Raw genomic sequence first — 56,794 nt, forward strand, 5'->3', positions numbered from 1 at the left:
GCACGGCCGCCTCGGCGATTCGAATCAGGCTGCGCGGACGCCAGGACTTCAAGAAGTCAGGACGCGCGGGCCTACATCAGAATGCGCGCTGCAGGACTGCCTGCTTGACCTCGGCGATCGCCTTGGTGATCTCGATGCCGCGGGGGCAGGCCTCGGTGCAGTTGAAGGTGGTGCGGCAACGCCACACGCCTTCCTTGTCGTTGAGGATCTCGAGACGCATGTCTCCGCCCTCGTCACGCGAATCGAAGATGAAACGGTGCGCGTTGACGATGGCAGCCGGTCCGAAGTACTGGCCGTCGGTCCAGAACACGGGGCACGACGAGGTGCACGAAGCGCAGAGGATGCACTTGGTGGTGTCGTCGAAAGCCTCGCGCTGCTCAGCGGACTGCAGGCGCTCACGTGTCGGCTCGTGGCCTGACGTGATGAGGAAGGGCATGATCTCGCGGTACGACTGGAAGAAGGGCTCCATGTCGACGATGAGGTCCTTCTCCAGGGGCAGACCCTTGATGGCCTCGACGGTGATCGTCTTGGACGTGTCAAGATCCTTGAGCAGGGTCTTGCAGGCCAGACGGTTGCGACCGTTGATGCGCATGGCATCGGATCCGCACACGCCGTGAGCGCAGGACCGGCGGAAGGACAGCGAACCGTCGATCTCCCACTTGATCTTGTGCAGGGCGTCCAGGACACGGTCGGTGCCGTACATCGTGACCTTGTACTCTTCCCAGTGCGCTTCCTCGTCGTTCTCAGGATCGAAACGAGCGATCTGGAAGGTGCAGTCGAAAGAGGGGATCGAACCGCTGTCGCCGGCGATGTGGTCGGGCAGGTCGATCTTCGATGCTGGTTCCGCAGTTGTGCTATCGGTGCTCATCAGTACTTACGCTCCATCGGCTGGTAACGGGTGACGATGACGGGCTTCGTCTCCAGGCGCATGCCGGGGATGCCTTCGGTCTCGGAATCGGGATCGAGGTAGGTCATCGTGTGATGCATGAATCCCTCGTCGTCACGCTTCGGGAAGTCTTCCCGGAAGTGGCCACCGCGTGATTCCTTGCGGTGGATGGCGGCAGTGGTGATGACCTCTGCGAGCTGAAGCAGGAAGCCCAGCTCCACTGCCTCGAGCAGGTCGAGGTTGTACCGCTTGCCACGGTCCTGGATGCCGACGTTGTCGTAGCGCTCGCGCAGTTTCGCGATCTCGTCCAGTGCGGCACGAAGAGTCTCGTCGGTGCGGAAGACCTGGACGTTGGCGTCCATGACTTCCTGCAGATCCTTGCGGATAGCACCGATGCGCTCGGTTCCGTCCGACGTCCGCATCTTTTCGAGCAGCGCGACGACGTCTCCTTCGGAACCTTCCGGGACCACGACGTCATCGGCGGTCTTCGCATATTCCGCGGCGGCGATGCCGGCGCGCTTACCGAAGACGTTGATGTCGAGCAGTGAGTTCGTGCCCAGTCGGTTCGAACCGTGCACGGACACGCAGGCGACCTCACCCGCGGCGTAGAGGCCGGGGATGACGGTGTCGTTGTCGGCCAGCACCTCTGCCTTGATGTTCGTCGGCACGCCGCCCATGGCGTAGTGCGCAGTCGGGAAGACCGGGACTGGCTCCGTGTACGGCTCGACACCGAGGTAGGTGCGAGCGAATTCGGTGATGTCGGGCAGCTTCGCATCGATGTGCGCAGGCTCGAGGTGGGTGAGGTCGAGCAGGACGTAGTCCTTGTTCGGACCGCAACCGCGGCCTTCGCGCACCTCGTTGGCCATCGAACGGGCCACGATGTCACGTGGAGCGAGGTCCTTGATCGTCGGAGCGTAGCGCTCCATGAAGCGCTCACCCTCCGAGTTGCGCAGGATCGCGCCCTCACCACGGGCCGCCTCGGAGAGCAGGATGCCCAGACCGGCGAGGCCTGTGGGATGGAACTGGAAGAACTCCATGTCCTCAAGCGGGATGCCCCGGTTGTAGGTCACGGCCATGCCGTCACCGGTCAGGGTGTGCGCGTTCGAGGTGGTCTTGAAGACCTTGCCCACGCCGCCGGTCGCAAAGACGACCGACTTGGCCTGGAAGACGTGGATCTCACCGGTGGCCAGTTCGTAGGACACGACGCCGGCCGGGCGGCGGACTCCGTCGACCTCGGTCATGATCAGGTCGAGGACGTAGAACTCGTTGTAGAACTCGACGCCGTGCTTGACGCAGTTCTGGTACAGAGTCTGGAGGATCATGTGGCCGGTGCGGTCGGCTGCGTAGCAGGAGCGACGAACCGGGGACTTGCCGTGGTCACGGGTGTGACCACCGAAGCGACGCTGGTCGATCTTGCCTTCAGGGGTCCTGTTGAAGGGCAGCCCCATCTTCTCGAGATCGAGGACGGCGTCGATGGCTTCTTTGGCCATCACCTCGGCGGCGTCCTGGTCGACCAGGTAGTCACCACCCTTGACGGTGTCGAAGGTGTGCCATTCCCAGTTGTCCTCTTCCACGTTCGCCAGTGCGGCGCACATGCCGCCCTGGGCGGCACCGGTGTGTGACCGGGTGGGGTAGAGCTTGGTCAGGACCGCTGTGCGTGCACGCTGGCCGGACTCGATCGCCGCGCGCATGCCTGCGCCACCGGCACCGACGATGACCACGTCGTAATGATGTACCTGCATGTTTCTCCTTTTATGCGGCCGAGCAGAACGACGCCAGCAGTGCTGGGTCGGCTCCGGCCGGGCAGGGATCGAAGGTGAAGATGACGAGCGTGCCGAGCACGATGACGATGGCCGAGGCGATGTAGAGGATCACCTGAAGGCTCATGCGGGTACCTGGCTTCTCGGCATAGTCCATGATGATGGTGCGCAGGCCGTTGGTGCCGTGCAGCATGGCCAGCCAGAGCATCAGGAGGTCCCAGATCTGCCAGAACGGGCTGGCCCATTTGCCTGCGACGAATCCGAAGTCGATGGCCTGAACGCCTTCGCCGGCCCACAGGTTGACGAAGAGGTGGCCGAAGATGAGGATCACGAGGACGATGCCGGAGACTCGCATGAACAGCCATGCGAACATCTCGAACTTCGAACGTGTTGACTTGTGCCGCGAGTAGCCGGTGCGCGGTGCCGGGATCGATGTTGTGCTCATGTCAGCCTCCGAACGTGTGCATCAGCTGGCGGGGCACGAAGGCGATCATGATGATGAGCCATACGATGATGACTCCCCAGAACAGCTTCTTCTGATTTTTCGGTCCGCTCTTCGAGAAGTCGACGAGAATGACGCGAAGACCGTTGAACGCATGGAATGCGATTGCGGCAACGAGTGCGATCTCGCCGAAGGCCATGACCGGAGTCTTATAGGTTCCGATCACGGCGTTGTAAGCCTCTGGCGAGACGCGGACGAGTGCAGTATCGAGCACGTGGACCAACAGGAAGAAGAAGATTCCGACGCCTGTGACGCGATGCGCGACCCAGGACCACATTCCTTCATTTCCTCGGTACAGAGTGCCCGTAGACGCTTTGGCCACGGAGCATCCTCCATCTTGGATAATTCGACTGGTTACATCAAGAAACTACGCCCAACGCCGTCCGGTTGCCAGTCGGAGCGCCGTCGAGGGTGGTGGATCACATTAAGTTCCTGGCAGTTCCCTCAGAATGGCGTCGGCGCGAAACGTTGAAATTCAATTACGGCACGTCCATGTGCCCTAATGAATCCGTTTCGTGTGCTGACCTGGGAGGAGAAATCCTCGCCGAGGTGGGGCTCGGGTGGCGTCGGGCCGTGCCGTGGTCTGGCGGTGAGTTCGGGTTTGCCTCACTCCGACACGGCGGACAACATCGCTGAGACGGTGCCCGAACTTTGAGACACTGGAGGCGTGAACACTCACTTCCACGCCATCATCCCCGCCGGCGGATCCGGAACTCGTCTCTGGCCGCTCTCGCGCAAGGCATCACCGAAATTCCTCCACGACGTGTTGGGCACAGGGAGGAGCCTGCTCCAATCCACCTGGGATCGCGTGGCTCCGCTCGTCAAGCCGGAGAACGTCTGGGTCGTGACCGGAGAGAGTCACCTCGACCAGGTTGCTGACCAGCTTCCCGAACTGTCCCGAACCAAGATCGTTGCAGAACCTTCGCCGAAGGACTCGGCCGCTGCCATCGGGCTCGCAACAATGCTCATCGCGAAGGGGGATCCTGACGCGATCGTCGGGTCGTTCTCCGCTGACCACTCGATCACGAACGTCGACGAGTTCCGTCTCGTCATCGATCAGGCCTGCATCGCTGCCGAGACCGGGGACATCGTCACCGTCGGCATCATGCCGCGCAACCCGGCCACCGCCTATGGCTACATCGAGACCGGGGATCTGCTCGGCCTCGAGGGGGCGCCCACGGCGCGACGGGCGAAGGCGTTCGCCGAGAAGCCCGCCGCCAGCACGGCCCGCCGCTACGTGAATTCCGGCCGATACCGCTGGAACGCCGGTATGTTCATCGCCAAGGCCTCAGCGCTGCTCGAGGTCCTCGAGACCGAGGACCCTGCCCTGCACGCGGGGCTGAGCAGGATTGCCGAGGCCTGGGGGACCGATACCCAAGCGGAAGTGCTCGCCGAGGTGTGGCCCGGGTTGGAGAAGAGAGCCATCGACTACGTCGTGGCCGAGCCCGCCGCCGAGGCCGGACGGGTGATCGTCATCCCCGGTGACTTCGGCTGGGACGACGTCGGTGACTTCGACTCGGTCGCCCGACTGCGGCAGCCGGTGCCGGGGGAGCCTGCCGGAGTCATCTCCATCGGCGGCAACTGCGACCTCCTCGAGATCGACGCCTCAGGGGTCGTCTTCTCAGAATCCAAGCAGCCGCGCACGGTCGCCATCGTCGGCCTCGACGACCTCGTCGTCGTCGACACCGAGGACGTTCTGCTCATTACGTCCCGTTCGCACGCCCAAGATGTGAAGAAGGCGGTCTCGGCCGCGGGGGAGCGCGGTCTCGACGACCTTCTGTAATGTGCTTGTCCGCCCCGCGGCGCTGAGCATCGCCACCCCGCCGCGCGGAGTATGTCGAAATTGGTCGCATTGCGGTCAAATAAGACAATCGGTGCCTAACATTGCAGACAATGTTTCAGAAAACCGACCCGCGCCCCGACGGCGTTGCGCTCCCCGAAGGATCAGACGTGATCAGCTCGACCATTGCCGAGATCGGTGCAGAACTCATCGATTTCCGCCGCGACATCCATGCTCATCCGGAACTGTCCTTCCAGGAGTTCGAGACCACGGACAAGATCGTCCGGCGACTCGAGCAGGCCGGTCTCAAGCCGGTCCGCCTCGATGGCACCGGCGTCGTCTGCGAAGTCGGTGAGGGGCCGATCGCGCTGGCTCTGCGCGCCGACATCGACGCCCTGCCCATCGATGACCTCATCGATGAGGAGTTCAAGTCCACGGTCCCCGGAGTCGCCCATGCCTGCGGCCACGATGTGCACCTGACGGGACTCGTCGGCGCTGCAATTGCGCTGCAGAGACTCCACGAGTCCACACCCGGCGGTCTCGGCGGGCGTGTGCGACTCATCTTCCAACCCGGCGAGGAGGTCACCCCTGGCGGTGCCCTGCGGGTAATTTCGCAGGGAGTCCTCGACGACGTGCCCGAGGTCTACGCCGTCCACTGCGACCCCAACGTCGACGTCGGACGGATCGGCTCCCGCATCGGCGCCATCACCGCCGCCGGTGACACCGTCATCATCCGCCTGTCCGGTCATGGCGGGCACACGTCCCGACCGCACCTGACCGAGGACCTCGTCTACGCACTCGGCAAGCTGGCCACCGATCTGCCGTCGACGCTCGGCCGCCTCATCGATCCCCGGCACGCGATCTCCCTCGTCTGGGGCGAAATCAGCGCGGGTCACGCCGCGAACGTTGTTCCCAGCGAAGGGCTTCTGCGCGGCACGCTGCGCTGCCTCGACGTCGACGGTTGGAATCAGGTCGCCGAGGTGATCCCTGAGCTGGTCGAACGAATCGCCGGCCCGTACGGGGTCGAAGTCGACCTCGAACATCGCCGCGGTGTGCCGCCTGTGGTCAACACAGAGGACCAGGTCGCCCTCATCGAGGCTGCCGTTCGCGACGAACTCGGCGAGAACTCAGTGCAGCTCACCCCGCAGTCCATGGGCGGGGAGGACTTCGCCTGGTACCTCACGCACTGCCCCGGCGCCCTGGTGCGCATGGGCACCCGCACCCCCGGCGGCACCACCTACGACATCCATCAGGGTGACCTGCTCATCGACGAGCGAAGCGTTGAGATCGCCGCTCGGATCTTCACCGCCACCGCGCTGAAGGTCCTGGGGCGGAAGTAGTACAGCCCGACCGGACCGGGGACTCAGGCTGAACCGATAATCTTGGAGATATGAGAACGAAGGCCATGACCACGGTGCTCGGCGCCGGCTTCAGTGCGCTGTGCCTCGTGGCCATGAGCGGCTGTTCGGTGACCGCACCTGAACCTCCCGAAGACGCGACCACGGGGTGCTTGGTCTCGGCTCCCGCAGGATTCGAGGACCACTCGGCCGGGGCGCTCACGCTTGACGAGACGGAGCTGGCTCGATCTGCCGGAATCTTCTCCGCAACCTCGAGCCAGCGCGTCTCGGACTCATCTGCCACCTCGGCGGCTCTGAAGAGGATGAGCGCCCAGCACTGCTCCCTGACTACGGTCATCGGACCAGGCGGTGCCACTGAACTCGGGGACCACGCCAGGCAGAATTCGGATGATCTGTTCCTCGGAGTCGCAAGTGGTCATGAGGACTTCCCGAAGAATGTTCTCAGCATTGACTTCGACCTCGTTCCGCCGGCCTTCATCGCAGGCTACATCGCCGCGACGGCCAGCGAGACGGGCAAGGTCTCGGCCGTCGTCTCGCAGGGCTTTCCGCAGGCGAAGAAGATCCTGAGGGCCTTCGACGGCGGAGTCGATCTGTACAACAAAGAATCGGACGCAGACGTCGAGCGGGTGAAGTCCTACCGCGACTCGTCGGTCAGTGCGAGGACTGTGGCCGACACCGAGGCTGCCGGGCGATCCTTCTTCGACACCGCCGACGACGCGGACGTCGACGTCATGGTGCCCTTCGGATCGGCGGCAGCGATGGGTGTGGTCACAGCCGCGACGGACGCTCGGATGGAGCGTCGGAGCGCGGAGCCGAAACCCGACGGCGAGGCGGACGCGATCCTGCCGAAGATCGTCTGGTACGGGGCCGCGGGGGCATTCAGCAAGACGATCATCGCGACGATCGAACCGAACATCCGCAGAGGCCTGCGCACGATGTTCCCCGAATGGCCGCAGAGCAAGAATCCCGACGAGCTGGTTGAACCGTCGAAGGCCAAACCTGTCGACATGGGCGGGTTCCTCGTCTCCAAACGTCACTATGAGGGCACCCTCGACAACGGCGGCGTCGGCATCGCCGCCGAGGACGGGTTCCTCAGCAGGGTCTCGGACGCCGGGCGCAGCATTGCGGATCTGCGCGAGCGGATCAAGAGCGGAGACATCGATCCCGAGAAGTCCTGAACATGGACGCTGCTGGCTTCAGAGTTCGGGGTCGATTGGCTTCTGATCACAGGGTTGACTCCTCATCTTTGCGACATGGTTCATGACGGGCATTTCTGTCACCGTTCTCGCACCAGCATCCGATAAGCTGTGCGGGTGTTGAATAATCCCGCCGGAGTCGCATCAGACGATCCCATCCTGCAGTTGCCCAAAGTCTCCCTCCACGATCACCTCGACGGCGGACTGCGCCCCGAGACGATGATTGAGCTCGCAGCCGAGATCGGCCACGAGCTGCCGGCTTCCGAGCCGGAAGCGCTCGGCAAATGGTTCAGCGATTCCGCGAACTCCGGCGACTTGGTCCGTTACCTCGAAACGTTCTCCCACACGGTGGCGCTCATGCAGACCCGTGAAGGTCTGGCACGAGTGGCCAAGGAATGGGTTCTCGACCAGGTGGCCGACGGAGTGTTCTATGCAGAGGCCCGGTGGGCACCCGAGCAGCACCTCGAGCGCGGACTCGAACTCGACGATGTCGTCGAAGCCGTCCAGGAAGGCCTCGAGGCCGGAGTCGTCGAAGCCTCGGCGGACGGCAAGTTCATCCGGGTCGGTCAGATCATCACAGCTATGCGTCAGGCCGACAATGCGCTGGCCATTGCCGAACTCGCGATTCGCCATCGGGAGAAGGGCTCGGAGTCCGGTGTAGTCGGCTTCGACATCGCCGGACCGGAGAAGGGATTCCCGCCGTCGGCGCACCTCTCAGCGTTCAATGCACTGCACCAGGCCTACGTTCCTGTGACGATCCACGCCGGTGAGGCCGCAGGCAAGGAATCCATCCACGAGGCGGTCACGATCTGCCACGCGCAGCGCATCGGTCACGGTGCTCGCATCGTTGAAGATATGGACATCGTCGATGGTGAGGGCCAGCTGGGCAGCCTCGCCGCGTGGGTCCTCGATCAGCAGATCCCGCTCGAGCTCTGCCCGAGTTCGAACCTGCAGACGGACATCGGCGGAACCATCGCCTCCCACCCGATCACGGGACTCAAAGACTTGGGCTTCGCCGTCACCATCAACCCGGACAACCGACTGATGTCGGGCACTTCGGTCACGCGTGAGATGCGTCTGCTCGTCGATGAGGCCGGATGGACTCAGACCGACCTCGAGTGGGCCACGGTCAATGCGGTCACCGCCGCCTTCCTGCCCCTCGATGTGCGCGAGCGCATGCTTGACGAGATCCTCATCCCAGGGTTCGCCCGGGTGAATATTTGAGTTCGAAGGACAAACGCTCGAACACACCCGACGGTGCTCAGCCGTCGGGTGGTTCGGCTGAGCCTGCCGGGCACGGTGTTCCCACCCCGCGGGCGATGCTCCTTGTCGTCGTAGTGCTCGGTATCCAGGTCCTGGCCCTGCTCGGATCTGCTCTGTCGTTCATCCTCACCGCATTCAGCGCTGGTGATCTGGCCGGATCGCTCCTGGGCCTGGCCGTGATGTTCCTCATCTTCGCGGCCGGCGTGGCAGCTGCGGCGCGCGGTTCCTGGAAACTCCACCGTTGGGCTCGCCCGGCGGCGATCGCGTTCGAACTGCTCGTCATCGTCTTCGCCTTCAGCGTCATCGGTGGTTCGCTGTGGTTGGGTCTCGGCTGTCTCGTGACAGCGTTGGCGGTCATCATCGGCTATTTCCTGCCGCCGGTCGTCGATGCCTACAACCGGGCGCTCACTGACTGACACCCACTGCGTCGCCGTCAGAGCTTCGGCGGCGCCCATTTCTGGACACTGGCCGCTTGGAACGCAATGAGCCTCGATGGCACCGCGCTGAGAATCGCGTTGCGAATTCCCGCCAACGTCGGTGATTCGAGCTGGAACAACGCGCCCAGGGTCCGAGATCGCTTCGCAATCGCTTGGCTGCGTTTCCGGCGCAGCCCGTCATAGCGCTCGAGAGCTCGGTCGATGTGCGCACACTCGAGAGCTCGGTCGACCTGTGAATGGTCGACCTGCGTACGGTCGACCGAGGGCGCCAGCAGCGCCGTCAGAGTGGCGGCATCCTCGAGCGCCTGTCCGCCGCCCTGCCCCAGGTTCGGCGTCATCGCGTGGGCAGCGTCGCCGAGGAGCACGACGCGTCCGCTGACATAGCTCGACAGGGGAGTGGAGAGGTCGGCGATCGGAGTTCGCTGGATCCGATCAGCCCGCGTGGACGCGATGAGTTCAGCGATCGGCGCATGCCATCGGGCGAAGAGATCGCGCACCGCTGACTTCTCATCGGCAAAGGTCGCATTCTGCGCCATATTGGCCACAGCGAACCAGTACACGCGGCCGTCCTTGAGAGGAGCGATCCCGAATCGCAGTCCTCGGCCCACCGTTTCCCCTGCAGCACCGGCCAGGTCCACCGGACGATCTGTGATTCCGCGCCAGCACGAGTATCCGGAATAGCGAGATCCGATGCCCAACTGCACGCTGTCACGCACTCGGCTGTGCAGTCCATCTGCACCGACGATGAGGTCGAAGTATTCAGTGAGTTCAGCGTCAGGGTGCATGCTCGGATCGGAGGCCGATCTGAGTGCCAATGTCCCATCGTCCCCCGCCGAGGTGACCTCGGCCGAAGTGCGAACCGTGCCCTCGTCGAGTGCGTTGAGGAGAATTCTATGGAGGTCTGCCCGGTCGACTATCCGGAGTTCGCCGACCGAATCGCTGGGCACTTCGGCAATCCATCGCCCATCCGGGCGCCTCTGTCCGGCAGTGAATGATTCGACGCGCTTGTCCGTGACGGCGGCGAACTGCTCTCCCAGGCCCAGGAACTCCAAAGCCCGGAGTCCGTTGGCGAAGATCGACAGGCCCGATCCCGCGGCCCGCACCTCGGCGGCTCGCTCGAACACCGCGACTTGGGCGCCCGCGCGCTGGAGACCCGCAGCCGCGGCCAACCCGCCGATCCCGGCGCCGACTACTGCGATCCTCATCGTGGCCTCCCGGTGCCGTCCGTGGTGGAGACTACTGGCCGAGGTACTCGCCGCAGGCTTCGGTGAGGAAGTCGCCGGCGACGCCGCCCTCTTCGTTGAGGCTGGCTGCTGTCATCTGAATGCCCCACCAGACCTGAGGGGATGCGCCCCACTGCTGACGGAACTCTTCACGCTTCTTAGGATCTGCGGCAAGGTCGTCAGCGGCCAGTGAGATCCGGTCCTGGGCATCATCGGCCGTGCATCGAGCTTCGTCGTCGGGGCCCTTGGGGTCGAGTTCGGGGATGTCGTCGGAGTTCTTGGCCTTCAGCGTGTAGGCCGATCCACCGATCTCCTCAACGGTGAAGGTGCCGTGGATGAGCAGGAACGGTGACTTCTCGGTATCCACGTTCTTCGAGTCGACGGTCACGCTCACACTGTCGGGACTGTCCGCGGTCACCGTCGCGTCCCCGGAATCGGGGACGTCGGGGTTGCCGGCGTGGACATAGACCTTCAGATAGGCGTCGGATTTGTTCGCAGCCGCCTCGGCGAGGCCCTGCCATAGGGGATCTCCGTCCTTCGCGCCGCCAGGGGAGGTGTCGACGATCGAGACCTTCGGCGCATCGTCCGGCGTCTCAATCGGGGTGACCTCCTCTTCGCTCACGGAGGGGCGCGGCTGAGGACGGGTCTCCTCAGGTGTCGACACGCAGGCTGTCGTCGTGGCCAGCAGAGCGGCGGCGGAGAGCAGGGCAAGGGAGCGAAGTCGCATGGTTCCTCGTGAGAAAGTCGTCGTGGCACGTGAACTGAATCTTAGATCTGGTCTCCAGCCTAATCCGAGGGGACGATTCGGCCCGGGCGGACGCGCTGGCGCCGGCCCAATCGTCCCGGTACCGGCCCAATCGTCCTGGTGCCAGTCCCCTCGTCCTGGCGCAGAGTCAATAGTCGTCCAGGCGCGGCCAGCGATCGGGGCAGGTAGGCGAACGACCCGCGGCTGTCGGCGAGCGGGTACCGGACGAACGGACTAGCGGGCGGCGATGAGCTCGCGCAGTCCGACCTTCTGCCGGCCGTCGTCGTCGAAATTGTCCTCGTCGAGCCACTGCACATAGGCCGCGCGCAGCGTCGGCCATTCGGAGTCGATGATCGAGAACCACGCGGTGTTGCGGTTGAGGCCTTTGACCACGAGATGCTGACGGAATGTGCCTTCGAACGTGAATCCGAAGCGCGTTGCTGCTCGCTTGGACGGCTCATTGTCGTCATCGCACTTCCACTCGAAGCGTCGGTACCCGGCGGCGAAGGCGAGATCCGCGCAGAGGAAGAGCGCCTCGGTGGCGGCGCGGGTGCGAGACAGCGCAGGGCCCCACATGATGTTGCCGATCTCGATGACGCCGTTGGCCGCATCGATGCGCATGAGCGCCTGCCTGCCCTCGGCACGTCCGGTCGAACGGTCGACAACTGCGAAGAACAATGGGTCTGGTGACTGGGCTGCGGTGCCGATCCACTCGTCGAAGTCCTCCCGCGACGTCTGTGGGCGCTGGGGCAGATAGCGGAATCGATCCTCGATGCCTTCGGCTGAAGTCGCTGCGAAGAGCGCATCGGTGTGACGGGCCGGGTCGAGGGGTTCGAGGTCGATGTATCGACCGTGGATCGTCTCGCGCCGAGGCGGTTCCACCCCGGTCCAGTGCGTCAGGTCCTGCTGGTCCATGTCGTCACTCCTCGTCACTGTCGAAACCTGTGGAGAGTTCACGGAGAAGTGAGGCCAGCTTACGTCGTCCCGCTGGGGTCAGACGGCTGAGGAGGTCGTGCTCCTTGACCAGGAGATCGGCCAGGGCCGAGTCCACGGTCGCGCGGCCGCCTTCGGTGAGGCGGACGAGGACTCCGCGGCGATCGTCCGGATCGGGCAGGCGTTCGACCCAACCGGCGGTGACCAGGCGGTCGATCCGGTTGGTCATGGTGCCGCTGGTCACCAGGGTCTCCTGCAGGAGAGCGGAGGGGGAGAGCTGGTAGGGCTCACCGGATCGACGCAGAGCTGAGAGCACGTCGAAGGCCCAGCCTTCGATGCCGTAGTCGGTGAAGCTCGTCTTCCGGGCCAGATCCAATTGGCGGGCCAGACGCGAGACACGGGAGAGGATCTCCATCGGGGACACGTCGAGGTCCGGGCGCTCATGGCGCCACGCTGCGACAATCCGATCAACCTCGTCCATGGTCCGATTTTACGTCCATATCAAGAATCTTTGTGCCAAAGATACTTTTTGACGAGACATTTCTTACTCATTGGCTGATTTGGCCTGCACGTTTGGATGGAAGTGCGTGTATAGGAATAAAGTGGTTGGTGGTTGTTGCATCCGTCAACGCACCTGCGGAGCCAAAAGACGCCGCAGCAGAAACGAAGGAATACACGTGGATCTTTTCGAGTATCAAGCACGTGACCTGTTCGAGAAGCACGGAGTGCCCGTGCTCAAGGCTCAGGTCGCGACGACACCAGAAGCAGCGAAGAAGGCAGCCGAGGATCTGGGCGGCGGCGTCGTTGTCGTCAAGTCTCAGGTCAAGATCGGCGGCCGCGGCAAGGCCGGCGGCGTCAAGGTCGCTAAGAACCCTGACGAGGCCGAAGCCCGCGCCAAGGAGATCCTGGGTCTCGATATCAAGGGTCACATCACCGAAAAGGTGATGATCGCCGAAGGCGCAGACATCGCTGAGGAATACTACTTCTCGGTCCTGCTCGACCGGTCCAACCGCACCTACTTGGCCATGTGCTCCAAGGAAGGCGGCATGGAGATCGAGCAGCTCGCGGTGGAACGTCCGGAAGCTCTCGCCAAGATCCCCGTGTCGGCCATCGACGGAATCGATGCGGCGAAGGCCGAAGAGATCGCACAGGCTGCCGGTTTCGATGCCGAGACCGCTGCGAAGATCGCCCCTGTGCTCACGAGCCTGTGGACCGTCTTCGAGAAGGAAGACGCCACTCTCGTAGAGGTCAACCCGCTGGTCAAGACCGGTGCCGGTGACATCATCGCCCTCGACGGCAAGGTGTCCCTCGACGAGAACGCTGACTTCCGTCACCCGGAGCACGAAGAACTGGTTGATGTCAGCGCGGAGAACCCTCTCGAGCTCAAGGCCAAGAAGCTGGGCCTCAACTACGTCAAGCTCGACGGCGAAGTCGGAATCATCGGTAACGGTGCCGGCCTGGTCATGTCGACCCTCGACGTCGTCGCCTACGCGGGTGAGAAGCACAGCAACGTGAAGCCTGCGAACTTCCTCGACATCGGAGGCGGCGCCTCCGCAGAGGTGATGGCCAACGGACTCGACGTCATCCTCGGTGATGACCAGGTCAAGTCGGTCTTCGTCAACGTCTTCGGCGGAATCACCGCGTGCGACGCTGTCGCTACCGGTATCGTCAAGGCGCTTGAGATCCTCGGCGACCAGGCGACCAAGCCTCTCGTCGTCCGCCTCGACGGAAACAACGTCGAAGAAGGGCGCGCGATCCTCAAGGAAGCCGCGAACCCACTCGTCACTCTGACCGACACCATGGACGGTGGAGCCGACAAGGCCGCCGAACTTGCTGCCAAGTAAGGAAAGGTCTTTACACCCATGTCTATCTTCCTGAATTCCGATTCGAAGATCATCGTCCAGGGCATCACTGGCGGCGAAGGAACCAAGCACACTGCGCGCATGCTCGCAGCCGGATCGAACGTCGTCGGCGGTGTCAACGCCCGCAAGGCCGGAACCACCGTCAAGCACAACGACAAAGACGGCAACGAGGTTGAGTTGCCCGTCTTCGGTTCGGTCGCTGAAGCGATGGAAGCCACCGGCGCCGACGTGTCAGTGGCCTTTGTGCCGCCGGCATTCTCCAAGGATGCGGCCATCGAGGCCATCGACGCCAAGATCGGCCTGCTCGTCATCATCACAGAGGGCATCCCGGTTCAGGACGCTGCTGAGGTTTGGGCTCGCGCTCAGGCCGCAGACAACGCGACCCGCATCATCGGACCCAACTGCCCGGGCATCATCTCGCCCGAGGCATCGCTGGCCGGCATCATCCCGGCCAACATCACCAAGAAGGGCCGCCTCGGACTGGTCTCCAAGTCCGGCACGCTGACCTACCAGATGATGTACGAACTGCGGGATCTCGGTTTCTCGACGGCTATCGGGATCGGTGGTGACCCGGTCATCGGCACCACTCACATCGATGCGCTTGAGGCGTTCCAGAACGATCCTGAGACCGACGCCATCGTCATGATCGGCGAGATCGGCGGAGACGCCGAAGAGCGCGCCGCGGCCTACATCAAGGACAACGTGACCAAGCCGGTCGTCGGCTACGTCGCGGGCTTCACCGCTCCTGAGGGCAAGACCATGGGCCACGCCGGCGCCATCGTCTCCGGTTCCTCAGGCACCGCGGCAGCCAAGAAGGAAGCACTTGAGGCTGCAGGAGTGAAGGTCGGCAAGACCCCGACCGAAACTGCTGAACTCATGCGCGAAATCCTCGCCTGAGCCGTCTGATGATCAGCTTCGGCTGAATCGCAGAACAGCATCGAAGCCCGTCTCCGGTCTCGGAGGCGGGCTTCGTGCATGCGGTGGTGCCGGTGCTGCAGTCTCAGGTGCTGCAGTCTCAGAGGGCCGCGAATTCGACAGCGATGCCAAGGTCATCGAGTCGATGTCGATCGCTTGACGCCACTCTGTCATCGGTGATGATCAGATCAAGGTCTTCGAGTGCGACGGCACGGAGTCGGGCGTGGGTGCCGAACTTCCCGGAGTCGGCAAGGAGGATCGTTCGCCCTGCAGCTTCTCTGGCGGCACGTTTGAGGATGAGCTTGTCGGTCTCCGACGTGGTCAGGCCGTGGTCGATATCCCAGGCCCCGGCGCTGAGGAACGCGATGTCGATCGACAGGCTGGACAGCGTCGCCGCGGCCAGAGGGCCACTGGATGAACCGCTGTTGATGTCGACGAAACCGCCGGTGTGAACCGCTGTGATGTTCTCATCCATGAGCCGCATGGCTGAGAGGAAGTCATTGGTGACGACTGTCAGGCCGGCGATGTCTGTCAGCTGCCCGACCAGTGCCTCGCACGTGGTGCCCGCGTCGAGGAACACTGTGGAGCCGGGGCGGACATGCGTCGCGGCGGCTCGGGCGATTGACTGTTTGGCGGTTGTCTCGAGCGCTGCCCGGGGAGCGCGTTCGACGGGAGTCTCCTGGCTTCTCTGGTCGAGCAGGCGGACGCCGCCGTGCACCGACTCGACCAGTCCTGCGTCTTCCAGTGCGGCGATGTCTCTCCGCACAGTCATATGGGAAACATTCATCCTGGCTGTGAGTTCACGGACGCTGAGGACCACTGAGGTGCGCAGGAGTTCGACGATCTCATGCTGCCGCTGATCGGGGATCATCGGAGCGGAAGAACTCCGCGGCGAGGGAGGCGTCAGTGGCGTGGAATGCTTGGATTGTGTGGGCACAGATTCGAGAGTATCAACAGTGCACACTCATTCACATAGATTCCCAGAGTCTGTGAATTATTGTGATAATGTGCGTGAATATGTTAACGAAGTTCGAGGCCCTGCGGGCTATTCACGACACCGGCGCCGTACTCATCATTCGACTTGATTCCGAGGAGGAGGCGCTGGCTGTCTCCCACGCGGCGATCGCCGGTGGGATCCGCGCCTTGGAGATCACACTCTCGGTCCCCGGTGCCAAACGGATCATCACGAAGCTCAGTGAGGAATACGCTTCGCAGGGCATCGTCATCGGCGCCGGAACCGTGCTGGATGCTCAGTCGGCTTTCGCCTGCGTCGATGCAGGCGCGCAGATGCTCGTCAGCCCCAACCTTGATCCCGGAATGCTCAACGTCGCGAACCGATATCAGGCTGTGAGCATCAGCGGTGCCTTCACGCCCACCGAGGTCGTTGATACCTTGAGTGCCGGTGCCGACATTGTCAAGCTCTTTCCCACAGAGATTTCAGGTCCCGGTTATCTCAAGACTGTTCGCGCCCCGCTGGCACAGGCTCCGATTCTGCCGGCCGGAAGTGCGAATCCCGACAACGTTGGGGAATGGATCGCCGCGGGTGCCGCAGCCATCGGAATCGGCAGCTATGTCACCAAGGCCGCCAAGGCCAGCGGCGACTACAACGATGTCACCATCGCTGCTCGTGCCATGCTCGAAGCAATCTCCGCGGCGCGCGGACTCGGAGTCCAGGGATGAGCGCGGTCACGGCTCAGAGCAGGAAGAAGCGGACAGAGAATCCGCGGCGGCTGCGCTGGGTCTTCGTCGTACTTCTCGTCGTCGGTGGAATCGTCAACTACCTCGACCGCTCCACGCTCAGCATCGGCAATACGACCATCGCCGCAGAATTCGATCTCAGTGCGACTCAGATGGGTCTGCTTCTCTCGGCATTCTCCTGGCCCTATGCGATTGCGAACCTGCCCGCGGGCTACCTCGTCGACAAGCTGGGTGCCAAGAAGATGTTTGCCTTCGCCTCCGGTGCCTGGTCGCTCGTAGGAATCGTGACCGCCGCCGCGAATTCCTTCGGGGTGCTCTATGCTCTCCGCGTGGCGCTCGGCGTTGCGGAGTCTCCGTTCTTCACCGCTGGCCTCAAAGTCAACGAGCGCTGGTTCTCCTCCAAGGAACGAGCGTTCCCGATTGCGCTGGTCAACACCGGTTCTCAGATCGCGAATGCGCTGGCTCCTCCCTTGCTCACCTTCCTTCTGATGACGATGTCCTGGCGCGGGATGTTCATCGTCGTCGGCGTCCTCGGCCTCCTGGTCATGGTTGTGTGGCTGCGCATCTACCGGGACCCGACTCTGCGTGAGGAGTACATCCTCAAGAGCGAAGACGGTTTCACCGATCCGGATGAACAGGCCGATTCGAACGGTTCCGCGGGGGCCGCATCACCCCACACCCCAGGGCACGAAGCGTCCGCAGGTGCGACGTCCGCAAGTGCGACGTCCGATGCCGACGTCATCGTTGAAGGTGCGAAGAAGGTGGGGTGGGGCACGCTCTTCGCTCAGCCCAACACCTACTTCATGATCATCGGTGCATTCGGCATCTTCTACACAGTCTGGGTCTATCTCACTTGGCTGCCCAGCTACATTGAGACCGATCTCGGCTTCAGCCTGCAGGAGACCGGCTGGTTGGCGGCCCTGCCATTCCTGATGGGAGTCCTCGGGGTTCTGACCGGCGGCTGGTTCTCCGGTTACCTCATCCGACAGGGTCGGCCGGCAATCTTCGCCCGCAAGGTTCCCATCGTCGGTGGTGCCGTCCTGGCGGCCGCCTCGGTCTTCCCGACGGCGTATGTCGACAACGTCTCGACGATCATCGCGTTGCTGAGCCTCGGCTATTTCTTCTCCCAGGTTCCCATCGGGTGTCTGTGGACTCTGGCCTCCGACGTGGCGCCGAGCGAACAGGTGGCGTCCTTGGGCTCCATTCAGAACTTCGGAGGATTCATCGGAGCGGCCCTTGCCCCGATCGTCACCGGTTGGCTGGTTGACACTACCGGTAACTTCAACTCGGTCTTCATGGTGGGCGCAGTCCTGCTTGTCGTCGGTGCGATCTCCTACGGATTCTTCGTCAAGGACCGCTCGCAGGAACAGCGATGAGCATCGATCGACCGACGATCTTCATCGTCATCGGACCTGCTGGCAGCGGCAAATCCAGTGTGAGCACGGCCCTTGCTGAGGAATACGCGGCGGCGTATCTCGACAAGGACGAGGTCTGCGGCAGGCTCACTGAAGCGCTGCTTGAGATCGCCGGAACGGACCCGGCCAGCCGCGACGACAATCCGGTCTATCAGGGGCAGGTGATGGATCTCGAGTACCAGACGCTGATGGCGGTGGCGGGTACCAACCTGCGTCTGGGGCGAAGTGTGGTCCTCGACGGCCCGTTCGGCAGGTATCTGCCGGAACCTGCCTTCCTTGAACAGAATGCCGCAGACCATGCCTGGCCTGAAGCTGACTGGGTCGTCGTTCGCGTGGCCGTTGATGGCGAGGCGATTCGAAGCAGGGTCGCGGCTCGTGGGCTCTCACGCGATCGATGGAAGCTTGCGAACTGGGATGAGTTCTGGTCTCAGGCATCGGCGGTCGACTGCAGATGGACGGGAGCCGAGGTCATTCATGTCGACAATGCACGACACGGTTTCGACCGTGCTGAGGTCATCGCTCAGATCGAGCGACAGTTAAGCGACCCGCGCTGACCACCGCTGATCAACCGCTGACCCGCGCTGACCCGCGCTGACCACCGCTGACCCGCGCTGACCAGCACTGACCAACCGCTGACCCACCGCTGACCCGCGCTGACCACCGCTGTCATCGCGCACCGGTGGCTTCGCCCTCCATGCCGTCGGCACCAGATCATGCCTGGGCAGAGGTCGTTGGTGGAACCGGCTGTGCGGGATGGTCAAGTGGCGATAGCCTGAGTGTGTGAATGAGCAGACTTCGCTGTCCCAGAACCCGCCCGCTGACCGCAGTGCCACCGTGCCGCCGGTCGACACCTCTCCCGAGGTCCTTCCGCGCAATTTCGGATCTGACAACTGGGCTGGGGCTCATCCGGAGGTCATCGCAGCGATCGTCGAGGCCAACGTCGGCCATGCTCCCGGCTATGGCGGCGATCCTTGGACGGATCGATTCAAAGAGATCGCGAAGCAGCATTTCGGCCCGACCGCCTCGGCGTATCCGGTATTCAACGGCACCGGCGCCAACGTGCTCGCACTGCAGTCGGCCCTGCCGCGCTGGGCTGCGGTCATCACCGCGCAGAGCGCTCACATCAACTACGACGAGACCGGCGCCCCGGAGAAGGTCGGCGGGCTCAAGATCATCGGTGCTGCCACGCCTGACGGGAAGCTGACGCCGGAGATCATCGAACGCTCAGACCTCGGCCGCGGCAATGAGCACAACGCCCAGCCCCTGGCCGTGAGCATCTCCCAGTCCACCGAGTGGGGCACGACCTACCGGCCGGAAGAGATCCTCGCGATCGCGGATACCGCGCATCGGCTCGACATGATCCTCCACGTCGATGGCTCCAGGCTGGGCAACGCCGCCGCATTCCTCGACACGGATCTGGGTTCGATCACCACCGCGGCCGGTGTCGACATCATCAGCCTGGGCGGGACGAAGAACGGGCTCCTCGGCGCCGAGGCGATCATCGTCCTGGACGAGAACATCGGGCAGGGAATGCCGTTCCTGCGCAAGATGAATCTGCAGCTGGCCTCGAAGATGCGCTTCCTCTCCGCCCAGCTGGGTGCCCTCTATGAAGGCGATCTGTGGCGAACCTCGGCGAATCACGCGAACACGATGGCTCAGCGCCTGGAGGCCGGCCTCGCCGAGGCGGTCTCCGCCGGCTGTGCACCCGGGCTGTCCCTGGTTCAGAAGGTCGAATCCAATGTGGTCTTCGTCCGCATGCCACCGGAGACCGCGGCACGGGCCAGGCAGAAGTTCGCCTTCGCGAACTGGCCGCTCGAGGACGACATCGTCCGCCTGATGTGCGCCTTCGACACCACAGCCGACGATGTCGATGCCCTGGTCAGTGCCATCATCGACGGCTGACGCGGCAATCAGCGACGGCTGACAGGGCCATCATCGACGGCTGAGGCGGCCATCAGCGACGGCTGACGCGGCCGTGGTCGTGGACTGCCGACCGTTGTGCTGTGCGCGCGGGGTGTGCGCGCAGAAGCACTCCCCGCGGTGCCTACTTCTTCTTGGCCGCCTTGACCGAGACGACGGGCACTTCGGATTCCAAGATGATGCGCTGAGCCGTCGATCCCATGATGAGCTTGCCGACGGGGGAGCGGCGACGCGATCCGATCACGACCATGCGTGTGTCGTCGGTCGCCTCGGCGAGGGCCAGGAGCTCTTCGACGGGATCATTGCCGCGCAGGAACTGCAGGATCTCGTGGGAGACTCCGGAGGAGCGGAGGGCCTCTTTGAGCTCCTCCATGTCCTGATTGGTGGCCACGCCTCGTTCGTCGGGAGTCTCGCCGATTCCGGCATTGAGCACGATCACGGTGTCATCGAAGGCCTTGGCCTGGTCGATGCCGAATGTGACGGCTGCTTTGCCTTCGGGCGAGGGGGAATAGCCGACGAGAATTGTCATGATCTCTCCTGGTACGACAGTGGACGAAGTTTGCTCAATCAATAGCATACTTGCCGACTGCTCAAGTCTGTTCGGCCAGGCTCCTACCAGGAGATTCGCAGGCTCTGATCTGGCTGGAGTATGGTTACTCGCGGCAGTAATAGAACTTGTTGTAGAGAAACAGCTGCAGGGATGCAGTAGGAAAGAGAATCGCCGTGGCAGAAACGAATAGTGCTCAGGCCCCAGAAGTGGGGACGCAGGGCGAGAAGAAGTCCGAGTGGCAGACGATCAAATCGATCTTGGCCGCATCATCGGGAAACCTGGTCGAATGGTTCGACTTCTACATCTATTCGTTCTTCAGCGTCTACTTCGCTGATCAGTTCTTCGTCGAAGGCAGTCAGGCCATCTCGCTCATGCAGGCGGCTGGAGTCTTCTTCATCGGCTTCCTCATGCGACCCATCGGCGGCTACATCTTCGGCCGGGCGGCAGACAGGATCGGGCGGAAGAACTCGATGCTCGTCTCGATTCTGCTCATGTGCGCCGGATCCCTGTGCCTGGCGATCCTGCCCACAGCCGACAGCGTCGGTGCGCTGGCTCCGATCCTGCTGCTCATCGTCCGCATGATCCAGGGCCTGGCCGTCGGCGGCGAGTACGGCGCCACAGCCACCTACATGTCCGAGGTCGCCACCGAGGGCAAGCGCGGCTTCTACTCCTCGTTCCAGTACGTCACCCTCATCGGCGGACAGCTGCTGGCCAGCTTCCTCGCAGTCATCATGACCCACACCCTGGGCACCGAACAGATCGAGGCCGGCTGGTGGAGGCTGCCGTTCGTCATCGGCGCCGTTGCCGCTCTGGTCTCACTGTGGCTGCGTCGCGGACTCACTGAGACGACCAACGAAGAGACTCGCAACAACAAGAATTCGGGCAGCTTCCGCGAGGTCCTGCGCCACCCGCGCGCGTTCTTCGTCGTCCTCGGCATCACCAGCGTCGGATCCTTGGTCTTCTACGTGTTCACGACCTACATGCAGAAGTACCTGCTGCTGACCAACGAAGGCACTCCGGGCGAGACGACCTTCAACAAGGGCACCATCGCCGACCTGATGACCGTGTGCCTGCTCATCTTCGTCGTCATGCAGCCGATCGCCGGCAAGATCTCCGACAAGATCGGTCGCAAGACGAACATGCTCATCTTCGTCATCGGCATGATCATCCTGCCGATTCCGATGCTCAGCCTCATCGGCAGCGCGAAGTCCCTGCTCGTCGCCGGAATCCTCGTCGTCATCACGATGGCGTTCATCTCCATGTACACCTCGATCTCGGGCATCGTGAAGGCCGAGATGTTCCCCGCCCACATCCGCGGCATCGGAGTCGGCTTCACCTACGCCATCGGCAACGCCATCTTCGGCGGGTCCGCCGAGTACGTGGCACTGTGGTTCGGCAACGCAGGCATCGGTGCATGGTTCGGCGTATACGTCGTCATCATCGCCGTCGTCGGACTCGTCGCAGTCCTGTTCATGCACGACAACCGCAAGCACTCGACCATCGACAACGCCGGGTCCTCGGCGTACCAGCGCATCGACAGCTGAACCTGAAGCACCGACGTCACGTCGGTGCGTGACATCGCCCCACAGGCAGATGCCGCACCCAGGAGGCAGGCACTCGCACAGTCCCACTAGACTGTTCGAATGCCTGCCTCCTTGCTGTCCCCAGATTCCCCTGCCTCCGATCGCGGCCGGGAGCTCCTGGACCGCTTCCCCGAACTGACGGATGTCCCGGGGCTGCCGCAGGCTCGGATCGTCAACGAGTACATCCTCGGGCGCCGCAGCGGTGAGCTCGACGTCTCGGGTCGGCCCACGGATGGCACCTTCATCGCCGCCGAGGCGGTCGCAGCACTTCCGTACGACCTCATCGTCGTCGATGACGCCCAGGGTCTGCAGGCCAAGCTGCTTGGCGAGCTCGCCCCCGTGACCACTTACAACGACCGGATCGACGAAGCCCGGATCGTCGCCGAGGCGGCCCCGAGCGCCGTACCCAGCGCCGACTGGGCGAGTCTGCGAAGTTCGGAAGATCCCGACCACGAGACGTGGGCGATCGTCAACGCGCCCAAGGCCACGCAGGCGCTCGCCGAGACCATCGCCGCACTCCACGCCCATGTCACGACGGTCATCGTCATCGGCCGCAGCGACTCGATGAGTCGAGCCGTGAACAAGGAGCTCGCTCGCGGCTTCGCCCGGGTCGACGTCTCTCCCGGAGTCGGCAAGCACCGCATGATCATCGGCAGCCGCCGTCTGAGTTCACCCAGCCTGCCGAGTTTCCCGAAGCACAACACCATCGATCATCCGGTTGCCGGCCAGCTGGAAGTCAGAGCCCACGGTGCGTGCTTCTCCGGGACGAAGAACGACGAGGGCTCCGCTCTGCTGCTGACAGCAGTCAGCACTGAGACCGTTGTCAGCACTGAGACCGCTGCCGGCACCGAGACCGCTGTCAGCACTGAGACCGCTGCCGGCACCGAAACGGTGGCCGGGGCTGCCCGGGACGACGACCAGTCGACCGCGGTTCCCGAGTCGATCCTCGACCTCGGGTGCGGCAACGGGTGGCTGCTTACGGCGGCGATGTCGGTGACGAAGGCGGCGCACGGGGTCGGCGTGGATGTGTCGAAGGCGGCGGTCGCCTCGGCGGCGGAGACCGCAGCGGCGAACGACATCGAAGTTGATGTCGTACTCGCCGATGCCACAGACACCGAGGCGCTGGTCGACACACTGGCGTCGGCAGATATCGATGGGCCGGCAGATATCGACGGGCCGGCAGGCTCGGGAGGTTTCGACCTCATCCTGCTCAACCCGCCCTTCCACCAGGGCACGACGATCGAGACCGACACCGCGGCAGCACTCATGGAAACGGCTGCCGCATTGTTGGCCCCGGGGGGACAGGTGCTCACAGTGTTCAACTCGCATCTGCGCTACCGGGAGTCCTTGCAGACTCACATCGGACTCAGCGAGCAGGTGGCTCGCACCAGCAAATTCACCGTTGTCCGCAGCCGCAAGGCCTAGCCGGCAGTAGAACCGAACCGCTCGGCCAGGATCGCGGCCGTGGCACCGACACCGGCGTCTGCCACGTCTCGGGGAGGCCCTTCGGCGACAATCCGTCCTCCCTCGGGGCCAGGCCCGGGGCCCAGGTCGATGAGCCAGTCGGAGCCTGCCGCCAGCTCCATGTTGTGATCGGCGATGAGGATCGTATCGCCCTCGTCAACGATCTGGCGGAAGAGCTGGCCGAGCACTCTGGCGTCGCTGGGGTGCAGACCGTTGGCGGGTTCGTCGAGGATGAACAATGAGCGTTCGCGTCGTTTTCTGGCTCGCATCACCGATGCCAGACGAAGTCGTTGCGCTTCACCGCCGGACAGCGTCGCCGAGGACTGTCCGAGCAGCAGACCGCCCAAGCCGACTCTCTGCAGAACTTCGAAATGCGCGCTCAGTCCCAGACGTTCGGCGAACACGGTCGCAGCGGCATCGATGGACAGGTCGAGCACGTCGGCGATGGACAGATCCTCGACCGTGACGTCGAGCGTCTCCTCGGTGAACCGGCGTCCTTCGCACTCCGGGCAGGTGCCGCTCGAGGCCGGCAGATGCACGAGATCGATGGTGATGATGCCCAGTCCCTCACAGCGTGGACAGCGCCCACGTGCAGTGTTGAAGGAGAATTGGGAAGCCGTGAACCCGCGGCTGCGCGCCAGCTCGGTCTTGGCGAAGAGGGCACGGATCTTGTCGAAGATGCCCAGGTAGGTGCCGATGACCGAGCGCGGTGAGCGTCCGATGGTCGACTGGTCGAAGCTGACGATGCGGTCGAAGATCTCGAGTCCGGTCGCGCTCGCCCCTGCCAGCTCACGTCGTTCGCCGCCGCGGGCCATGGCCTGCGGCTCCTCATCGCCGTCGAATGACCTCGCCCCTGCACTCCTGGCCAGGGACGCGACAGAGCGCAGCACGGAGCTCTTGCCCGCTCCGGAGACGCCCGTCATGGTCGTGAGTCCGCCGAGCGGGAAAGCGATGGTCAGTCCGTCGAGGTTGTTCGCCGACAGCCCGGTGCACTGAGCCCAGCTTGTGAAGTCCTGCGGGTCTCGCCACGGTTGGGTCGGTGCTTCGTTGCGGAGTCGAACGGCTGTCGAGCTCTCCCCGGCGAGCGCCTCGGCGATGGGACCGGAGAACATCAGCTGTCCGCCGCGGGCACCGCCGCCGGGGCCGAGCTCGACTACCCAGTCGCAGCGGCGCACGATCTCCATGTCGTGCTCGACGAGGATGACCGTGTTGCCTGCGTCGCGCAGCGCTTCGATGTGGGTGAAGAGATGGTCGGTGTCCTGCGGGTGCAGGCCGGTGGAGAGCTCGTCGAAGACGTAGACCATTCCGTGCAGGCCGCTGTGCAGATGGGCGGCCAGACGCAGTCGCTGCAGTTCGCCGGGGGACAGGGTTGCCGCTGAACGGTTGGGTGGAAGGTAGCCGACGCCGAGGCGCTCGATCACGTCCGTGCGCTTGTCGAGTTCGTCGAGGAGGACGTGGGCGGCATCATCGGTGGCTGCGGAGAATCGCTTCGATTCGCTGGGGCCGACTTCGAGATCGGCGGCGATGGCTGCGTTGATCGTCACGGCCAGTTCCGTGAGGCTGCGTTCGGCCACCTCGGCGATGGTGGCACCGCCGATCGTCACCGACAGTGCTGCGGGATTGATGCGGCTGCCGTGGCAATCGGGGCAGAGGTCATTGCTGAGGAACTCCTCGGTGCGCTCGCGGACCGAGGTGCTGCCGGTGGTGACCATCGTGTCGAGGAGGTAGCGGCGGGCGCTGCGGAACTTGCCCGTGTATTCGCGGGCGACGTGGTCGCGGATGTCGGCGGGGTTGACCGTCAGTGAAGGGGTGTCTTCGGTGGTCAGCAGCCAGGTGCGGGTGTCGCTGGGAAGCTGGTTCCACGGAATGTCGACGTCGATGCCCATGGCCTCGACGAGGTGTCTGAAGTTCCGGCCCAGCCATCCGCCAGGCCACGCGGCAATCGCCCCTTCCCGGATGGTCAGCGTCTCGTCGGGGACTGCGGCGTCGAGGTTGATCTCGTGGATGCTGCCTTTCGCCGCGCAGGTGGGACAGGCGCCTTCGACGGTGTTGGGGGAGAAGGCGGAGGCGAGCAGGCGTCCCTGGCCGGTGGGGTAGTCACCGAAGCGGGAGAACAGCACTCGCAGGAGATCAGAGACCTGTGAGAGTGTGCCCACGTTCGAATTCTCCGGCGGGGTCGTCACGAGCTGCTTGACCGCGATGGCAGCTGGGAGACCCGTGATCCGATCGACCTGAGGGGCAGAAACCGCACCGAGCAGATGTCGGGTGAACGGTGAGACGGACTCCAGGTAGCGTCGCTGCGCCTCTGCGTAGATGGTGTCGAAGGCAAGGGAGGACTTGCCCGAGCCGGAGACCCCGCAGATGCCGATGAGCTGCCGGTGCGGCAGAGTCACGGAGAAGCCTGAGAGGTTGTGCTCACGAGCGCCGATGATGCCGATCTCTTCGGTCGAAACGGGAACGCTCGACGTGGAAGCAGGTGTCATCGGGAGTCTCTTCCTCTCATCCGGGTCCGGGGGTGGGCCGTACGGAACCACACTAGACCTGCAGCAGAGGTGAGGGAATCTTTCGCAGCGAAACCTGGAGGAAACGTCCCGTGCAGGATCCGAAACGCAGGCGAAATACGTCTCGGCTAGCCTGAGCGAATCAGTGAGAGCGCAGTGAAGGAGACGGTGATGAGTGAGACTACGATGACTGCGGCGCCGGGCAAACACCGGGTGGACGGAATGAACTTCTACACGCGCAAGTGGGTGCGCCCGGAAGATCTCAATGCGAACGGCTCACTCTTCGGCGGAAGCCTGTTGAAGTGGATCGATGAGGAAGCCGCAATCTACGCGATCATCCAGCTCGGCAGCCACACTGTGGTCACGAAACTCATTTCGGAGATCAACTTCGAGGCCTCGGCTCGCCAGGGTGACCTCATTGAGATGGGGCTCGTTGCGACCCATTTCGGTCGCACCTCCATCACCATGCGGGCGCAGGTGCGCAACATGATCACCAGAAAGTCCATCTTGAGCATCGAGAAGATCGTGTTCGTCAGTGTGGGGGAGTCGGGGCAGCCTGAGCCCCATGGGTACTCGTCAATCACCTATGCGCGGGACCGGATGCCGATCGGGCACCCCTCTGAGCATGAGGTCCGCTGAATTCGCCGGAGAAGTCTGACCTCAGTGCATCGATCTGAAGCTGATCGATGGACAAGCTGCGAAGTTTGCGGTAGAGGGTGCTTCGACCGATGCCGAGAAGTTCGGCTGCTTGGACCTTATTTCCTTGAGCATCGACGAGTGCCTGCAGCAGCGAGTCTCGTTCAGCCTGTTCCCATCGAGACAGAACTCTTCGCGGGGCAGATGCGAGATGTGGCGGAAGGTCCATCACATCGATCACCCAGGGATCACCGACCGCTGGTGGCAGCTTCGCCACCAGGTCGGCCAACTCCTTGAGGTCTCCGGGCCAGTTCCATGACAGTAGGGCTGACAGTGCATCGGCAGTGAACTGTGGGCCGGTACCAGGACCCGAATAGACTCTTCGAGCCAGCTCGGCAATGGCGGATCGGCGTTGAAGCAGACTCGGAAAAGCAGGCGCAGATGAGCCGGCAATCACCTCGGGACCTGAATCTCCGCCCTTCGATCGATCCTCACCTCTCGTGCGGGATTGCATTTCCGTCCTGGCATCTCTGCCGGTCGCCTCAGACCACGTATTCACCCAGTAGCCAGCGTCTGATCCGATTGGGGCTGGAATGATCACCGTCTGTGAAGGGTTCTCCTTCGCGTATCGCCCCATCTCCGTCCACCATGCGATCACAGCGTCGTCGGCATTGCGCGGAGGGGCAATGGCACTCGGCCCCGGCCCCGGACTTCGTGCGTTTGAGGTGCGATTGACTGTATTCGTGTCTCTGGTTTCGGCTGAGTCGTCGGTCGGCAGTATCCGCAGCTCCATCACTGGCTCGGATGCGTGTCCGACGTTGGCGACGATTGCGGAGATCCCAGTTCCTGCCAGTTTGTAGATTCCTTCCTCACCGACACCTAGGCGAGTTGCGATCTGGTCCCAGATCAGCGCTTGAGTCTCGCCATCCAATTGCGAGAGGGCAGGCAGATCAGTCATGACAGAGTCCCGGTTCATGACAAGGACTCCTCGGTGGCCGGTTCGTGCCCGTTTGAATGCCCGGGCAAGCGCGATATCCCGGCTGTCGGCTCCCTCCATCAGTGAGTCGGCGATCTCCTGACTGGCTTGCCGCGCAACGGAGATCATGTAATTGTTCGCTTCGTCCGAGGCGGCCGTCAGTGATACTGAACCCACGATTCGACCAGTGAGCGGATGAACGACAGGGGCGGCAGAGCAGGCCACGTCTCTCAGCGTTTCCAAGAAATGCTGGCTGCCGCGAACCAGAATCGGTTTCCGGGCTTCGATCGAGGTGCCCAGTCCGTTCGTTCCACTCGATGTCTCGGAGAAGTCTCCGCCCTCGACCGCACCCACGACATCGAGTGTGCGTCTGACTCGAGCATCGTTGGTTCGACGCCAGACAATACGGCCCTGTTCGTCTCCCAGCAGCAGAGTCGTCTTGGTATCGGACAAGGAGGCGAGCCAGCGATCCATCACACGGCTGGCTGCGCGAATCAGTTCCTCCTTGGCGCCGATGTCTTCGATTCGCGGCTGGCCTTCCGGATCGACGCGTGACGATATCGACCGTCGCCAGCTGTTTTCGATGTCCTCGGGAACGAGGCTCTTGAGTTCGATGTCCGATGTCAGGCCGCGATCGATCAGACGATGCAGAGCTGAGCGCACTGGGTCATCGGAATTGAACCGCGCGCCTTCCATTCGAATTGCCTTTCGACGATCTGTCCGAGCCTGGCCTGCACCGGTCTCACCAATGAGTCCGATGTCGGGTGGTGTATTCAGTCTGCACCAAAAAACGCCCGAGGGACCATCCCTGTCGGGGTGCTCGTGGCGAGTGTGCCATTTTGGAACACCGGTCGACGTGACCGACCGCCTAACGTTTTCTAAGCAAGTGGTCCACGTCACGCGATCATATCGTGGTCACGATTTCAAAGGAGATTTCGATGAGTAATCAGAGAACAGTCGACGCAGTTGTCATCGGTGCAGGATTCGGTGGCATCTACGCCATGCAGAAGCTGGCGAACGAACAGGGCCTCGACGTCGTCGGCTTCGACCTCGCGGATGGGCCTGGGGGCACGTGGTATTGGAATCGGTATCCGGGAGCCCTGTCTGATTCGGAGAGCTATGTGTACCAGTATTTCTTCGACAAGGACCTCTACCAAGACACCACGTGGAAGAATACGTACCTGACGCAGCCCGAGATCCTCTCGTATCTCGAAGGTGTCGTTGACCGTTTCGACCTGCGCAAGCACTTTCGGTTCGGCACTGGAATCGTCTCGTCGCACTACATCGATGCCGACAATGAGTGGGAACTGACGACGGACAGCGGGGACACCATTCGCTCCACTTATGTCGTCAATGCGGTGGGACTGCTCGCGGCTGTCAATCTCCCTGATATTCCAGGACGCGATTCCTTCGAAGGGCGGTTGGTCCACACTGCGCGGTGGCCGGAAGATCTGGACTTGGCTGGCAAGCGGGTCGCGGTGATCGGGACCGGGTCGACAGGCCAGCAGTTTGCTACTGCGGCCGCGGCGCAGGCTGCCGAATTGGGAGTGCATGTTCGCACGCCCCAGTACTCAGTGCCGGTCGGCCTGCGAGCAATGCGAGACGGTGAGGTTGAGAAATACCACGCGGATTTCGAGAAGACGAGAGACACGGTATTCTCATCGGCTCTCGGCTTTGGAATCGACGAGGTGGAGCGTTCGCTGTGGGACTTCACCGATGAAGAGCGGCAGGAGATCTTCGCGAAGGCATGGGAGCAGGGCGGAGGTTTCCGGTTCATGTTCTCGACGTTTGGCAACCTGGCGTCCGACGAAGACGCCAACTTGGTTGCCGGCGAGTTCATCAAGGACCGAATCAGGGAGATCGTCAAAGATCCCGAAACTGCTCGGAAGATCATGCCAGAAGGACTTCACGCTCGTCGGCCATTGTGTGACAACGGCTTCTATGAGATCTTCAACCTTCCCCATGTCGAAGCTGTGAACATCTCTGAGACTCCCATCGACGAGATCACCAAGAGTGGCATCCGCACATCTGATGGCAAGCATCGTGAATACGATGTCATCGTTTTCGCAACCGGTTTCGACGCCGTCGACGGAAACTATCGACGGATGGACTTGACCGGTCGAAACGGCGTGCAGATCAACGAGACGTGGAGCACCGATCCGCAGAGCTACCTCGGCGTGACCACGGCGGGCTTTCCCAACTGGTTCATGGTGCTCGGACCGAAGGGACCGTTCTGCAATCTGCCATCGGCGATTGAGACTCAGGTGGAGTTCATTTCCGATCTCATCGCACATGCCAGACAGGCCGATATCGCCACCATCGAACCTTCGACCGATGCAGAAGAGCGCTGGAGCGAGGTCTGCCGTGACCTGGCCAAGGACTCCGTCTTCGGAAAGGTGGACTCATGGGTCTTCGGTGCCAACATTCCTGGAAAGAAGCCCAGCGTGCTGTTCTATCTGGGTGGCCTGTCAGCGATGAAGGAGATCCTGGCAGAAGAGGTCGAGGCTGGTTATCCGAACCTGATTTCGAAGGTGCCGCACGTGGGTGCCGGCACGAGCCAGGACAGAATGCTTGTGAATCAGTGAGATCTATCTGAGGGCTTCGGTATGAGCCACGGATGTGTGAACTGGCAGTGGACGCGTTCATCGCGTTCGCCAAGGAGCGACTTATTCGACTTCAGGTGGGCGACGAGGACACACGGACTGCTCGTCTGACCTTGATGTGGGATCCAGAGGACACGAGCTGCCTGACTTTCATCTTCGGCCGAACACGCCTCGTCGAGTTTGTTCGACACGAAGTCAAAGCCTTGCGGTCAACGATCAGGCTCAGGCCAATGCGGACATCAGGGTATGACCACCAGTTTGCCCCCTCGGCGGTGGCTTTCGAGTTCTCGATGAGCGGTTGTGATCTCGGTCAGTCGATAGGTGTTGCCCATTGGGACGGTGAGTCTTCCCGTGGCGATGTCAGCAAGAAACCCTTGAAGTACAGCTGCCGGCAGATTCGAGCTTTCACCGGAATATGCTGTCAATCGCACACCCTGGGGGATGAAGTCCATCGGTTCGAACTCTCCGATGGTCCAGCTTTCAGAGAGCATGCCGGTGAAGCATACCGTGCCGCCGGGCCTGACCGCCCGGATCGTGTCGGCGAGAGCGTCCGTGCCGACAAGCTCGACAGCGCCGTCGACGCCCGTGGGCGCGATTTCACGCACCCTGTCGGCGACGTGGCCATCATCGAGAATCTGATGATCCACTCCTGCTTGAACCATCTCGGGCACAGGTTCGCGTCGGCGAGTGGAGGCGATCACCTGAATGCCGTCACGTTGAGCGAGCGCAGCCAGTGCGAGCCCCACTGAGGAGGTGCCTCCGCGGATGAGCAGTGTTTGGCCGGCGCGGACTTCTGTCCCGATGGTCAACGACCCGTGTGCAGTCTGCAACATCTCAGGTAGTGCCCCGATAGTCGACCATGGGAGATCGGACTCGAATGGGAGCACTTGAGAATAGGGAACGCAGGTGTATTCGGCATAGCTGCCATCGAAGTCTCTGCCCATGCCGCCCATGAGTGTGGCCACTTTCTGGCCCGGGGCGAGTCGGCCGCTGGGATCCGCGTCGATCTCGCCGACCGCTTCGATGCCGAGGATCCGGGGGAATGCGACGGCGTTTCCGGACAGTCCGTTCCTCGTCATGAGTTCGGACCGATTGAGTCCGAATGCTCGCACTCGGATTCGCACCCAACCACGGCTCGGCTCTGGTACGGGTAGCTCTCGGAGGTCGAATGCTGAAGCCGGCCCTGGTGCATCGAGCACGGCGGCGAGCATGAGTTTCGCACTCTCATTTGCGTTCGGAGCAATCATGAAAGCCCCTTGTAATTCAGCCATGCGGATGCGATATCTCTCGCCGAGGCCGCTCTGTCGAACTCAATCATGGTTATTCCCTTCAGCTTCATTCATAGGCTACATCGTTTCGATGTAGTAAAGTCAATTTCAGCACCATCGACATGAGGGAGGCGACCATGATTGAGCTCATGATGCTCGGATTTCTGGCAGAACGGCCGCATCACGGCTATGACTTGAGGCAGCGCATGAACGCGCTTCACGGCTATGCTCGGACAGTCAGTGAGGGGGCTTTGTATCCAGCAGTCTCCAGGCAATCGGATCGGGGATACATCGCTGTCAATGAAGTCGATGGTGAGGCGGGGCCCAAACGGCGGATGCTCTCTCTGACGCAGGCTGGCCACGACAGGTTGGAGGAGCGTCTGCGTGACGCGTCAGGGTTCGACATCACCGATGGTCAACGATTCCTCGTTGTCCTGACGTTTCTGTCGAAGCTGCCGAGTGAATCGGATCGGGAGCAGGTTCTTCGTCGCCGACTCGACTTCCTTGATCAGCCGGTGGCATTTCAGTTCGAGGACGGGCGTCCTGTCCGCAAGAAGGATGAGACGGATCCCTACCGGCGAGGCGTCCTCACCGTTGCCGGAGCAACCCGGAATGCTGAGATTGCGTGGCTGCGGCAGCAGTTGGAAGTAGGTGAGCCGTGACCGACGCGGACGGCGGCAGTAGCCTCGGCGACATGAGTGTCAGACGATTCTGGTCAGAGGCGCGGGCCGCTGTGCCATCACTTCCTGAGCAGGTGCCCGATGCCTGGGCGTTCGGTGCCACGCCGGCCCATGCCGAGGAACTCCTGTCCTTGGTGATCGAGGGGACCAAGACGGCGACCGCCTCGGCCCTGTGGGATTACGAGGCGGAAGGGGAGTCGGTGCCGGAGGCCGGAGAAGCCAGCGTGGTCCTCGACGGGAGCAACCGGCCGCGAGCAGTCATCATCACCACCGCGGTTGAGATCGTCCCCTTCGCCGAGGTGAGCGCCCAGCATGCCCATGCCGAGGGGGAGGGGGACCGCTCGCTGGAGTGCTGGCGAGAGATCCACGAGCGCTTCTGGCGAGATCACGGGCAGAGTTCTCGTGGCTTCGCGCGCGATATGCCCGTTGTGTGCGAACGGTTTCAAATGGTGTTTCCCGCGTAGCTGCCCGCCACCGGCATCGTCTTCCGAGGTCAGGCTGCGTCCACCTCGTCGACGGCGAGTTCTGAAGGCTGCCTCCGGAAGCCCTTCGTGGTGAAGGCGAGGATGACGGCTCCGATGGCAAGCCAGACGGCGCCGAGGGTGACTGCATGGACGTCGAGCTGGGTGAGCAGGTAGGCGATGACGACGACCCCGATGATCGGGCAGATCAGATTGAGCAGGACTCCGTGGCGGCGGCCGGCACGACGTTCCTTGGCCCAGTGGACGATGACCGAGACGTTGACCATGATAAACGCGAGGAACGCACCGAAGTTGATGAACGAGGTCGAGGTCGCGACGTTCATGAAGATGGCGATGAGTCCGATGACCGCGATCGCCAGCAGGGAGAGCACCGGGGTGTGGAACTTGGGGCTGAGCTTGCCGAAGAAGCGTCGCGGCAGCACCCCGTCGCGACCCATCGCATAGAGCAGACGACTTCCTGCCGCCTGTGCCGCGATGCCCGAGGTGAACTGGGCGATGACGAGGGCTGCGAGGAAGATGGCGCCGAAGAGGTGACCGCCGATCCTCCGTGCGATCTCGAACGCCGCGGCGTCGGAGTTCTCGAAGACTCCACCCGGATGGACCAGCTGCACCGCGTAGGCGACGATGACGAAGATGCCGCCGCCGATGATGGCGATGAGCATGATCGCCTTCGGGACAGTGCGCCGCGGGTCGATGGTCTCCTCGGTGAACGTGGTCACCGCGTCGAAGCCGAGGAACGAATACGCGGCGATCGCGGCACCGCCGCCGATCGCAGCGAGGCTCGAATTGACTCCGGTGAATGGGGTGGCGCTGAAGAGGCCGGTCGCACCGTGGGTGCCGAAGACGTCGGCCAGGGACAGGATGACGAAGAAGGCGATGATGAGGACCTGGAACGACATGAGGATGAGGTTGACGCGGTCGGCGACCTTGATGCCCACGATGTTGAGCACGGTGGTGAGGATGATGAACCCGATGATCCACACGGCCATCGGAACCCCGGGGAACTGAGCCTGCAGGTACGAACCGCCGATGAGCCAGATGACCATCGGCAGGAACAGGTAGTCGAGCATGGTCGCCCAGCCGACTAGGAACCCGACCCGCCCGTCGATGGTCTTCCTGACATAGGTGTAGGCGGACCCGGCGACAGGGTAGGTGGCCGCCATGCGCCCGTAGCTGTTGGCGGTGAAGAGCATCGCGATGAGCGCCAGCAGGTAGGCGCTCGCGCTGGCTCCGCCGGTCTCGGAGGCGATGACGCCGAAGATGCCCAGGACGATCAGCGGTGTGAGATAGGCGAGGCCGAAGATGACGAGCGAAGGCAGCTTGAGCGTCCGTTTGAGCGTGAGCGTGTCTGACATGATTACTCCATTGTTCTCAGTGATGTCATAGGGTCGCCGAGGTGGTGCGGCAGTTCGGCGGAAAGTTAAGGCTCTCGTTGGGTTCAGTCGTGCCCGCGGTGGTGAGGTGACCACCGTGCGGGGTCGATCTGTCCGTCGTAGAGCGGCAGTGGGATCGGATCGTCGTCGGCAGTGAACTGCGACCAGACGCGGTTGGTCCCGGCTGTGCCCCGGGCACGCACGCGCGTGATGTGGCCGGGGTCCACGCGAACGACGAGGGTGTCCTCACCGGGCCCTGCCTCGGCGAGGACATGGCCCTCCGGGTCCACGGCGATGCTGAGACCGCGCCCGACGGGCTCGGCGCAGTTGACGCTGAGCATGTAGACCTGGTTGACGATCGCATTGGCGCGGGCGAGGACGAGTTCCTGGTCACGGTCCTGGCTGGTCGTCTTCACGATGTTGATGATCGCGTCGGCGCCCATCCATGCGAGATGGCGAGAATGTTCGGGGAACCAAGCGTCATAGCAGTTGGACAGACCGAGGACGCCGTGGCCGGCGATCGGGGAAACGACGAATTCCGTGCCGGGGCGATGGGGTTCGAAGGGCCGCCACGGGAACATCTTGCGATAGCTGGCGCTCAGCGTTCCGTCGGGGGAGAAGAGGAGCTGGGTGTTGTACTGCGCGTGAGTGCCGGTCGTCTCGCCGATGCTTCCCGGGCACAGCCAGATGCCGAACTCTGCTGCCACCTCGCCGATCCTCGCCACGAAGGGGTCATCGAGGGGCACTGCCAACTGTGCGAGCGCGGTCGCCTGCTCGTCGGCCGGCAGGTGGTCGACTCCCTGGAGATGGAGTTCCGGATAGACGAGCATGTCGAGCTCGGGATGGTGAGCGAGCGTGCGTTCGACGTCTGTGCGCAGATCGGACAGCGCATTCGGGCCGTGGAGCGGAGCGCGCTGCGCAAGTCCGACACTCAGTTCTCTCTGTGGCACTGGCAGCTCCTTCGCTCAGCATAAGTGTTCATTTTGAACACTATAAACTTGTGAGCCGATAGACTCAATACATGGCGGAAAAAAATTCGCGTGCCTCGCATTCGGAGGCCCATGAGGTCCACCAGGCCCTGTTCACGGCTCCGGGGTCTGCCGCGGTCACTCGACTCTCGGCCGTCGACACTGTCCGGGCTCGAGTTCTCCTATCCGTCGAGCACGCGCTGTTGGCGCCGGGCAGCAAGCTGCCTCGTACGGAACTCATCGCCGGGGGCCTGGAAGTCAGTCACATCACGGCTCGGCGCGCTTTGGAGAGTCTGGTTGACGACGGAGTGCTCGTGCGTCGTCGTGGTCGCGGCGGCGGGACCTTCGTTGCCGACGATCCGCCGACGCTCAACGACTCCTCGGTGACGGCCTACCGAGCCGATGAGCAGGCGATCCTGCGACTCATCGATCAGCGCAGTCTCATGGAGAGTGCAATCGTCGTCGCAGCTGCCCAGAAGGCGACGGTTGCGCAGTGCGATGAGCTCGATGACCTCATCAGGCAGTCGCGAGATGCTGCTGACTGGCACGAGCACCACATCCCCGACACGCGTTTCCACCATCTGTGCGCCGAGATCAGCGAGTTGCCCGAAGTGCCGACGTATCTGGCCAGCTATGAGGCTCTGACCAAGTACTTCGTTCCCTATCCACAGGATCAGCTCGAAGAGGGGCGCGACCACCATGCCCGTCTCGTTGCTGCGTTTCGCGCTCGGGACTCCCTTGCTGCAGCCGAGGTCACCCGGGTCCACGTCGATGCACTTCGCCGAGAGATGTTCATGGGCTTGGAGAGTCGAGGCGGATAATCGCCGGTTGGGCGTGGATTCGAAGCATCGTCGCCTCCCGTGAGCGCCTCTGTCAGCAAGAGTGACTCAGGAGTCGGTCGGCCCCGCGTCGTAGGTGAGCCAGTGAGTCTTTGTCGCGACTTTGTCGTAGAGAACCTGAGCTTGGGCGTTGTCGTCTGCGGTGATCCAGCGGACGACCGAGCGACCTTCTGCGCCGGCGATCTCCTGCAGTCGGGCGATGAGTGCTCGGCCGGCACCGGAGCCACGTGCCTCGGGATCGGTGAAGAGGTCATCGAGCCAGATGCCCGTGGTGCCGGTGGACGGACGGGAGAAGCGTCGGAAGTCGGCGATGGCGATGATGCGTCCGTCGGCCTCGGCGACCATGCTCTCGACTTCGTCGCCCGGATCGACGATCCAGCTCCAGACTCGGGAGACGATCTGCTCCGATTCCTCCAGATGATAGAACTCCCGATAGTCGCGGAAGAGTTCACGCCAACGCGCTTCGTCAGCATCAGCAACTGGTCGGACGGTCGGGGGAGGAGCTGAAGTCATCGCACAAGGTCCTTCTTCGAAGCGTGGTCAACTGACTCTCACGCTAGCACCATGTGAAAAGCCCCCGTCAGGATTCTCGATCCTGTCGGGGGCTTTATCAATGTGTACGCGAGAGGGGACTTGAACCCCTACGTCCGAAGACACTGGAACCTAAATCCAGCGCGTCTACCAATTCCGCCACTCGCGCGCGACGCCCTCAAGATTAGCAGGGTGCGCGCCGGAAGCGGAAAGCGGAAGACTCAGGCGGCGTCGATGCCCAATGCCTTGCGCACGCGAGCCACATGACCGGTGGCCTTGACGTTGTACTGGGCAAGTTCGACCTTGCCCTCAGCATCGATGACGAGCGTCGAGCGGATGACGCCCTGGACGACCTTGCCGTAGTTCTTCTTCTCGCCGAAGGCCCCCCACTCGGTCATCATGGTCTTGTCTTCATCGGAGAGCAGGTCGAAGTTCAGGCCCTCTTTGTCTGCGAACTTCTTGAGCTTCTCCGGCTTGTCGGGAGAGATGCCCAGCACCACGAGGCCTTCAGCCTTCAGCGCCGAGAGCGAGTCCCGGAAGTCGCAGGCCTCGGTCGTGCAACCTGGAGTCATAGCGGCGGGGTAGAAGTAGACGACGACCCTCTGGCCCTTGAATTCGCTGAGCGTGACGGACTTCCCATCCTGGTTGACCAGGGTGAAATCGGGTGCGGTGTCGCCGACTGACAGACGTGGCATTGTGTCTCCTTCTTCTCGTGCGGAACTTCTCAGAAGTTCTCAGTTCACAGCCCACTCTAGTCCGAGACCAGGACATGGAATTGGACTCACTCGATGCGAGCAATGACCTCTCCGACAGCTACCGTGTCCCCGACGGCTGCCACGTGCTTCACCGTCCCCGAGGCAGACGCCGGCACCCGGGTCTCCATCTTCATCGCGGACAGAACAGCGACATCGTCACCTTCGGCCACCTCGGCGCCGTCTTCGACAAGATAATCGACGAGGCTGCCGGGCACGGGCGCGGTCACGGCGCCTGCCGCTGGCGAAGAGCCCCCGACTGAGCCGGTTCCTGAATCGCCGGCGCTCGAATTTCCAGCACCGGACTGACCGGACACCGACCCCAGGGCGGACAGCAGCTGTGCGGGCAGGCCGATGGTGCTCAGCTTCCCGTCGATCTCGATGCTCATCCGCTCAAGCTGAGTTTCGGTCAGCGGAGCCGGACGGCCCTGGGCTTCGAATCGGGGGAGGAGTTCAGCCTCGATCCACTGCGTGTGGATGCCCTCGACTCCGGTCGACCCGAGACCGGTGAACGCCTCGTCGGTCAGGATCGCCAGCGAACACGGCAGAACCGTCGCCGGGCCCTCGACACGCAGCTCCTTGGCCGCGCTCACCGTTCGCGCGATCGCCGACGCACGGTCAGGGCCGTGGACGATGAGTTTGGCGAAGAGTGAGTCGAAGGCCGGCTGCACGGTGTCACCGGCGCGGACTCCGGCATCCCAGCGCACCCCGGGCCCGCCGGGCACATCGAGGATGTCGATGCGGCCGGGCGTGGGCAGGAACCCGCGGCCGGGATCTTCGGCGTTGATGCGCAGCTCGATCGCATGTCCGACCGGTTCCGGCGTCGCCTCGAGGGAGAGCCCCTGACCGAAGGCGATGCGGAACTGTTCGGCCACGAGGTCGACACCTGAGGTCGCCTCGGTGACGGGATGTTCGACCTGAAGCCGGGTGTTGACCTCGAGGAACGTCATCGTGCCATCGGCGGCGAGCAGGAACTCCACGGTGCCGGCACCCCGGTAGGTCACCTCGGCGCAGATGGCCTCGGCAGAACGGTGGAGACGTGCACGCTGGTCATCCGAGAGCCCCGGAGCCGGAGCCTCCTCGATGAGCTTCTGGTTCCGCCGCTGCGCCGAGCAGTCCCGGTCGCCGACAGCCACAACGCGGCCCCGGCCGTCGCCGACGATCTGGACCTCGACGTGGCGGGGACGCTCGAGGAACTTCTCGACGAAGCATTCGGACCGGCCGAACGCCTCGGCAGCCTCACGGGTCGCCGAATCGAAGGCACCGGCCACCTCGGCGAGGTCGCGGACGATCTTCATGCCGCGCCCGCCGCCACCGTGGGCGGCCTTGATGATGATCGGCAGTCCGTGCTCGCCGGCGAAGTCCTCGACCTCGTTCGCGTCGGCAAGCGGACGGTCGATGCCCGGCGCCAGCGGGGCACCGACCTTCTGGGCCAGCTGGCGTGCGGTGACCTTGTCGCCGAGGGCCGTGATCGTGTCCGCGGTGGGGCCGATCCAGATCAGACCGGCGTCCTCGACGGCGGCAGCGAAGTCAGCGTTCTCCGACAGGAAACCGTAGCCGGGGTGAACGGCGTCGGCACCGGACTTCTTGGCTGCCGAGATGATCGCCTCGATGTTGAGGTACGTGTCCGCGGCAGTGGTGCCCGGGAGCGAATACGCTTCGTCGGCGAGCTGCGTATGCAGGGCGTCGGCGTCCTGATCAGCGTAGACGGCCACCGAGGTGTGACCGTACTGGGCGCAGGCGCGGATGATGCGGACCGCGATTTCGCCGCGGTTGGCGATGAGGATTGTCGGCATGGTTCAGCTTCCGTTCTCAGTGGAATGGGGAGTGTGGTCTGTGCTCGGCTCGCCGTCCGCGGTTGTGGTCTCGCCGTCCGTGGCTGGCTGTGCCGACCTGGTCGTGAACCGGACCTTCACTCCGGGCGCCAGCTGCGCGGCAAGGTCGACGTCGTCGACGCTGGCGATGATCGGATACCCGCCGGTCAGCGGATGGTCGGGCCCGAACAGGACGGGCTGTCCGTTCGGTGGCACCTGCAGGGCCCCGGTGACCGCACCCTCGCTGGGCAGTTCCCCCGTGCGGGCCCTCTCGAGTGGAACATCGCCTTCAAGACGCAGACCGACCCGGTCTGATTCGTGGGTGACGGTCCATTCCTGTCCCAGCAGCGTGTCGATGCCGGCGTCGGTGAACCAGTCCTGCCGTGGCCCCAGAGTCACCGTCATCGTCAGTGTCTTCCCAGGTCGGGGCAGGTCCCGACGGGCAGAGGTCGGCGAGGGATCCACGAGGTGGGGCGCCGAATTCGGACCGTGGAGGGTCACGACGGTGCCCGTGTCCAGGGCGGCGGGTCCCAGACCGGCGAGCGTGTCCGCGGAAGAGCTGCCCAGTGCAGGCTCGGCGTCGACGCCGCCGCGGAAGGCCAGGTACCGGCGGACTCCCTCTTCTGCCTGCCCGAGGTCGAGTTCGTCTCCGTCCTCCAGGGCGAAGGCCTCGCCGAGGTGGGGATGGTGGACGGTGCCATCGGCGGCGGTCACGGTGATCGGTCCCGCCGCTCCCGTCACAGCGGCGACTCCGGTCCCGGTGATGGCTAGGAGCGCTCCGCCGCCGAAGCTCTCGAGGCCGGCCGCGAATTCGGCGTTGCCGACGACCCTGTTCGCCGTGGTCAATGCCCTTCGGTCGGCGGCGCCGGCGCTGGAGACGCCCATCGAGGCGAATCCGGGCCGGCCGAGATCCTGGACGAGCAGCTGCAGCCCGGGCCGGAGAACTTCGAAGGAATGTGCACTCGCCGAGGTGGTGGCTGAGCTCTCGGCCGCAGCCGACGACGCGTCACCGGCCGTACCGCGGTCGACGTCGACGAGCTCGCGTTGAGCTTCCTGGAACTTCACGAGCGTGCCGGGAACGAACAGGGCAGGCGGCTCCCGGTCGAGATCCCACAGGGTGGCATCGGTGCGGCCGATGAGCTGCCAGCCGCCGGGGGAGGAACGCGGGTAGACACCGGTGAATTCGCCGGCCAGGGCCACCGATCCCACCGGCACCCGTGTGCGCGGGGACGATCTGCGGGGAACGTCGAAGAGCGGATCGTCACCGGCCAGGTAGCCGAAGCCGGGGGCGAACCCGGCGAACGCGACCTGCCACGTCGCCTGCTGGTGGCGAGCGACCACCTCGGCGGGGGAGATCGAGAGCAGTTCGGCCACCTCGGCGAGGTCCTCACCGTCGTAGACGACGTCGATCGTGACCTCGCGGGCCGTGCCGGCATCGGATTCGGTGAGCGAGAGCCCGCGAATGGCCCCTTCGAGCGCCGTCGCCGTGGTGCGGCTCGGGTCGAAGTTGAGCAGCACAGTCCGCGCGGCCGGAATGAGCTCGACGACGCCGGACAGGGCGGCGGTCTCCAGGGCGTGGTGCAGGTGCATCGTCGCGGCCAGGTCAGCGCATTCGACGAGCAGGTGCCGGCGGGAGGCGGTGTGGAAGCTCAGGTCGGTCGGGGTCGGGGAGAGATCGGTCATCGGCGGTAGGTGTCTTCCGGTTCGTCGGTGATGAACATGCGTCCGGGGGAGTGCGTGATCGCAAACGGCACGCCCGAGGCCTGGATCGCCGCCTGCGGGGTCACCCCACAGGCCCAGAACACGGGGAGATCACCCTCGGTGATGTGCGGCGGATCCCCGAATTCGGGGGAGTCGAGGTCGAAGATGCCGATCTGTTCGGGGGCTCCGATGTGGACCGGGGCGCCGTGGACGGCGGGGAAGCGGTCGGTGATGCGTACCGCCTCGGCGACCTGGGTTGCTGGGATCGGGCGCATGGATACGACCACGTCTCCGCTGATCCGACCGGCGCGAGTGCAGGCGGTCGAGGTGCGATACATCGGCACGTTGCGCCCGGCCTCCTGGTGGCGGATCGGGATGCCTGCCTCAACGAGGCCTGATTCGAAGGTGAAGCTGCACCCGATGAGGAAGGACACGAGATCGGGGTGGCGTTCCCAGGCCTCTGTGGCGTCGGTGATCTCGGTGCTCAGCGCTCCGTTCTCCCAGACCCGGTAGCCGGGGATGTCGGTGCGGATGTCGCTGCCGGGTGCCAGCGCGGATTCGACCTGCCCTGCTTCGAGCACGTCGATGACCGGGCACGGCTTCGGATTGCGCTGGGTGAAGAGGAGGACGTCGAAGGCCCAGTCGGCGGGCACTGAGATGAGGTTGGCCTGGACCAAACCCGGTGCCATCCCCGAGGTGGGCCCGGCGAATCCCGCTCGAATGCGCGCACGGGCTTCCGCGCCGGCGGCCGAACGGTCGGGCCTCATTTCCCAGCGCCGGCGAACGGTGCGATCGTGACACCTTCGGATTCCAGGAGTTCGCGCGCGGCGCGGGCCATGTCGATCGAGCCCTGGCTGTCGCCGTGGAAGCAGATCGACTGGGCGTCGACATCGACGAGGCTGCCGTCGATGGCCTCGACCTGACCGGTCTGGACCAGGCGCAGAACGCGCCCGGCGACGGCCTGCGGATCGTGGAGGACCGCATTGGGTTCGGTGCGCGAGACCAGCGAGCCGTCGGGGTTGTACGAACGATCGGCGAAGGCCTCTGCTGCGACGCTCAGCCCTGCCTCGGCGGCGACGCGGTTCGCCACACTGCCGGCCAGGCCGAGGAAGACGAGGCTGGGATCGATGGCCTTGACTGCGGCTACGACGACCTTGGCCTGCGCTTCGTCATGGACGATCGCGTTGTAGAGGCCGCCGTGGGGTTTGACGTAGGCGACAGATCCGCCGACGGCCGTGGTCAGCCCCAGCAGTGCGCCGATCTGGTACTCCACCTGCGCCTGCAGGGTGGCTGCGGGCACGTCGAGGGCACGCCGGCCGAAGCCCTCGTAGTCGTCGTAACCGGGATGAGCGCCGATGATGACGTTGTTCTTCGTGGCCGCCTCGGCGGTGGTTCGTATGCCTTCGGGGTTGCCTGCGTGGAAGCCGCACGAGACGTTCGCGCTGGACACCAGGCCCAGCATTGCCGCGTCGTCGCTGACGATGCGGTCGGGTACGTTCTCCCCGAGATCCGAGTTGAGGTCGATGGTGGTGTGTGTCATTGTCATCCTCCGATTCCGATCATGGCGAAGATCGGGCCGATCGATTGGGTTGCGGTGTACCAGGTGACCAGTGTTGCTGCGGTGCCGATGATGAGCAACCACTTGGGGTAGGAGTCCGTGCGCAGCAGGCGGGGCCTGAACCAGCCGATGTACATGAAGATTGTGAGACCGATCGGCAGGATCAGACCGTTGAAGCCGCCGACGAACACGAGAAGAGTTGCGGGCGCGGTGCCCAGGCTCAGGTAGACGATCAGGGACACGACGATGAAGATCACGGTTGCGATCTGGAGCGGCCAGCCCTTCTTGAGTCGGGTGGAGAAGGCCGACAGGAATGTCGCCGAGGTATAGGCTGCCCCGATCACCGAGCTCAGAGCCGCTGCCCAGAAGATGGCACCGAAGATGCGCATTCCGGCATCGCCGAGGACGGCTGCGAATGCTTGACCAGCGGGGTTGGCCGCCTGGCCGTCGAGGTCGAGGGCGACCCCTGAGGCGACGACCCCGAGGATGGCCAGGAACAGGACGTAGCGCATGACGCCGGTGACGAGGATGCCCGAGAGCGCCGAGCGCATCACGGATGGTGCGTTCTCCGGTCCGGTCTTGCCCGAGTCGAGGTAGCGGTGAGCGCCGGAATACGTGATGTAGCCGCCGACGGATCCGCCGACGATGGTGGTGATGGTCGCGAAGTTGATCGTGTCGGGCAGGAAGCTCTGTCGGATCGCCTCGCCCACGGGCGGGTGGGAGACGATGGCGACGATGCAGGTGAGGATGATCATTCCGACGCCGAGGACCATGACGACGATGTCGACGACCTTGCCTGCGCGTTTGAAGAGGAAGATGCCGATCGCGAGGACGCCGGTGAGGAGTCCGCCGAGCTTCGGGTCGATCCCGAGCAGCGCGTTGAGGCCGAGCCCGCCGCCGGCGATGTTGCCGATGTTGAAGGCCAGTCCGCCGATGACGATGAGGATCGAGAGGAGGATGCCTGAGCCGGGGACGGCCGAGGACGCGAGCTCCGCGGCACGTTTGCCCGAGGAGGTGACCATGCGCCAGATATTGAGCTGGATGGCGATGTCGATGAGGATCGAGACGAAGATCGCGAAGGCGAAGGCCGCACCCAGCTGCGCGGTGAACGTTGCGGTCTGGGTGATGAAGCCGGGGCCGATCGCCGAGGTGGCCATGAGGAAGATGGCCCCGAGGATAGCGCTGCGGCTGACCTTGACCGAGGATTTCTTCGTCTGGTCGTCGGGTGCCTGGTCGTGCGGTGCCTGTTCTTGTGGCTGTGACATGGGGTCTCCAAGATGCCTGGACTCTGGTGTGCTTCCCGTGGCGATTCGGAGCCGACTCCTGTGTCCGGATCGAATCGCAAATGTGAAGTGGTAGACAATTTAGCATGGATTGTTCAACAAGAATAGACGTGCGTCACACTTTGATCGAAGAATTGTCGACATCAACTCACCATTTTTGTCGTCTGAGTCACTACGATGGAGGCGTGGCTTACGAATCATCCCTGGTCAATCAGCTCACCGATCGCCTCATTGCCGGTGAGCTGCGTCCTGGCGCCCGCTTGTCGGAGACGGCGCTGGCGAAGGAATTCGACGTCTCCCGCAATACTCTGCGCGAAGCATTCAGGGTGCTGGGGGAGCAGGGGCTGGTCAATCACATCCCGCATCGCGGTGTCTCCGTGGCGTCGCCGAGCACGGCCGACGTCATCGACATCTATCGGGTCAGACGCCATGTCGAATGCTCGGTGCTCGAGAACGCCCCGAAGAATCATCCTCATGCCGATCGCATGCGCGAAGCCGTCGAGGTGGCTGAGACGGCTGCGGCCGCCGAGGACTGGCTGCTGGTGGGCACGGCGAACATGACTTTCCACAATGCGCTGGTCTCGCTCTCTGACAGTGCGCGACTGATGCGAACATTCGAGAACGTCCTCGCTGAGCTGCGACTGGCCTTCCTCAAGGTCGAGTTCCTCGATTTCCTCCATGCGCCATTCGTTGTACGCAATCAGGAGGTGCTCGACGCCTACCTGAGTGGGAGTTCGCGGGCGGCGGCGGAGATGCTCGGGACCTACCTCGGCGATTCAGAGCGCCAGGTCCTCGGCGCCTATGCCCGCGCCGGCAAGGACTGAGATTACGCAGGCAGATACTGGGCGCACGAGTGCATAGGGCCCGCCTCGCGCGAATTCACAGGGGTTCTCGCGTAGAGGAAGGCCCGGTCAGCGTACAGGTCTGACTGCTAGACTGGGACGTACGTGTTTGTGCAGATTGCATAGGCCCATGTTGGCCAGAGGCTTTCATGCCTACAGGTGAGGCGGGCAGAGTCCTGGCTCACGAGGAGCATCAGCATGAAGTATGCACCGTATCTCTGTCCCGATTGCTACGCCCGACTCATCGACACTGCCACCGAAGCCGATTCCGGCGCAGGTGCAGTCATCACAGCCCCTCTGCTTGAATGCGAAGAAGGGTGCGGAGTCTCCGACCGAGCGCTCAAACCCTACAGGACCCGAATGAATGGCCGCCGTCGTCCGGCGACACGAGTGGGCGCGCGCCGCCCCAGCTGAGATCGTTGGTCTGCGAAACAGCTCGGCTGACACACTGTTTGCAGAAACGAAGAAACCGCCGTTCGGATCATCCGAACGGCGGTTTCTTCTCTGCGGTGCACCCCCCGGGACTTGAACCCGGAACCCACTGATTAAGAGTCAGTTGCTCTACCAATTGAGCTAGAGGTGCGAGCTGCACATGTTGCGCAACGAGATTTAATATTACTCAGGTTCACGGTCATCATGCAAACCGAGATCGAAGCATTTCAGATTTTGTGATCAACGTCGCAAACCTGCACGTCAGACGCGGGACTTGAACCTGGAACCCACTGGTTGAGGGTCTTGGCCAACCACGAATCGTCGCTGACCTGACTCAGAGGTACATGCCTGAACTCGACTGCTCTGCCGGCTCGGAGATCGCGTGGACGTCGCGCTCACGCAGGAGCACATATGCGGTCCCCTCGAGCTCCACCTCGGCGAGTTCCTCAGGGTCGTAGAGGACGGTGTCGCCGAGGTTGGCCTGCCGCACGTGCGGGCCGGCCGCAACGACCTTGCCCCACACGAGCCGCTTGCCCATGCTTGCGGTCGCCGGAATCACGATACCGGCCGAGGATTTGCGTTCCCCGGCCTCCTCGCCCGGATCGAGAAGGATCCGGTCGTGGAGCATGCGGATGGGCAGAGCGGTATCAGCCACGCTTGTTCCTGCCGGACAGACCGACGACGAGGGCTGCGACACCGAGGACGGTGCCGACTCCGAGCGCAACGATCTCCGGCTTGGGGGAACCGTTGTCCTGCACGACATTGGCCTTCGCCTTGTTGACGGCGCGGGTCGCGATGACCTTCGGATGGATGCGGCCCACAAGTTCATCGATGTTGTCGGCGATGCGCTCTTCGCGCAGACGGATGGACTCCGCAAGCTGTGAGGGTGTTGCGGAATCGACGGTCACATCTGAGGTGTAGACGTTGTCAGTCATCGGGTCGTGTCCTCCGGGTCGCGAATACTTACATGCACGTGGCGGGGGTGCCACGGTGCCTCGTGTCAAGCTTAACCGCTGGAATCTCTCAGTGTCAGATATTGGGTGCGGAGAGCCGAAAAGTCACGACCTCGACGTTCGCGTCCTCAGGCATCGCAGGATAGTGCTCACGCAGATTGGCGACATACCCCTCGGAGGTCGGGCTCTTGCTCAGCTGCAGGATCTGCGGTGTCAGTTCGCTGAGGCGATGAGCCTCGACCGAGGTGATCTCCACCGGGACCGTGCCAGAGTCCGTGTTCTCGAAGTAGGCGAGGGCTGGCCCGGCCGTGTGGGATTCGTTCCAGCGTACGGTCAATGTCTTCCTCGCCGAGGCGATCGCATCGAAATATCGGGCGTTGAACCTCAGGAGTCGGGTTGGTTCCGCATCCGGATGGCGATAGGAGCGGGGGAGGAGCGCGGCGATCGGCGCGATGTCGTACGTTGATCCGCTTGCCGTTCCTGCCGCACCGGCTGTCCCTGCTGTCTCAGCCATCGCCGAGGTGGTTCTGCCCGGTTGCTCCGGCAGCGCGATGAGTGCGTCGGGGTGCAGGTCGAGGATGACCTGGCGGCAGCGTCCGCATGGGGCGAGCAGCCCGCGGTCGTCACAGCCTGCAGCTGCGATCGTGACCAGGGGGCCGGCGTGGGCAGCTGCGGCCGCACCGATGGCGACGAGCTCAGCGCAGGGGCCGCCGGTGAAGTGATGGACGTTGACTCCGGTGTGGATGCGACCCAGCGTGTCCATGACTGCCGCGGCCACTGTGTGGTTCGGGTCGTCGCCCAGTTTCGCCGCCAGTGCCTGCGCAGCATCGATGACGCGCAGTTCTGAGTCGAAGAGGTCCATGCTGCGATCTTAGGCCAGCAGTGTGAGAACCAGCCAGCAGTGCGAGAACCGGAGGTCGCCGGTGAGTCAGGCAGGGGTGGTCGGTGGCAGAGGCGTGTCAGTTCTGCTTGTTGCGTCGTCCGACGAGGTAGATGATGAATCCGACTGCGCCCATGCCGAACGCAGCGAGGACGAAGACCGGCCACGTGCTCACGATCGTCGAGACGATCGATTCCCCGAAGGAGGTCGATGGTGGTTTGTCAGCACGCGGCTGGGGCTGGTCGCCGCCGGTGATGAGGTCTGTGTCGTTGTCTGGAACTGGTGTGTCAGGGTTCCGCGGCACTGGGTCCGAATAGTCAGGAGGCGGGGCGGTGCCTTCGCCTCCAGGCAGCCAGCCGTCACCGGCATCTCCGGGGATCTGATCACGCGTATCGGATGAGCCATTGCCGGTAGCCGGATCTGGGGTGGTGTCATTGCCGTCCGGTCCGTCATCGCCAGATGATGAACCGGTGCCGTTCTTGTCGGTGTCAGACTTCTTGCCGTCAGCAGAGCTGTTCGAATCGGAGTTCTTCGAGTCCGCACCGCTGGAGCTCGAACCGTCGGCATCGGCCGAATTCGAACCGTCAGACTTCGCCAACGAGCTGTCAGACTTCGACGAGGAGCCGGAGCTCGCGGAGGAGTCAGAGCTCGAGGAGGAGTCGGAAGTCGACGACTGCTTGGCTGAATCAGCGTCGGCGGAGCTCGTACTCTTCGAGGAAGTGTCTGCGGAGCTCTTGGAGTCGGAGGTCGATGACGCGGAGGAGCTGCCATCAGAGGCTGACGAGCTGTTCGATTTCGCGGTGTCTGAGCCATCGGAACTCGTCGTGGCATTCAGATCGGTGGTGGCATTGCTGGTGCTGTCCGAGCCCGCAGCCCCAGCCGTATTCGAGCCGTCGGTCGAACTCGCCGCCTTGGCGCCAGCAGAAGCCTTCGCATCACTTCCGGTGCCGGGGTCGTCCGGATATTCGGTGTCGGTGACCGAGATCTTCTCGTCCTTCACCTCGAAGTTCCAGTCGGGGGTCGTGCCCTCGAAGTTGTCGAACTTCATGTGTTCGCCCGGTTTCGCAGCATCGACGACGTATCCATCGGCGTGCAACTGAAATTCGCTGGGCGTTGCCGCCTGAGCTGCCGAGGGGACTGGGTTTCCGCTGTCATCGGTACCGCTGTCTGATTCGGTGCCGGCCGCAGGAGTGTCACCGGAAGAACCGGGACCGGACTCATTCTGCGTCGGCCACCGTTTGGCAGCTTTTTTGGTGGGAAGGGTGAAAGTCTTTCCCACCCAGCTCTCCGGCATGCTTCCCGACTTCTTATCGGGAGCTTTGAGGTGGAAGGTGTTGTCGGTGTCGTCCCACTTCGCCTTCAACGGCGCTGATGTTTCACACGGGGGATCGCCCTCGGTGAACTCTGTCGGCGTTTTGCAGGCGTGGTCCTTGCCATCGTCGTTTCCGCCGGAGTCTGCATCGGCCGTCGAGGAACTTGTCGCTGTCGAACCTGCCGAGTCCGCCCCTGCCTCGGCGTTCGAACTCGGATCAGCGGTCGCGGTGGCGGTGGCAGTGGGAACCGGAACAGGTGCTGCGTCAGCAGCCGATATCGTACCGAGGAACGGGAGCATCACCAGGGCAAGAGCAGTGCCGACGGCAGCCGCGCGGCGGCTGAGCTCGTGGGTGACTGGCACTGCGTTCCTTCGGATGGGGGCTCCGGACATCAATTGTTCAAGGGGGCATGACGTTCAGTCACGTCGTTGACCATCATAATGGCATTGCTGCGCACGATAAAGTTCCGCATCATTGGTCGTTCCTGTCAGACTTCGTGTCGTACGCCTCGATCGTGGAGGCCGCGCCGTCGACGATGGCGGTGTTTCCGTGGTCGGTCAGAGCCAGCAGGTTGGTGTCCGTGCGGTAGGCGTGCTTGCCAGCCAACAGGCACGAGGAGTCGTTGTCGATGGTGCATGGGGTGATCGTGCCCCGAGGCTCGGACAGGTGGATGTCCTTGCTCGACGTGTCCATGAGCAGCAGGCCGGATTGGAGATCGAACAGGTACGGACCGATGTAGGCGCGCTGTCCTCCCTGCCCGCGCACCCAGGACATCTCGCCGACGATGTCGGTTGTCGTCGTCACGGTCGAGAGGATCGAACCGTCCTTCAGGGAGTGGACGACGAGCTGAATGCGGTGCCCGGAGTTCGTCGATGCGCCCTGCTCGCCCCACAGGGTGATGGCTTTGCCGTGCCCTGCAGAGACCCACTTGATGATCTGGAGCCCATCGGCCGGAGCCTCGAGGTCGATGCTCCGCTTCTTCCCGGACTCGATGTTCGTCGCGTTGACCGGACCGTTCCAGTCGGAGCTGAAGAGTTCGTAGTTCTCGATGGCCATCGGCGTCGAACCCGACTCCGGTGTCGGAACATTGACCAGACCGTCAGCGCCGAACGTGGAGAGTTTGTTGCCCGATTTGATGAGCACGCTTTCGCCCGCCGAGGTGATTCGGGCCTTTTGCGGCAGCTGGTACTTCTTAGGTTCGCTCTCGCCGTCGAGCAGTGCTTCGGCGGTGTCGCCGGTCTGCCACAGCAGTGCCGCCTTCCCGTCGATGATCGTGTCGACGGCGAAGGTCGGTGCCTCGTTCGACTTCCCCTTGTACCGAGTTTTGCCTGTGGCGGAGTCGAGGACTTCGAGGTTGCCCTTGTCGACGACGAGGACGCCGCGGTCCGAAGCCGTCACCGAGGCATCTTTGGGAATCTTCGTCTTCCACTTCGGTGAATTGTCGTAGCCGGGGACGACGTCGTCGGTCTTGTCGACTGAGAGTTCGGAGGCCGGGTTGATCTGCTGTTCCGAATTGATGGTCTGCGGGGTCTCGGAGGAACCAGCGGGAACGAGGTTCGGGATGACGAACGCGCCGATCATGAGGATGACGATGCCGATGAGCACAAGGCCGGGCACCGTGATCTTCTTCAAGCGCTGAGGGTGACTCTGCGGGGCGCGCTTGCGCACCCGGGTCTTCTTGACCTTCGGCGAGGCAGGACCTGCAGGTCCGGAAAACGGCGTGCCGAGCGGATACGCCTCACCGGCTCCCGACTCGGCGTCGGATTTGGTCGGTTGGGCCGCCTCGGTGGGGGTGGTTCCATTGGACGCCGAGGTGGTCCTCGCCTCGGGTGCGTTCGTTCCGGAGCCCGCAGGCGAGGTCGCTGACGAACCTGTAGGTGCTGACGAAATCGTCGATGCCGGTGCGGCTGTCGGCTCGGACGCAGCAGTGGCTGATGAAGCCGAGAATGTGGGTGGGGGCGACTGTGGGGAGGCAGATGCTGGTGGGTCGGCTGCCGGGCCCACGCTTCCCGTGTCGTCGACGGTCACCTCGACGGACTGCTTGCCGTCGTCGATGGTCACGGACACCGGTGTCGCGGTCTCGCGGGCGTAGTCGCCGAGGTAGGTCATCGCCTGTCCGGTATCCGAGTACCGACTCGTCGCCCCTTCGAGGGAGAGGTAGGTGAACCCGTCCTGAGAGACGGAGATCAGCGCACGAGCCATTTACGGGGTTCCTTGAGTGCTATCGACGATGGGACCGTGCCAATACTATTGAATACGAGCGCGCGGTCCTACCGTTTTACCGAAACCGTTATACATCTCTACACAATCGTTGCACGTCAGGAGATCTATGTCTCATTGTGCACCATACGCGGTTCTGGTTTGCCCGGTCGTCACCGTCGCGTTAGGATGTATCTTGCTGTCTGCACCTGGGTGCAGCGCATGTGGTGGGTATAGCTCAGCTGGTAGAGCGCCGCGTTGTGGTCGCGGATGTCGCGGGTTCAAGTCCCGTTACTCACCCCGAACGAGAAGCCCCGAGGGCCTTGGAAAGTCAAGGATCTCGGGGCTTCTCTCATTCCCGCTGAGAACCACCGCTCTGGACTTCCATCGGCGAAGTGACGATACTCGGTCGCAGGTGCCCTTCGTATGAAGGACCCGATCCCAGAATTGAAGATTCGACGAACAGGAGACCGGCAATGAACACACCAGAGAGCATCGCCTACACGGCAAAGGCCGAGATCACAGGCGGCCGCGACGGGCACGGAACATCCGATGACAAGGTCCTCGACGTCGACCTCCGCAGCCCCAAGGAGATGGGCGGACCCGGCGGCGGCACCAACCCAGAACAGCTCTTCGCCGTCGGCTACGGCGCCTGCTTCCAGGGTGCACTCGGCCTCGCAGGCAAGGAACTCGGCATCGACACCTCGAAGTCCGTCGTCAACTCCGAAGTCGGCATAGGCAAGGAAGGTGAGAGCTTCGGCATCAGCGTCAAGCTCACCGTCACCGTTCCGGGCGTCGACCAGGACACCGCTCAGAAGGTCGTCGAGCGCACCCACGAACTGTGCCCGTACTCGAAGGCCACTCGCGGAAACATTCCGGTCGAGCTCGTCGCCATCGGCTCCTGACACAGGGCTGTCTGCCGGACTGATCACTGGCCCGACACCGGACTGACATCCGAATACTGTGCATCAGCGCCCATCACGCCGGCATCCGAGATTCGTTTCGGGTTCCGGCGTGATTTGCGCCGTTCCGTCTCCCGGGAAATGCTGTAGCTGTGACCATCGACTTCGACCTCACCGTCGTCGGCAGCATCAACGCCGACATCACCGCCACCACGCGGCGTCTGCCCGCGGCCGGCGAGACCGTCGGCGGTGGCCGTCTCGCTCGCAGCCCGGGTGGAAAGGGCGCCAACCAGGCCGCCGCGGCGGCTCGACTCGGGGCGCGGACGACGATGATCGGCGCCGTCGGATCAGACGCCTCCGGGGCAGCGATGCGCGAAGCCCTGACACGAGCGGGTGTCGGGGTCGATGACGTTGCCGTCGTCGAGGCCGAGACCGGTACCGCTCTGATCATGATTGATGGAAACGGTGAAAATCAGATCGCGGTCTGCGAGGGTGCCAACGCCCGCGTGCGCATCGACGACATCGAATTTCGCGCGCATGAGACAGTGCTGACCCAGCTCGAGATCTCACTCGACCTCATCACGGAGCTCGCCAGACGCGTGAAAGGACAATTCGTCGTCAACGCGGCTCCCGCCCTTCCTCTGCCCGCCGAGGTGGTTGATCGGGCCGATCTCATCATCGTCAACGAGACCGAATATGCGCTGCTCCCGCAGCTGAAGACGGCCAAAGCGGTGGCGGTCACCTATGGTGCGAAGGGCTCTGCTCTGCTCGAGAACGGGCGTCAGGTCGCCTTCGCCGAGGCGCTTCCGCGACAGCCGGTGAGCACAGTGGGTGCAGGTGACGCATTCTGTGCAGCCCTGACGATCGCCTTGGGGTCAGGGCTCGATCCGCAGACCGCGCTGGGCGTCGCGAATGCCGTCGGCGCCGAGGCCGTGATGGATTCCGCCGCGCAGCCCGAATTCCGCAGACTCGACCACTACATCGCAGCCGCCGACACCTCGACCACGACGGAGAACACACCATGACCGACCAGACTCCTCGCACTCAGCGCTCCCTCTTCACCGGTCTGAGCGCCTTCCCGCTCACACCGATCCACAATGACGAGATTGACGAAGCAGAATATGTGGGCCTGTTGGAGCGTCTCGTCACGGCCGACGTCGATTCGATCACTGCACTGGGATCGACCGGCTCCTACGCCTACCTCAGCACCGACGAACGGGCACGGGTTGCCCAACTGACCGTCGCCAACTCCGGTGACACTCCTGTGCTCGTCGGCATCGGTGCCCTGCGTACGCGTGACGTGCTCGCCAACGTCGAGTCTGCCCAAACAGCCGGGGCTCAGGGGCTCCTCCTCGCGCCGGTCAGCTACCAGGCCCTGACCGAGGCGGACGTGTTCGAACTCTTCCGCACCGTCACCGCCGCCACCGATCTTCCGGTCGTCGTCTACGACAACCCGGGCACCACGCACTTCACGTTCACCACTGAGCTCTACGGTCGCCTCGCGGCCCTCGACGGCATCACATCGATCAAGATCCCCGGCTTCGATGCCGCACCCGATGCCTGGTCTCAGCGTGTGGCCGAAATCCGTGATGCTGTCGGTGATGGGGTGACCATCGGAGTCTCCGGCGACGCGTTCGGCGCCGCAGGCCTCAACGCCGGATGCGATGCCTGGTACACGGCCGTCGGTGGAACCTTGCCGGCCCCAATGGTCGAGATCACCCGGGCTGCTCTCGCGGGGGAGTCCGAGAAGGCGGCGGCGCTGTCGGCCGATCTCCAGCCGCTGTGGGACCTGTTCACCGAATTCGGCGGCAGTCTGCGCGTCTCCGCCGCGGTCGCCGAGCATCTCGGCCTCGTCCGTCCGCAGTCCCTGCCCCTGCCGATCCTCGGCCTCGATGACGATCAGAAGCGAAAGGTCGCCGAGGTGGTCGACCGCCTCGAACTCAGCTGAGGATGCGAGAAGTGGTCAGTCGATCTTGCCGATGGGTTCGCGCTTCTCGGCTTGGAACTGGTCTTCGGCGCGACCGCGGGCCCAGTAGGCCGTGATCGAGAGTGCCTCGCGGGGCACGTCACGGTCCTTGAGGACTGTGCGGATCGCCTTGATCGTCTCGCGCTCGCCGTGGGCGAAGACCTGCGGGGTGCCCTCGGGCCAGTCGAGGTCGCGGACGGCAGCGATGAGGGCATCGTCGCTGCTGACCCAGGTGACGGTGACTCCGGCTGGAGTCGCGGGCAGCACCCGATCAGCTTCCTCCGAGACGCAGGCGATGACATGGCCCTTCACTTCGGTGTCCATCGCTTCGAGCGCTGTGCTGACAGCGGGGATGGCCGTGTGATCGGCGATGAGCAGGTGCCACGGGGAATCGGTCTCCGGGCGGTATTTGCCCCCGGGGCCCACCATGACGATCGGGTCGCCCGGTTGGGCATTCTTCGCCCAAGGTCCGGCGACGCCGACATCGCCGTGGACGACGAAGTCGATTGAGAGCCACTTCTCGTCCTCATTGAGCTCACGCACTGTGTACGTCCGTTTTCGGGGCAGCTTCTCCGGGGAGTTCTCCCGCAGATCGGCCAGATCGTAGGGCGGTGTCAGTCCGTGCTGCGGATCGGCGAAGAGGATCTTGACATATTTGTCTGTCGAGTCGTTGCTGGCCAGCTCGTCGAAGCCGTCGCCGCCGACCCGGACTCGGATGAGGTTCGGAGTGATCTCTGTGACCGACTGGACTGACATGATCGCCTGCGGACGCGCCGGGCGGGAAGAGCTGGCTGGACGCGCAGGGTCGTTTGAGCCGGCAGATCCTGGTGATTGGGTCGGGCGCGCATCGGAATTGGGAGGGGTCGTCATGGGTGCCTTCCTTGGAAAGGTCAGCGCCGAGGCGGTCGTGGACCACCTCGGCGCCGGAGGGTTTGTTAGCCTCACCTTATCAGGGCGTACGCTCGGCCATCTCCTTGCGACGGTCGTCGCGAACTCGCTTGAGTCCCTTGACGGTTTTGAGTGAGTCGATGATCTCCACACCAGGCAGGTCCGAGTCTGGCCCCTTGCACTTCATCAGGTTGTCCGGGTCCATAAGTACGACGCGGATTCCGTCGTCCTCGAGCCGAGACAGTGTCTCGGTGAGCATTCTGCGCGCGATGCCGTTGATCTCGTTGACCCGGCGCAGGTCGAGGACGAAGACGTTCGTGCTGCCCGATGGGTCGTCCATGGCACGGATGACGTTTTCGGAGCCGCTCCACTGGATGAGTCCCTGCAGACTGCAGATGCGGACCATGTCGCCCTTGGAGTCGACGAAGCGGCGGTCACGACGGATGATCGAACGGGCAGGCTCAGGGGCATCCATGATGTGCAGGCTCAGCCGGTTCGAGAGGTCGCGGAAGATCTTGGCCCCGCGCACACTCGTCCCATGCTTGTCCAGACGCGGCGAGAACGTGGCGATACCAACCTGACCAGGCATGACGCCGAAGACTCCGCCGGAGACACCGCTCTTCGCGGGGATCCCGATCTCAGTCATCCAGTCACCTGCTGCGTCGTACATGCCGCAGGTCATCATCACCGCGAGCACCTGCCGGTTGACCCGCGGGGACAGCACCTGTTCTCCGCTGAGGGGATTGACGCCGCCACCGGCCAGAGTCGAAGCCATGATCGCGAGGTCCTTGGCTGTGACGAGCACCGAGCACTGCGAGATGTATCCGCGCACGACCTCGTCGGGGTCGTCGAGGAAGACGTCGTAGGAGCGCAGCATGTTCGAGATGGCGACATTGCGATAGGCGGCGCCCCATTCGCCTTCAGCCACATGCTCGTCGATCGTGAGCTCGCGGCCGGCGAACTTGGACAGTCCCGCGCGGGCGATCTCCGTGCGTTCGGCCAGACTGGCCCCGGGTTCGCCGAGGAGGGAGTGGACGGCCATGGCCCCGGCGTTGATCATGGGGTTGAGCGGCTTGCCCGACTTCTTGTCGAGGGAGAGCTCGTTGAACTTCTCACCGCTGGGTTCGACGCCGACCATTTCGAGGACGCGCGGCAGGCCGACCTGTTCGAGGGCGAGGCCGTAGATGAAGGGCTTCGACATCGACTGGATTGAGAATTCGTACTCGGCATCGCCCGAGGTGTACTTGACGCCGTCGAGCGTGGAGATGCAGATCCCGAGCTTCTCTGGATCGGCTGCGGCCAGATCGGGAATGTAGTCCGCGTTCTCACCTGATCGGTCCGACCGGTGACGGTCGAGCGTTTCGTCCAGGAAATCGGGAATAGGGGATCGCATTGCACCTCCTGCATTGTCGTGAAGTCCAGTCGCACATGGAAGGGCCGGAAAGCCCGACTGCCATTCTCACACAGACTCGCGGATGAGTCGGGGTCGATGCTGATGTTGCAGGTCTGGCACCTCCACGCCATCGGCGCGCACGCTCCGCCGATTTACGCTGATGCCATGCACAAGATAGCCGCCATCATCCTCGCGAGCCTCATCGGGGTCGCCGCGATCGGCGTCATCGTCATGATCGTGGCTGAGGCACTCATGCCGATCTACGATGATTCGTCCGTGAAGCGTCGCCTCCCGCAGCAGGCGCTGACGCCCGAGGAGATGACCGTCACGGTCACCCCGCATCGTGATGGCACGATCCACGTCGCCGAAAGGCTGATCTTCGACGCCTCTGCCACCGAGGACAGGCCGCTCTTCTGGAGCATCGGCGGCGAATCGATCGGCTGGAACGGCGGAGTCGGCGAGGGCGGCCAGTATGCCGTGATGCCCACAGTCAAGGATGTCACCGCGATCGAGTTGAGCACGGACGAGGGATCGACGCAGACGGACCCCGCCGAGGCTGCTGACCTCACCGTCGCCCGTGACGATTCCGACGTCGACGATCCGTTCTACGACGACGTCAGGTACACGATCACGAATGAGAAGTCTCGCGGTCAGTCATCAGGCGAGGTCACCGATTGGGGCCCGGGGCGGCACGTCGTCGACTTTGCCTATGTCCTCGACGACGTGTACCTCAAGGTGGAGGGGCGAGACCTGTTCGTCTTGCCGCTGAGCTTCCTCGAGGGTACGGGTGAGGCTCCGAGCCTGCGGACCATTTCGCTTGAGACCGGTGGGCCTCTTCTGTGTCTGCCGACGAACCGGGCGTTCAAACCCGACCCTGACTGCACCGGTCTGACTCAGGGTGGTGCGGATCCCGTCGTCGAGGGCGGAACCCTGGCCTGGCGCCAGCTCAATCCTGTAACGAGCATCGGCGCCGTCGGGTTCGATGCGCCCAAGGGCATGTCGGTCGATCCGATCGATGTCTATGAGAACAAGAGGTGAGGTCATGACCAGAAGAACAGGCTCCACCAGTGCCCGCACTGGCAAAGGCACCGGTTTCAAGGCCCTGGTCATCGGTTCCATTGTCGTTGCGTGTGTCACCGCTGGGACCGTGACAGTCGGAACGCTGAGTGCAGGGCAGGCCGACGCCGCACCCAACCCCCTCATGAACGTAGAAGCGACGCACACCGTCACGATCGCCGACGACGGCAGCTACCGTGTGCACATCGACGAGACGATCGAGCAGGCCCTCGAGGCTGACTTCTCTTTCGGAGGCACCGTCCATGACGGGTTCCGGCTGCCCGACACCGAGGCTGTGCTCCCGCCCTATCTGCGTGCTCAGTACTCCGATCCGGCCATCACCATCGATGGTGAAGGCATCGAGACGAAGGTCGAGCACACGTTCCACGCTGTCGACATCTCTGCCCACGACGACTTCGACGAAGGCAAGCATGCCGGTACCGTCGACTACCGAGTCACCGGAGCCGCTGTGCCGGCCGGAAATCGTGGGGCTGCCGAGAACCATGCTCACGCTG

At 63.5% G+C, this 56,794-nt stretch carries 53 protein-coding genes and 3 tRNA genes (1 of these 56 cut by a window edge); 25 read left to right on the top strand and 31 right to left on the bottom strand.

Going from position 1 to position 56,794, the window contains the following annotated elements; all coding sequences use genetic code 11:
* Positions 1–76: 76 nt before the first annotated feature.
* The 4 genes from MPN20_RS08285 to sdhC are packed head-to-tail and all read right to left on the bottom strand — an operon-like array spanning position 77 to position 3,470.
* Positions 77–868 carry a succinate dehydrogenase iron-sulfur subunit gene (locus MPN20_RS08285; protein ID WP_242781073.1) on the bottom strand — a complete coding sequence of 264 codons (792 nt, stop codon included), beginning with the start codon at positions 866–868 and terminating at the stop codon, positions 77–79.
* Positions 868–2,628: a succinate dehydrogenase flavoprotein subunit gene (gene sdhA / locus MPN20_RS08290; RefSeq protein WP_242781074.1), complete on the bottom strand. Its 1,761-nt coding sequence runs from the start codon at positions 2,626–2,628 to the stop codon at positions 868–870. The genes MPN20_RS08285 and sdhA overlap by 1 nt, the downstream gene beginning before the upstream one ends.
* Positions 2,629–2,638: 10 nt before the next feature.
* Positions 2,639–3,091 (bottom strand): succinate dehydrogenase hydrophobic membrane anchor subunit, encoded by a 453-nt coding sequence (locus tag MPN20_RS08295; protein WP_242781076.1) that lies wholly within the window; start codon positions 3,089–3,091, stop codon positions 2,639–2,641.
* Position 3,092: 1 nt separating this feature from the next.
* Positions 3,093–3,470: a succinate dehydrogenase, cytochrome b556 subunit gene (gene sdhC / locus MPN20_RS08300; protein ID WP_242781078.1), complete on the bottom strand. Its 378-nt coding sequence runs from the start codon at positions 3,468–3,470 to the stop codon at positions 3,093–3,095.
* A gap of 345 nt (positions 3,471–3,815) precedes the next feature.
* Here sdhC and MPN20_RS08305 point away from each other — a divergent pair, with 345 nt between their 5' ends.
* From MPN20_RS08305 to MPN20_RS08325, 5 genes are all read left to right on the top strand, one after another.
* On the top strand, positions 3,816–4,931 hold the full coding sequence (locus tag MPN20_RS08305) for a mannose-1-phosphate guanylyltransferase (protein ID WP_242781079.1): 1,116 nt from the start codon (positions 3,816–3,818) through the stop codon (positions 4,929–4,931).
* A 110-nt stretch (positions 4,932–5,041) separates the two neighbouring features.
* The gene (locus tag MPN20_RS08310) at positions 5,042–6,268 is read left to right on the top strand and encodes an amidohydrolase (RefSeq protein ID WP_242781081.1); all 1,227 of its coding nucleotides are present in this window, start codon (positions 5,042–5,044) and stop codon (positions 6,266–6,268) included.
* A 50-nt stretch (positions 6,269–6,318) separates the two neighbouring features.
* On the top strand, positions 6,319–7,464 hold the full coding sequence (locus MPN20_RS08315) for a BMP family ABC transporter substrate-binding protein (RefSeq protein ID WP_242781083.1): 1,146 nt from the start codon (positions 6,319–6,321) through the stop codon (positions 7,462–7,464).
* Positions 7,465–7,599: 135 nt separating this feature from the next.
* A complete protein-coding gene (locus tag MPN20_RS08320; RefSeq protein ID WP_242781084.1) occupies positions 7,600–8,706 on the top strand; it encodes an adenosine deaminase in 1,107 nt (368 codons plus the stop codon).
* Complete coding sequence (locus tag MPN20_RS08325) at positions 8,703–9,161, top strand: hypothetical protein (RefSeq protein ID WP_242781085.1); 459 nt, start codon at positions 8,703–8,705, stop codon at positions 9,159–9,161. Before MPN20_RS08320 ends, MPN20_RS08325 begins: the two co-directional genes overlap by 4 nt.
* Before the next feature lie 17 nt (positions 9,162–9,178).
* Here MPN20_RS08325 and MPN20_RS08330 read toward each other — a convergent pair whose 3' ends face one another.
* From MPN20_RS08330 to MPN20_RS08345, 4 genes are all read right to left on the bottom strand, one after another.
* Entirely contained in the window at positions 9,179–10,387 is a 1,209-nt protein-coding gene (locus MPN20_RS08330; protein ID WP_242781087.1) for an FAD-dependent monooxygenase, read from the bottom strand.
* A gap of 31 nt (positions 10,388–10,418) precedes the next feature.
* Positions 10,419–11,132 carry a hypothetical protein gene (locus MPN20_RS08335; RefSeq protein WP_242781088.1) on the bottom strand — a complete coding sequence of 238 codons (714 nt, stop codon included), beginning with the start codon at positions 11,130–11,132 and terminating at the stop codon, positions 10,419–10,421.
* A 252-nt stretch (positions 11,133–11,384) separates the two neighbouring features.
* Complete coding sequence (locus tag MPN20_RS08340; protein WP_242781089.1) at positions 11,385–12,065, bottom strand: GNAT family protein; 681 nt, start codon at positions 12,063–12,065, stop codon at positions 11,385–11,387.
* A gap of 4 nt (positions 12,066–12,069) precedes the next feature.
* Positions 12,070–12,564, bottom strand: coding sequence for a MarR family transcriptional regulator (locus tag MPN20_RS08345; protein WP_242781090.1), 495 nt, complete (start codon positions 12,562–12,564; stop codon positions 12,070–12,072).
* Between the two features lie 196 nt (positions 12,565–12,760).
* On the opposite strand from MPN20_RS08345, the gene sucC reads away from it, so the two are divergent.
* Together sucC and sucD are read left to right on the top strand one after the other, a co-directional pair.
* On the top strand, positions 12,761–13,927 hold the full coding sequence (gene sucC / locus MPN20_RS08350) for an ADP-forming succinate--CoA ligase subunit beta (RefSeq protein ID WP_242781092.1): 1,167 nt from the start codon (positions 12,761–12,763) through the stop codon (positions 13,925–13,927).
* Between the two features lie 18 nt (positions 13,928–13,945).
* Complete coding sequence (gene sucD / locus MPN20_RS08355) at positions 13,946–14,842, top strand: succinate--CoA ligase subunit alpha (protein ID WP_242781093.1); 897 nt, start codon at positions 13,946–13,948, stop codon at positions 14,840–14,842.
* Positions 14,843–14,960: 118 nt separating this feature from the next.
* Here sucD and MPN20_RS08360 read toward each other — a convergent pair whose 3' ends face one another.
* Positions 14,961–15,731, bottom strand: a complete 771-nt coding sequence (locus tag MPN20_RS08360) for a DeoR/GlpR family DNA-binding transcription regulator (RefSeq protein WP_242781094.1) — start codon at positions 15,729–15,731, stop codon at positions 14,961–14,963.
* Positions 15,732–15,877: 146 nt separating this feature from the next.
* Here MPN20_RS08360 and MPN20_RS08365 point away from each other — a divergent pair, with 146 nt between their 5' ends.
* From MPN20_RS08365 to MPN20_RS08380, 4 genes are all read left to right on the top strand, one after another.
* Positions 15,878–16,540, top strand: a complete 663-nt coding sequence (locus MPN20_RS08365) for a hypothetical protein (protein ID WP_242781095.1) — start codon at positions 15,878–15,880, stop codon at positions 16,538–16,540.
* Positions 16,537–17,934, top strand: a complete 1,398-nt coding sequence (locus MPN20_RS08370; RefSeq protein WP_242781096.1) for an MFS transporter — start codon at positions 16,537–16,539, stop codon at positions 17,932–17,934. Before MPN20_RS08365 ends, MPN20_RS08370 begins: the two co-directional genes overlap by 4 nt.
* Positions 17,931–18,527: an AAA family ATPase gene (locus MPN20_RS08375; RefSeq protein WP_242781097.1), complete on the top strand. Its 597-nt coding sequence runs from the start codon at positions 17,931–17,933 to the stop codon at positions 18,525–18,527. Before MPN20_RS08370 ends, MPN20_RS08375 begins: the two co-directional genes overlap by 4 nt.
* Before the next feature lie 280 nt (positions 18,528–18,807).
* The gene (locus tag MPN20_RS08380) at positions 18,808–19,875 is read left to right on the top strand and encodes a beta-eliminating lyase-related protein (RefSeq protein WP_242781182.1); all 1,068 of its coding nucleotides are present in this window, start codon (positions 18,808–18,810) and stop codon (positions 19,873–19,875) included.
* 142 nt (positions 19,876–20,017) lie between these two features.
* Here MPN20_RS08380 and MPN20_RS08385 read toward each other — a convergent pair whose 3' ends face one another.
* Positions 20,018–20,422 carry a universal stress protein gene (locus MPN20_RS08385; RefSeq protein WP_242781102.1) on the bottom strand — a complete coding sequence of 135 codons (405 nt, stop codon included), beginning with the start codon at positions 20,420–20,422 and terminating at the stop codon, positions 20,018–20,020.
* A 194-nt stretch (positions 20,423–20,616) separates the two neighbouring features.
* Here MPN20_RS08385 and MPN20_RS08390 point away from each other — a divergent pair, with 194 nt between their 5' ends.
* Positions 20,617–21,987 (top strand): MFS transporter, encoded by a 1,371-nt coding sequence (locus tag MPN20_RS08390; protein ID WP_242781104.1) that lies wholly within the window; start codon positions 20,617–20,619, stop codon positions 21,985–21,987.
* 99 nt (positions 21,988–22,086) lie between these two features.
* Positions 22,087–23,451: a methyltransferase gene (locus MPN20_RS08395; protein WP_242781105.1), complete on the top strand. Its 1,365-nt coding sequence runs from the start codon at positions 22,087–22,089 to the stop codon at positions 23,449–23,451.
* On the opposite strand, the gene MPN20_RS08400 is transcribed toward MPN20_RS08395, so the two are convergent.
* Positions 23,448–25,973 (bottom strand): ATP-binding cassette domain-containing protein, encoded by a 2,526-nt coding sequence (locus MPN20_RS08400; protein WP_242781106.1) that lies wholly within the window; start codon positions 25,971–25,973, stop codon positions 23,448–23,450. The two genes, MPN20_RS08395 and MPN20_RS08400, sit on opposite strands and share 4 nt — an antisense overlap.
* A gap of 240 nt (positions 25,974–26,213) precedes the next feature.
* Here MPN20_RS08400 and MPN20_RS08405 point away from each other — a divergent pair, with 240 nt between their 5' ends.
* On the top strand, positions 26,214–26,630 hold the full coding sequence (locus MPN20_RS08405; protein WP_242781183.1) for a hotdog domain-containing protein: 417 nt from the start codon (positions 26,214–26,216) through the stop codon (positions 26,628–26,630).
* Here MPN20_RS08405 and MPN20_RS17500 read toward each other — a convergent pair.
* Positions 26,572–28,266, bottom strand: a complete 1,695-nt coding sequence (locus MPN20_RS17500) for a helix-turn-helix domain-containing protein (protein ID WP_242781108.1) — start codon at positions 28,264–28,266, stop codon at positions 26,572–26,574. The genes MPN20_RS08405 and MPN20_RS17500 overlap by 59 nt on opposite strands.
* A gap of 275 nt (positions 28,267–28,541) precedes the next feature.
* Between MPN20_RS17500 and MPN20_RS08415 the strand changes: the two genes are divergently transcribed.
* Positions 28,542–30,188 carry an NAD(P)/FAD-dependent oxidoreductase gene (locus tag MPN20_RS08415; RefSeq protein ID WP_242781109.1) on the top strand — a complete coding sequence of 549 codons (1,647 nt, stop codon included), beginning with the start codon at positions 28,542–28,544 and terminating at the stop codon, positions 30,186–30,188.
* Between the two features lie 257 nt (positions 30,189–30,445).
* Here the strand turns inward: MPN20_RS08415 and MPN20_RS08420 are convergent, their stop codons facing one another.
* Positions 30,446–31,453 (bottom strand): zinc-binding dehydrogenase, encoded by a 1,008-nt coding sequence (locus MPN20_RS08420; RefSeq protein WP_242781111.1) that lies wholly within the window; start codon positions 31,451–31,453, stop codon positions 30,446–30,448.
* A gap of 158 nt (positions 31,454–31,611) precedes the next feature.
* On the opposite strand from MPN20_RS08420, the gene MPN20_RS08425 reads away from it, so the two are divergent.
* Together MPN20_RS08425 and MPN20_RS08430 are read left to right on the top strand one after the other, a co-directional pair.
* On the top strand, positions 31,612–32,136 hold the full coding sequence (locus tag MPN20_RS08425; protein WP_242781114.1) for a PadR family transcriptional regulator: 525 nt from the start codon (positions 31,612–31,614) through the stop codon (positions 32,134–32,136).
* Positions 32,137–32,168: 32 nt separating this feature from the next.
* Positions 32,169–32,618 (top strand): ASCH domain-containing protein, encoded by a 450-nt coding sequence (locus MPN20_RS08430; protein ID WP_242781116.1) that lies wholly within the window; start codon positions 32,169–32,171, stop codon positions 32,616–32,618.
* A gap of 29 nt (positions 32,619–32,647) precedes the next feature.
* On the opposite strand, the gene MPN20_RS08435 is transcribed toward MPN20_RS08430, so the two are convergent.
* Both MPN20_RS08435 and MPN20_RS08440 read right to left on the bottom strand, forming a co-directional pair.
* Positions 32,648–33,991: an APC family permease gene (locus tag MPN20_RS08435; RefSeq protein WP_242781122.1), complete on the bottom strand. Its 1,344-nt coding sequence runs from the start codon at positions 33,989–33,991 to the stop codon at positions 32,648–32,650.
* 83 nt (positions 33,992–34,074) lie between these two features.
* Positions 34,075–34,959 carry a carbon-nitrogen hydrolase family protein gene (locus MPN20_RS08440; RefSeq protein ID WP_242781123.1) on the bottom strand — a complete coding sequence of 295 codons (885 nt, stop codon included), beginning with the start codon at positions 34,957–34,959 and terminating at the stop codon, positions 34,075–34,077.
* Between the two features lie 71 nt (positions 34,960–35,030).
* On the opposite strand from MPN20_RS08440, the gene MPN20_RS08445 reads away from it, so the two are divergent.
* On the top strand, positions 35,031–35,798 hold the full coding sequence (locus MPN20_RS08445; protein ID WP_242781125.1) for an FCD domain-containing protein: 768 nt from the start codon (positions 35,031–35,033) through the stop codon (positions 35,796–35,798).
* A 66-nt stretch (positions 35,799–35,864) separates the two neighbouring features.
* On the opposite strand, the gene MPN20_RS08450 is transcribed toward MPN20_RS08445, so the two are convergent.
* From MPN20_RS08450 to MPN20_RS08485, 8 genes are all read right to left on the bottom strand, one after another.
* Positions 35,865–36,329 carry a GNAT family N-acetyltransferase gene (locus tag MPN20_RS08450; protein WP_242781126.1) on the bottom strand — a complete coding sequence of 155 codons (465 nt, stop codon included), beginning with the start codon at positions 36,327–36,329 and terminating at the stop codon, positions 35,865–35,867.
* Between the two features lie 105 nt (positions 36,330–36,434).
* A tRNA-Leu gene (locus tag MPN20_RS08455) sits at positions 36,435–36,516 on the bottom strand.
* A gap of 52 nt (positions 36,517–36,568) precedes the next feature.
* Positions 36,569–37,042, bottom strand: coding sequence for a thioredoxin-dependent thiol peroxidase (gene bcp / locus MPN20_RS08460; protein ID WP_242781127.1), 474 nt, complete (start codon positions 37,040–37,042; stop codon positions 36,569–36,571).
* Positions 37,043–37,128: 86 nt separating this feature from the next.
* Positions 37,129–38,895 (bottom strand): biotin carboxylase N-terminal domain-containing protein, encoded by a 1,767-nt coding sequence (locus MPN20_RS08465; protein ID WP_242781128.1) that lies wholly within the window; start codon positions 38,893–38,895, stop codon positions 37,129–37,131.
* A 3-nt stretch (positions 38,896–38,898) separates the two neighbouring features.
* On the bottom strand, positions 38,899–40,596 hold the full coding sequence (locus MPN20_RS08470) for an urea amidolyase family protein (protein WP_242781129.1): 1,698 nt from the start codon (positions 40,594–40,596) through the stop codon (positions 38,899–38,901).
* Entirely contained in the window at positions 40,593–41,381 is a 789-nt protein-coding gene (locus MPN20_RS08475; RefSeq protein ID WP_242781130.1) for a putative hydro-lyase, read from the bottom strand. The genes MPN20_RS08470 and MPN20_RS08475 overlap by 4 nt, the downstream gene beginning before the upstream one ends.
* On the bottom strand, positions 41,378–42,154 hold the full coding sequence (locus MPN20_RS08480) for a 5-oxoprolinase subunit PxpA (RefSeq protein WP_242781133.1): 777 nt from the start codon (positions 42,152–42,154) through the stop codon (positions 41,378–41,380). The genes MPN20_RS08475 and MPN20_RS08480 overlap by 4 nt, the downstream gene beginning before the upstream one ends.
* A 2-nt stretch (positions 42,155–42,156) precedes the next feature.
* Entirely contained in the window at positions 42,157–43,329 is a 1,173-nt protein-coding gene (locus MPN20_RS08485; RefSeq protein WP_242781184.1) for an NRAMP family divalent metal transporter, read from the bottom strand.
* Positions 43,330–43,640: 311 nt separating this feature from the next.
* Between MPN20_RS08485 and MPN20_RS08490 the strand changes: the two genes are divergently transcribed.
* Positions 43,641–44,279 (top strand): GntR family transcriptional regulator, encoded by a 639-nt coding sequence (locus MPN20_RS08490; protein ID WP_242781137.1) that lies wholly within the window; start codon positions 43,641–43,643, stop codon positions 44,277–44,279.
* 528 nt (positions 44,280–44,807) lie between these two features.
* On the opposite strand, the gene MPN20_RS08495 is transcribed toward MPN20_RS08490, so the two are convergent.
* The 6 genes from MPN20_RS08495 to MPN20_RS08520 all read right to left on the bottom strand — a co-directional run bounded on the left by MPN20_RS08495 (position 44,808) and on the right by MPN20_RS08520 (position 50,077).
* Positions 44,808–44,880: transfer RNA gene (locus MPN20_RS08495), tRNA-Lys, on the bottom strand.
* 183 nt (positions 44,881–45,063) lie between these two features.
* A complete protein-coding gene (locus MPN20_RS08500) occupies positions 45,064–45,384 on the bottom strand; it encodes a co-chaperone GroES (RefSeq protein WP_242781140.1) in 321 nt (106 codons plus the stop codon).
* Positions 45,377–45,664 (bottom strand): DUF3618 domain-containing protein, encoded by a 288-nt coding sequence (locus MPN20_RS08505; RefSeq protein ID WP_242781143.1) that lies wholly within the window; start codon positions 45,662–45,664, stop codon positions 45,377–45,379. Before MPN20_RS08505 ends, MPN20_RS08500 begins: the two co-directional genes overlap by 8 nt.
* Positions 45,665–45,758: 94 nt before the next feature.
* Positions 45,759–46,544 carry an ASCH domain-containing protein gene (locus tag MPN20_RS08510; protein WP_242781146.1) on the bottom strand — a complete coding sequence of 262 codons (786 nt, stop codon included), beginning with the start codon at positions 46,542–46,544 and terminating at the stop codon, positions 45,759–45,761.
* Positions 46,545–46,641: 97 nt separating this feature from the next.
* On the bottom strand, positions 46,642–48,237 hold the full coding sequence (locus MPN20_RS08515) for a hypothetical protein (RefSeq protein WP_242781148.1): 1,596 nt from the start codon (positions 48,235–48,237) through the stop codon (positions 46,642–46,644).
* Positions 48,238–48,346: 109 nt separating this feature from the next.
* Entirely contained in the window at positions 48,347–50,077 is a 1,731-nt protein-coding gene (locus tag MPN20_RS08520; RefSeq protein ID WP_242781150.1) for a hypothetical protein, read from the bottom strand.
* Positions 50,078–50,301: 224 nt separating this feature from the next.
* Here MPN20_RS08520 and MPN20_RS08525 point away from each other — a divergent pair.
* From MPN20_RS08525 to MPN20_RS08540, 4 genes are all read left to right on the top strand, one after another.
* Positions 50,302–50,374 (top strand) — tRNA-His (locus tag MPN20_RS08525).
* Positions 50,375–50,550: 176 nt separating this feature from the next.
* Positions 50,551–50,979, top strand: coding sequence for an organic hydroperoxide resistance protein (locus MPN20_RS08530; RefSeq protein WP_242781151.1), 429 nt, complete (start codon positions 50,551–50,553; stop codon positions 50,977–50,979).
* Between the two features lie 149 nt (positions 50,980–51,128).
* Entirely contained in the window at positions 51,129–52,001 is an 873-nt protein-coding gene (locus MPN20_RS08535) for a ribokinase (RefSeq protein ID WP_242781153.1), read from the top strand.
* The gene (locus MPN20_RS08540; protein ID WP_242781155.1) at positions 51,998–52,924 is read left to right on the top strand and encodes a dihydrodipicolinate synthase family protein; all 927 of its coding nucleotides are present in this window, start codon (positions 51,998–52,000) and stop codon (positions 52,922–52,924) included. Before MPN20_RS08535 ends, MPN20_RS08540 begins: the two co-directional genes overlap by 4 nt.
* A gap of 15 nt (positions 52,925–52,939) precedes the next feature.
* Here the strand turns inward: MPN20_RS08540 and MPN20_RS08545 are convergent, their stop codons facing one another.
* Together MPN20_RS08545 and MPN20_RS08550 are read right to left on the bottom strand one after the other, a co-directional pair.
* Positions 52,940–53,698, bottom strand: coding sequence for a siderophore-interacting protein (locus MPN20_RS08545; protein ID WP_242781157.1), 759 nt, complete (start codon positions 53,696–53,698; stop codon positions 52,940–52,942).
* A 193-nt stretch (positions 53,699–53,891) separates the two neighbouring features.
* Positions 53,892–55,223, bottom strand: coding sequence for a glutaminase (locus MPN20_RS08550; RefSeq protein ID WP_242781165.1), 1,332 nt, complete (start codon positions 55,221–55,223; stop codon positions 53,892–53,894).
* Between the two features lie 165 nt (positions 55,224–55,388).
* Here MPN20_RS08550 and MPN20_RS08555 point away from each other — a divergent pair, with 165 nt between their 5' ends.
* Complete coding sequence (locus tag MPN20_RS08555; RefSeq protein WP_242781167.1) at positions 55,389–56,261, top strand: hypothetical protein; 873 nt, start codon at positions 55,389–55,391, stop codon at positions 56,259–56,261.
* 4 nt (positions 56,262–56,265) lie between these two features.
* A protein-coding gene (locus MPN20_RS08560; protein WP_242781169.1) for a hypothetical protein crosses the window boundary here: on the top strand, positions 56,266–56,794 show its 5' portion. Its footprint extends 272 nt past the window's final position; the window shows 529 of its 801 coding nt (coding positions 1–529); its start codon is at positions 56,266–56,268; its stop codon lies beyond the right edge, outside the window.

It is taken from the genome of Brevibacterium sp. ZH18 (genome assembly GCF_022748595.1).
GTDB lineage: Bacteria > Actinomycetota > Actinomycetes > Actinomycetales > Brevibacteriaceae > Brevibacterium.

Bases quoted from the DNA above. Each gene is read 5' to 3' on its own strand.
- MPN20_RS08285 (WP_242781073.1), bottom strand. From the start codon at position 868: ATGAGCACCGATAGCACAACTGCGGAACCAGCATCGAAGATCGACCTG.
- sdhA (WP_242781074.1), bottom strand. From the start codon at position 2,628: ATGCAGGTACATCATTACGACGTGGTCATCGTCGGTGCCGGTGGCGCA.
- MPN20_RS08295 (WP_242781076.1), bottom strand. From the start codon at position 3,091: ATGAGCACAACATCGATCCCGGCACCGCGCACCGGCTACTCGCGGCAC.
- MPN20_RS08310 (WP_242781081.1), top strand. From the start codon at position 5,042: ATGTTTCAGAAAACCGACCCGCGCCCCGACGGCGTTGCGCTCCCCGAA.
- MPN20_RS08315 (WP_242781083.1), top strand. From the start codon at position 6,319: ATGAGAACGAAGGCCATGACCACGGTGCTCGGCGCCGGCTTCAGTGCG.
- MPN20_RS08330 (WP_242781087.1), bottom strand. From the start codon at position 10,387: ATGAGGATCGCAGTAGTCGGCGCCGGGATCGGCGGGTTGGCCGCGGCT.
- MPN20_RS08335 (WP_242781088.1), bottom strand. From the start codon at position 11,132: ATGCGACTTCGCTCCCTTGCCCTGCTCTCCGCCGCCGCTCTGCTGGCC.
- MPN20_RS08340 (WP_242781089.1), bottom strand. From the start codon at position 12,065: ATGGACCAGCAGGACCTGACGCACTGGACCGGGGTGGAACCGCCTCGG.
- MPN20_RS08345 (WP_242781090.1), bottom strand. From the start codon at position 12,564: ATGGACGAGGTTGATCGGATTGTCGCAGCGTGGCGCCATGAGCGCCCG.
- sucD (WP_242781093.1), top strand. From the start codon at position 13,946: ATGTCTATCTTCCTGAATTCCGATTCGAAGATCATCGTCCAGGGCATC.
- MPN20_RS08360 (WP_242781094.1), bottom strand. From the start codon at position 15,731: ATGATCCCCGATCAGCGGCAGCATGAGATCGTCGAACTCCTGCGCACC.
- MPN20_RS08365 (WP_242781095.1), top strand. From the start codon at position 15,878: ATGTTAACGAAGTTCGAGGCCCTGCGGGCTATTCACGACACCGGCGCC.
- MPN20_RS08370 (WP_242781096.1), top strand. From the start codon at position 16,537: ATGAGCGCGGTCACGGCTCAGAGCAGGAAGAAGCGGACAGAGAATCCG.
- MPN20_RS08375 (WP_242781097.1), top strand. From the start codon at position 17,931: ATGAGCATCGATCGACCGACGATCTTCATCGTCATCGGACCTGCTGGC.
- MPN20_RS08385 (WP_242781102.1), bottom strand. From the start codon at position 20,422: ATGACAATTCTCGTCGGCTATTCCCCCTCGCCCGAAGGCAAAGCAGCC.
- MPN20_RS08395 (WP_242781105.1), top strand. From the start codon at position 22,087: ATGCCTGCCTCCTTGCTGTCCCCAGATTCCCCTGCCTCCGATCGCGGC.
- MPN20_RS08400 (WP_242781106.1), bottom strand. From the start codon at position 25,973: ATGACACCTGCTTCCACGTCGAGCGTTCCCGTTTCGACCGAAGAGATC.
- MPN20_RS08405 (WP_242781183.1), top strand. From the start codon at position 26,214: ATGAACTTCTACACGCGCAAGTGGGTGCGCCCGGAAGATCTCAATGCG.
- MPN20_RS08415 (WP_242781109.1), top strand. From the start codon at position 28,542: ATGAGTAATCAGAGAACAGTCGACGCAGTTGTCATCGGTGCAGGATTC.
- MPN20_RS08420 (WP_242781111.1), bottom strand. From the start codon at position 31,453: ATGATTGCTCCGAACGCAAATGAGAGTGCGAAACTCATGCTCGCCGCC.
- MPN20_RS08425 (WP_242781114.1), top strand. From the start codon at position 31,612: ATGATTGAGCTCATGATGCTCGGATTTCTGGCAGAACGGCCGCATCAC.
- MPN20_RS08430 (WP_242781116.1), top strand. From the start codon at position 32,169: ATGAGTGTCAGACGATTCTGGTCAGAGGCGCGGGCCGCTGTGCCATCA.
- MPN20_RS08435 (WP_242781122.1), bottom strand. From the start codon at position 33,991: ATGTCAGACACGCTCACGCTCAAACGGACGCTCAAGCTGCCTTCGCTC.
- MPN20_RS08445 (WP_242781125.1), top strand. From the start codon at position 35,031: ATGGCGGAAAAAAATTCGCGTGCCTCGCATTCGGAGGCCCATGAGGTC.
- MPN20_RS08450 (WP_242781126.1), bottom strand. From the start codon at position 36,329: ATGACTTCAGCTCCTCCCCCGACCGTCCGACCAGTTGCTGATGCTGAC.
- bcp (WP_242781127.1), bottom strand. From the start codon at position 37,042: ATGCCACGTCTGTCAGTCGGCGACACCGCACCCGATTTCACCCTGGTC.
- MPN20_RS08465 (WP_242781128.1), bottom strand. From the start codon at position 38,895: ATGCCGACAATCCTCATCGCCAACCGCGGCGAAATCGCGGTCCGCATC.
- MPN20_RS08470 (WP_242781129.1), bottom strand. From the start codon at position 40,596: ATGACCGATCTCTCCCCGACCCCGACCGACCTGAGCTTCCACACCGCC.
- MPN20_RS08475 (WP_242781130.1), bottom strand. From the start codon at position 41,381: ATGAGGCCCGACCGTTCGGCCGCCGGCGCGGAAGCCCGTGCGCGCATT.
- MPN20_RS08480 (WP_242781133.1), bottom strand. From the start codon at position 42,154: ATGACACACACCACCATCGACCTCAACTCGGATCTCGGGGAGAACGTA.
- MPN20_RS08485 (WP_242781184.1), bottom strand. From the start codon at position 43,329: ATGGCCACCTCGGCGATCGGCCCCGGCTTCATCACCCAGACCGCAACG.
- MPN20_RS08505 (WP_242781143.1), bottom strand. From the start codon at position 45,664: ATGACTGACAACGTCTACACCTCAGATGTGACCGTCGATTCCGCAACA.
- MPN20_RS08510 (WP_242781146.1), bottom strand. From the start codon at position 46,544: ATGGACCTCTTCGACTCAGAACTGCGCGTCATCGATGCTGCGCAGGCA.
- MPN20_RS08520 (WP_242781150.1), bottom strand. From the start codon at position 50,077: ATGGCTCGTGCGCTGATCTCCGTCTCTCAGGACGGGTTCACCTACCTC.
- MPN20_RS08530 (WP_242781151.1), top strand. From the start codon at position 50,551: ATGAACACACCAGAGAGCATCGCCTACACGGCAAAGGCCGAGATCACA.
- MPN20_RS08540 (WP_242781155.1), top strand. From the start codon at position 51,998: ATGACCGACCAGACTCCTCGCACTCAGCGCTCCCTCTTCACCGGTCTG.
- MPN20_RS08545 (WP_242781157.1), bottom strand. From the start codon at position 53,698: ATGTCAGTCCAGTCGGTCACAGAGATCACTCCGAACCTCATCCGAGTC.
- MPN20_RS08550 (WP_242781165.1), bottom strand. From the start codon at position 55,223: ATGCGATCCCCTATTCCCGATTTCCTGGACGAAACGCTCGACCGTCAC.
- MPN20_RS08555 (WP_242781167.1), top strand. From the start codon at position 55,389: ATGCACAAGATAGCCGCCATCATCCTCGCGAGCCTCATCGGGGTCGCC.